This window comes from Flavobacterium hauense, assembly GCF_054457175.1.
Window position 1 is genome coordinate 1 of record NZ_JBTKVX010000027.1, and the last position, 46370, is coordinate 46370.

The following is a 46370-nucleotide window of genomic DNA, read 5'->3' on the forward strand; positions in this document are numbered from 1 at the left end:
TAAGGAAAACTGCACTGGATCTTGCACCGGGTGTACATCCCCCTGTTGCAACAAGCCTGTATGCATAACCATTCATTACTGCTGTTACTCCTGTAAGGGTCAATGTTGCAGTTGTGGCACCGGAGTAAATGCCACCGTTGGTAACATCAATAAATCCTGCCCCATAGTTTTCCTGCCATTGGTACCCGGTAGCATTAGATGCCGTAGCGGTAAATGTAGTATTGCCTCCCACACATGTCGTGCTGTTAGCAGGCTGAGCTGTAATAGCCGGAGCACTGTTTACGGTAAGGGTAGCTGCACTGGATGCTACTGCATTGGGTGTACATCCTCCTGTTGCAACAAGTCTGTATTGATAACCATTCATTCCTGCTGTTGCTCCGGTAAGGGTCAGTGTTGAGGTTGTGGCACCAGAGTAGATGCCACCGTTTGTTATATTTACAAATCCTGCCCCAAAATTTCCCTGCCATTGATACCCGGTAGCATTAGATGCCGTAGCGGTAAATGTAGTATTGGCTGCTGCACATATCGTGCTGTTAGCAGGCTGTGCTGTAATTGCAGGTGCAGTGTTTACTGTAAGAGTGGCAATATCAGAAGTAGCAGAGGCGCATAAATGTGACGCCAGTACTTGATATCTATATCCATTCATTCCTGTTGTTATGTTTCCTATAGAAAGATTTGCGGTCGATTCATTAGAATATTGTCCGCCACCAGTTATCAGCACAAAAGGGTTTCCTACAGCTGTACTAACGTACCATTTGTAGGTTGTAGCATTCGATGTAGCGGAACTTAATATAATGCCCGACCCGGTACAAACAGAATTACTTGCCGGCTGGGTGGTAAAAGTTACCGGTGTTGCAGCAGGGTTGTAAAGAGTAAAATTCCTAGTTAAACTGGCACCTTCAGAATCAGTGACATTTACTGAATAGTTTCCTGATGTAAGTCCGGATGCAGTGGGATTGCTACCTCCTGACGGTGACCAGACATAAGTATATGGTGTTTTACCACCGGACACTGTTACCGTAGCAGTTCCATTATGGCCATTATAGCAAGTAATATCGGTTTGAAATTGTGAGGCAGAGAGTGTAGTAGTTGTTGTAAAGGTACGATTTTCACCATAGCTTGTTCCTTCACTATTAGTAGCATACGCCCTATAATGAATTAATGTATAAGGAGGCAAACCGCTCACTGTAGCGCTGAATGTACCGTTACCTGATCCGTTAGTAGCTACGTTATTAGACAGTGTTGGGTTTGTCGTCGTAGCCCACACTATACCACGTGCTGTAACAGTGTAACCACCATCATTAGTAATGTTACCTCCTAAAACTGCAGAAGTACTTCCAATGCCTGTGGCTACGGTTGTTGTTATAGTCGCAGTTCTTACTACTGTACCCGAACCATCAAATCGCAAAATGTTACCACATCCGCCATAGTCAACCCAGGTACCTACACCCAAACCAGGCGGATTAGGAGATGTATTAGTTGTATTATAATACAATAAAATTCCAGGCATTCTAATCTCCCAACGGTTGTTAAGCCAAATAATAGTTAGGTCACCATTTGGACTATAGTAGGTCGTACGTGTACCAGAAGTATCGACTGATGCCCAATCGGTTAAAAGACCAAAGCAATTCGAATCAAAATACATTATTTGAGACTGTGCACTTTGAAACTGCAGGAATAAGATGGTTGCTAATAGAAGTAATTTTTGTTTCATAAATAACTTAGTAAATACATGGATTAAAGGTGATCTTCACCTTATCAAATGTAGGGCTATAGCTATTTAATCTTAAAAATCAGGGGGAGACAAAAAAGGGTACAATTTGTAACCCTATAGATTACAATAACATAAGTATTATGGAAGTGACAAATTTAGAAATCCACGAATAGGTCTTCTAATTTCTGATCTTTAGATAAATCGATTTTCTTGCGGAGGCGCTGACGGTTTTTCTTAACGCTCATGGCGCTGATACCCATCATTGCAGCCATCTGGTGCGAATTAAAGTCAAGCTTGATCAATGAGCACAAACGGGTCTCTGCCGGGGTAAGTCCGGGATAAGCTGTCTTAAGTTTCAGGAAAAATCCGGTATGTACTTTTTCGAATAACACTTTGAAACGGGTCCAGTCATCTTCAGTTAATATGGTAGCGAAGTTTAACTTTTGCAATATAGTTTGTTCATCCTCGGCAGGAATCTGCTGCTGTTGGCGTATCAGATCCATTTCAGATTGTGTCCTGTCAAGAAGCTCGGCCTTCTGCCTAAGGTTACGCACATATTCCTCGAGTTGTTCGCGGGACGATTTTAGTTCTGTTTCAACTATTTCTTTTTCCAGGTTCAGGAGCACTTCTTTTTGTTTCTGGATTTTTCTTTCACGAATCTGGCGGCTGTACAATAGCGCAATGATTATGGCTAACGACAGTACGATTGCAATGTATAGCTTCAGCTTCACCTCTGCTGCCTCTTTTTCCTCATTAAGGAGTTGTAAGCGATTGTTAGTCTTTTCGGCTTCAAACATTTGCTGTATAGACGTATTCTTCGACAGTCTTGCACGGCGCTCGATACTGTCCTTGATCTTGTTTGACTCTTTTAGATAATAAAGCGCACGGGGAGAATTTCCGCGTACATCCCAGACTTTGGCAAGTACGCTGAAAAGATATTGTTTCCGCAGGTAATTCTGCAACGGCATATCTCCCGATCTAAATTCCTGCTCCAATAGCGTTTCGGCCTGCTTAAGCTGACCAAATGCCTGGTCAACATTTCCCGAATTGAGAGAGATATCTCCCAAACCAGTAAGTGCCTCTACAACCAATTCGGTATCTTTCACTGCCAGTCCGCACCTGTAATATTCCTGAATAAACGGCTTTGCCAGGGCGTATGATTTTTCACTGAGATAGTACCTGCCTATATCTCCTGAATTGATTCCGATCCATGCAGTATCTTTGGCAACTATTGCCTGATGTCTTGATTGCTTAAAATATTTCCTTGCACTATCCGGTTCAAACAATTCACGATAACTTAGTCCGACAGAATTTAATATTCCAATCTGCCGTCTCTCACTTTCCATAGGATTTTTAAGGCTGAGCTTGAAATATTTTATTGCTTCGTGAAAATTACTGAGATGGTAATAAACATACCCCAAACGATCGAGCATACCTGCCGGATTATAGAGATTCTCATAGCCGGTCTCCTCAAAAATATAATGAGCCTGAAGCATATTCTGCAAAGCCTCGACCGGATTTTTGACGGTGGTAAAATAATAATAACCCAACGAATGCTTAAAATAGGCTACCTGTAGTTGCTGCCCGTTTTTGTCTGCCATCGCTATTGCCTTTTGCATAAGGGCAACACCTCTTTTATGCTGCTGCCTGTCCATAGCCATGACATAAAGTCCTCTATAGAAAACTATTGAGGCAAGAATAATCTTATCGTTCTTTTTAAGAGCAATCTGTTCAAGCTTGCGGAGTGACTCTACCCTATCAGATGGTTTACGGAAAAACAGTTTCTTGTTGCACCAGTATTCGAGTTGGGTAAGTTTTTCAGGACCATTTGCCTGAATGAGATTTTTTAAAGTATCCTGCTGGGCAAAGCCCGAAAAGCATACCATTACCATAAATGGTAATACTACTTTAAAACAGCGATTAAATAAAATGGAAAGCAAGGTCATATCTGCTTATTGGAAAGATTCGTAAGGTATCGCAAGGTAACATAATTTAGAATAATAACAAATTGTGATAAGTTTAACATTTTGTAATAAAAATATTTCTACTAAATCATAGTTATTGGTCTAAAATAATCATCTACAGAACATCTAAACCAAAACAGAAATAACTTGTAAGATATAACACTAAATAACCAATCTTGAAATTGCAAAAAGCATGTCAAATAGGTATCCAATAAAAAAACCGCTTCATTGAAGCGGTTTTTTATCTATATCATAGCGATTATCTCTTAATAATACGGATTGCCTTATTGATTTCATTGATTTTTACAAAATATACTCCTGAGCCATATCCTGAAATATCAATCATATCTCCTGAACCCTGTTGTAGTTTAACTCCCAATGTCGAAAAAACAACCCATTCAGACTCTTTTGATAAATAAAATATTCCTGTCGACGGATTCGGGTAAACTACCAGTTTGTTTACTTCCTGCTCAGGAATACCTGCAGTACAGTTATGTACCATATAAGAAACCTGTTTTATATCACTTCCGTAGGCATTGCTTGTGGTTAATGAAACCTCTTTATCACCTTCAATACTATAGATTACCGAATGCGGGCCCGGGCCTGTAGCCGTTGCAGGCTGAGCTCCATCACCAAAACTCCATGTATATGCATCGACTGCACCTAAAGAAACCGATGTAAAAGTTACAGGTTCATTTAAACAGCCCATTTGCGGACTTAATTCAAAATCGGCAACCGGCGCAGCACCTGTAAGTACAAATTCCATTTTATTAATGTTGATGTCTCCCTGATTAAAATATAAAGTAATAACATGTACACCTTCGGTTAAAGTAATATCAGATGCTGTAGCTGTCTGCCATGCCTGAAAGCCTCCAGTGTTTTGGATCGCAACTGAACCTGTAACATCTACCCCATCTACTTCCAGATGTACTGATTTATTATTATATGGGGTTGAAATCCTGAAATTAATATTGTAATTCCCGGTATTATTTATTTGAGCGGTATATTTAAGCCATTCGTTAGCGGCTACATAAGCAATATTGAATCCACCCTCATTGCAAACTTGTGTACCCACTTCATCACCCGGCCTGTATTCCGTATCTCCACCACCATTACTATCAAAAATTGCTTCAGGGCCTATATCATAATTCTCAGCTTCTATAATACCCGGAATTTGGGATAATATCCCCTGGTAAGGCGCATTTGGAAGTGTTGTCGCAGTATAAAATGCTGTATAGGTTACAGTTCCGGCTGCAGGTGCTACAAAGGTTTGATTAGCTGCCCCGCCTTGACCCCAATGGTCAAAATCATATCTAATATTTCCAACATATTGTGGCGTTGGCGCATTGAGCGTTTGCAGGGATGCATTGGCAACAACCTGTTTTGTAGCCGGTGCTACTACCGGCTTCTGATTGAATTCTAAATTTAAAAGTGCAGGTGAGCTCGTTACCGTAACATCAACAAGATTAGGATGAACATCTACAAATTTTGTAGCTGTCAGTCCGTCACTATCAGTTACCGTTACAGTAAACCTGTACCATACATTTGGTGTTTTTTCACCCTGATTAGATGCTACAAAATTTCCTGATTTTACTCCATCAGGGCTTGCCCCGGGGTGTGAGTGTCCTGCTCCCGGCACATCTTCATGAAAAAGGTCAATACTCCAGCTAAATGCGCTGGCCGGCAACTCGCCATCTTCTACATCTGTTGCAACAGCTTCAAAATAAATGGTATCATCTGCATTCCATGTCAGGGTTGGTAAAGGAAAAAGAATATTGACTTCCGGAGTATTAGTAAATGGTATTACCGTAAGCGTTGCCGCATTACTGGTTACGGTTCCGGCGGTATTAGTAACAATAACCCTATAAGCTCCGGCATCTGCCATTTCAACCTCAGGAATTGTATAGCTTGACTCTGTGGCTCCTGCAATATCCTGGTTATTATACTGCCACTGATAGGTTAATCCCAAACCGCTTGCATTGACATTAAAGGTTACAGGATACGTCTCCATTATTGTTTGTGATAAAGGATGGTCAACTATAGTAGGAGCATCAGTTTCAATATAATCAAGTTTGATCAGGTCTCCATTGTTGCCATAACTGCAATAATAAATGTAACCATCATTTCCTAACATCATACCCAGTGCATATTGCTGCGGAGCAGTATAAAATACCGTTGAAGCCGGGTTAGCAAGAGTTGGGTCAAATGATCTTATCTCTGTACTTACATAGTCTTTAAAAATGAATTTACCCTGAAGATTGGGATACTGAACAGTTGAAGGATTATATAATACACCATTGGTAATGGCATTGCCTATACTTCCTGTTGCGTATGTAAATATCGGATTTGTAAATAAGTTAGTTTCGGCCTGTATTCCATCACCACCTTGTGGATGTCCCCATGCATAATTGCGAATCGCCGGATTAGCTATTTCGTTTATTTCTTCCCACGAAGTCCCAACGTCTAAAACATATAGTTTATTTGTAGAAGGACTGGGAACAAGCCTCCACGGATTCCTGAATCCATACACCCATATACTTTGTTTAGTTACTGAACCATTTCCATAGAATGGATTTCCGGGTGCAGGCAGACCATCTTCAGTAAGGCGAAGTATCTTTCCTTTATAAGTTTCTAAATCCTGCGAATTAGTGTTTTGCTGACTATCTCCTACTGTTACATAAAGGTATCCATTAAAAAACTTTAAATCACCTCCATTATGAAAGCCACCGCCTATTGGCTCAAGTAATAAAATCTCCTGATTACTGACCACCTGATTAGTATCAGAAATTTCAAATCTTTCAATTCTATGCCTTATTACAGTACCATCATTAATAGAATAAAACACATACAAATAACCGTTTTCAGCAAAATCAGGATGTAAGGTGAGTCCCAATAATCCTTGTTCATTATTAGTAACAGTTGTAACTGTAAATACTGTGGAAACGGTTCCGTTCTGATAAACTTTTACATTACCTCCCCTTTCAGCTATAAATATTCGTCCGTCTAATGATTGTTCAAGTGATAACCCTTCATTAATTATGGAAGTTGGTGTTAGATTTTCAGTAATATACTGGCTATTAGCCGGCCAGGATAGCATTAAAAAAAGTGTAATCAATAAAAACTGTAATTGATAACCCTGCGTTAATTTTAGAAGTAGTCCTTTTTGCATAACACTTAAGTAGTTTATTATTCAATCCAAAAGTACCTCTTTTTCATCCCGTAATTCCTTTTATAGATATTTTCGCACAGAAAACTCGATGTCTGGTTAATAAGTACGATATACTGCTGATTCAAGTTTAATAATAATATCTTAAGCACATTAAGACTGAGGTTTTATTGTGGTTACCTAATAATCATCAGTACAGCTTTAAATATATATTTAGCATGTACTATATATTAAGTTATCTGCTCCGAAATCTCATTTGTCTACACGATGTCTACACAAAAAAAGCACTAAAAACTGGTGATAATAATAAATTTACATTTCCCAATAAAATTGTATGATATGAAATTTACCATTAAAACTATTGTTGCTTTGGCAACAGCGGCTGTGTTGCATACGGGTGCTGCAGCACAAGGAACGTCACTTAAGGAACAAAATGGCTACAGGCAATCTAAAGCCAGTGGCAGCGTTACCTTATTGACACAATGGAACACTTTTAAACCTAATAATGGTGCCACAGCTATTATTGACCCTCAGCAAAAAATGCTATCCCGAATGGGTATACAAATACCGCAGTCTACAACTTTTTCCAATAATTATGAGTTTTATGGCGGTGAGGCTTACAAAGGTAACAATGTGCCATATGCATCTGTTACAGATGCAAGCGGAAATACTTACATTACCGGGTCAAGTACTAACGAAGGCCAGCCTGCCGGAGATTTCTTTACTCTAAAAATTGGCCCGGATGGACAAACATTGTGGCAAAAACGCGAACCGGCAGCCCAATATGCGGTGGAATACGGAATGCATATTGCATTTGACTATACAGGAAACATAATTGTATCAGGCCTCAAGTGGAATGGCAATGATATGGATATCCGTCTTATAAAATATGGTACAGATGGTACTAAATTATGGGATACAACCTTTGATAACGGTGCTCAAGGCCTTGAAGTACCAAATGGCATGACAACTGATGCTGACGGTAACGTCTACATTACAGGAATTGCATGGTCTGGCAATTCTATAGATTACATGACTATAAAATATGATAACAACGGCATTGAACAATGGCATCGTACAGAAAATCCGGCAGGCGGAGAAAGCTGGAATGAGGCGACAGCCGTAACTGTAGATACCAGCGGTAATGTTATAACTACCGGCTACAGCCCTAACCCTGAAGGCTGGCTCAACTACCATACTGTTAAATATAACGCGCAGGGTACAAAACTGTGGGAGCAAGCCTATAACTATGAGAGTACTGACCCGGATAACACTTCAGAAGTAACAAACTCTGTACCACAGGCAATAATTACAGATGCCGATGGGAATATCTATGTTACCGGAACTTTTGATACCTTCCTGAACCGAATCGGGACCATTAAATACAATGCTTCAGGACAACAACAATGGATTCAAACCTATAAGAGCGGCACCGAAGTAACCCTAGGGTGGAAAATTGGCCTTAAAAACAATACATTATATGTAGCCGGCAGCCATTTAGGCGGTTTTGCAGATGACGGTACAGTATTACTATCGTATACTACCGACGGGACACAAAACTGGGTTCAGGAAACTACAGATCTTATTGAAACAACTAATGCTACATTATCTTTTGATGCAAACAGCAACATTATAACATCTGCTAACGGTATGACACCAGGTGCTGAAGAATGGGAACAGGATGTGGCGGCACGCGCCTACAAATACTCACCCGATGGCACCTTGTTAGGCAAGGCGGCTTTTGTAATCTCTACGGCTAACGGTACCGCAAGCATGGGTAAAATGGCAGGTGCCGGTATTGATAACAATGGTGATGTTTACTTTTCAGTAAATTCATTTTACAGTGAAAACGGAGCCGTATTTGAAACAGTAAAATCAGGCTTTGGCATTACCGCACCAGAAAACCAATGGAATACGCTATACAGCAATACCGGATCTCCGGCCGCTTCAATGCTTGATTCTTTTAGCGACAATAATGGCAATACAATTTCAACAGGCTCTTACTACGACTTCTCTGATGATATGCTAAATGCTAATTACTTTCTTGTAAAGCATAATTCAGAAGGCGAGGTAGCATGGAATGTTGTTTTTAACGCTGAAAACGGAAACCCGGCCGATGGCATTATAGGAAAAGTAGATGCCAACGGAAACGCTTATGTTTGTCTGTTACCTGGTTTTGAGCAGTCTCCCCCGACACTAAAGATCATTAAGCTTTCACCGGAAGGCAGCCAGCTATGGTCAACCGAAATTGAACTTTACAATCCTTCAATACGTATTATGGAACCACAGCCAGACGGTTCTGTATATCTTGGTGGTACGGCCAAAGAAACCGAACAAAGCAGTACAGCCTCTTTTATAGGCATCAAGCTAAATGCGGACGGCTCTCAAGCCTGGAAAACGTATATGTCGGGTATAAGCGGTAACAATATATATCAAATCAATGCAGGTAAGGTAAATAACAGCGGACAGCTTATACTTACAGGTGCACACGGCAGCGGTAACTTTATGTCACAGCAAGTAAACCTAACAGCAGTACAGTTTAATGTTGATGGAACTCCGGGATGGATGACTCCAGTAAATGTTGCAGGAGAATCGTCATCCGGCACAGACCTGCATATTGCAGCAGACGGAAGCATTTATATAAACGGTTTTAGCCAAAACTACGATACTTTTGACGAGGAAATAATAACTGCAAAAATAAGTGCAGCAGGCGAAGTACAATGGTTTGACACATTTGGTGAAGGAGAAAAAAATGAACGCTCTTATACCCTTAAACCTTTTAGTAATGGCGATGTTGGTGTAATAGGTTACAGCCTTGCGATTAACGGCGATATACACAATGTATTATTAAAATACAGCCCCGATGGCGATCTGATTTGGGATTTTGCATCAGAGAACATGCGCTATTATAATGATTTTCATATAGATGGTTCTAATGTATGTTATATTATGGATCAGGTTATTGCAGATCCCTTTCCGCACAAAATTTTCACTACTCCCTTCCCTACCGCTTCTTTGATTAGAGTTGAGGCAGATGGCCAAAACAGCAATGAGGAATTTTTTGTAGGGCCTGAGTATGCTGAGTATTATGGCAAAAGGCTGATACCACACACTGACAACAGGCTTCTTTTGGCTGGCAGTGCATCTAACGAGGCTTTTTATCAGGGAATTTATTTTTTTGAAACAGAACACGATGGCACACTTGGTCTTCCCGGCGTACCTGTACCAGAAAAAACGCAAAATATCCTTGGTCAGAACTACCCTAACCCTGCTGACAGCAGCACTACAATACCTTTTACCCTTATAAAGGGCGGTAAGGCTGTAATAAAATTGTATAGCATTCAGGGCAGGTTTATTAAAGAAATTGCCAATGATATCTATGATACGGGTAACAACACAATACTATTTGATACCAAAGGATTAACATCGGGTATATACTTTTACCAAATAGAGTCCAATGGTTTTAAGCAGGCGAGGAAAATGATCATAAAATAGTTTTTATCGTTTCAAAAACAGTGGCTCCGGATTAAATATCCGGGGCCATTTTTTGTTTATGCAGTATAAAAATTTAAATTTGAACCTATGCTGAAGATAAACAAAGTAAATTTCTTAATAAGTCTGTGCGTGTTTTTAATGCTCATTATTGCATGTAGTAAGAGCGAAAAAGACCCAACTTCAAAAAATAATCATCCATCGAGAGATGCATCCCTAGCCCTTACTGACCTTGGCAATGAGCAGTGGCGCACAGGTAACTACCAGGAGGCTCTTAACTATTTTACCCAGGCTTATGAAAAAGTAAAAGCGTCGGGTAATGAAATGGAAACCGCTACACTGCTGAACAATCTTGGCCTGGTACATTGGCGCCTTGAGAACAACACTGCTGCATTAGAATGCTATACCGAAGCCGCCGCACTTGCTCAAAAAACCGGCATGAAGAGGCTTTTGGGACTAACACATACCAACCGTGCACTTATACTTAAAGAACAACGCGATTTTAAAGTTGCATTTGCTCAGAATAACGAGGCCATCAGGCTTTTTAAAGAAATTGCCGAACCGCGTGACCTGGCCATTGCCTATAATAATCAAGGGCAGATATATCGCTTTTCAGAGGATTTTGGCACAGCATTAAAGTACTATCTGATGTCTTTGGAAGAGTGTAAAAAAATAAACTATTCCGAAGGTATGGCAACAGCCTACCAAAATCTGAGTACTGTATATGCAAAACAGGGCAATAAAGAAAAAGCGATTAATGCGGCACGCAAATGCCTGAATCTGAGTTATAAGGTAAAAAGCAAGGTACGTATAAGTGAAGGCCTTCGCGAACTTTCCCGCACTTATGCAGTTTTTAAGGTACAGGATTCTGCACTATATTATTTCGAGAAGCACTATGATGTGGAAAAAGAGATCATGCAAGCCAATCAAAACAAACTCCTGTCACAATATCAGGCAAATTTGGGAATTGAGGTTAAAAACCTTCGCATTAAAAACCTTCAAAATGAGAAAGAAATTGCCAACAATCGTTTTATGTTTATTGCTGTCTGTCTACTGGCAGGATTGCTTATCTCGGCATTTTTTATTTACCGCTACCTTTCGATTATAAAGTTCAGGAAAAAACAGCTGGAGCTAAAACTCGAAAATTCCCTGCAACTAATCCAGGTAAAAGAAGAAGAGCTTAAAACCTACATCATAGACCTTACCGATAAAAACAATATCATCAATAAACTACAGGATATTAGCCAGCCTCTACCTGTCATTACCGAGTATAACATAGATGAATTATTGGAACAAAAAATCTTTACCGACAATGGCTGGGATCAATTCAAAAGGCGCTTCATGGCAATATATCCCGATTTTTTCGACAGGATACAGCAAAGTGGCATAGCAATTTCTGAAGCTGAAGTGCGCATAATAGTACTGATGAGGCTGAAGCTTAACGGTAACGAAATGGCAGATATATTGGGTATTTCTCCCCAAAGTGTCAGGGCATGCAAAATGAGGCTCAAGAAAAAATTGCAAGCTAATGCTTATCAAACAGTGGAAGAATACCTGCACTATATTGTTTCTTAAATTCCGTTGACAACCGGATTTTCTAAACAATCGGTATTGTGGATACAGTAAACGAAATGTAACTGTGATAACAGACCTATATTATCTATAAGGTTTAAATCATGTATAAACCTCTGGAATTTAAGGATCACTACTACAAATGCCATCATTTCCTTTAAAGTTAAATATATTTTGTTTAACATGCCGGACAAAGAAATATCAAATTGTAGAGTCAAACAATAATGATATTTCATGATCATTAAATTGGAAACCTCAATTCACTAAAAACTACAATCATATAAAAAACAAATCCCCACATATAGTGGGGATTTGAAAATAATTACTTTTAATAATTAATCTTTTCTATTTATATAAACCCATCCGGTTTTTGTTTCACCATTAGAGCGTTCTATCATATAGAAATAAGTACCTGAAGGAAGTTCATCTCCTCCTTTACCCTGACCAGACCATTCGTTGGTATAGTTAGATTTACTGTATACTTCCTGTCCGTAACGGTTAAATATTTCCAGTTTTTTAACGTCAAGGGCAGATAAATCGAATACATCATTTTTACCATCGTTGTCAGGAGATATACCACGTGGAATCAAACAAGAAGTGCTTAATACTTCAAACAAATCAGTATTAATACATCCGGAATCCGTTGTAATCGTTACGGTATAGTCACCTTTATTCTCTGGCGTTATTTTGCGTTCCGTAGAAGTAAATCCTTCCGGTCCGGTCCACAAATAAGTAGCAGTATCAATATTAAATGATCCATCAACATCTGTTACTTCAAGATAGTACACATTAGATTCACAATCGTCAATAAATGTGAACTGAGGTGTCGGTGTTATCGTTACATCAAAGAAATTCTCATCTGCACATGCACCATTTGTACCTGTTCCCGAAACGGCATAAACAAATATACGCTGTGAAGTTCTAATAATGTCAGTAGCACTTAATGCAGTACCTGTACCATTTTGACCTGTGTAATAGGTATTACCTTCACTCAGGGCAGGAAGCTCATAGCTGTCGCATGCTGTCTGATCAACAGGAGCATCAGCTACCGGCATAGGTAAAACAGTTACAATAGATGTTTTAGAATCAATACATCCTCCTTTATTAACTGTTACACTGTATTCACCACCTAAAATTACAGTAATAGAACTTGTAGTTTCAGTCATTTGCTCTCCATCTCGTGTCCATGAATACGTTGCTGCTGAAAGATCTTCACCGGTATCAGGAATTACAGCAATGGTTGCAGTAGTTCCTTCACATATACTTTGACTAGCTGTAAGCGTAAATTTAGGAGGCGTGTTAGAAACAATAGTTTCAAAAGAATAAACTTTAAAACATGGTTGTCCATTCCTCATAATTCTTACCCAAATTGTAGCTGTTGCAGCAGTTACAAAAGTAGTCGGGATAGTATTGGTGATACTACCTGCATTAGCATCTGCTTCAGTAGCATAGAATGCAAATGTGTAATTTGGCATTTCAGCTGCATCAAATGCATTAGCAACAGCTTCAGTAAGATCAAAAGTTACATCCTCACCGTTACCACATATAGCAAGGTCTACTGGCTCTTGTGCAGGTATAATTTGCTCCTGTACTTTTATAGAGAAATTACTTTCCCTTACAATTATATCACCATTACATAACTGGTATGAAGCACGGGCAGTCATGTTAGTAACACCCGATTGTAACGCACAAACCTCAATATCGTGAGACGCACTGTAAGGTTCGCCATCTTTTAGCCATTCAAATGTAGCTGTAGATGCTCCGTTTGGAGTGAATCTCCACGCTTCCTCTATCGCAGTCCAAGGACCTGTGTTTCTTCCCGGAGGAGTAAAGGCTACGGTACCATCAGCATTTTGAACACCTATAAGTCCTACACCACCCTGCCAGTCAGTACATGGCACTCTTCGTTTAACATATACTTCAATAATGTTAGTGATCTCATAAATAACTATCTGAGAACTTTGTTTTCCAATAAGCTCAGATTCTGCATCGTCACCACTACAGCTATACTGTGCAAGCTCATTATAACTAACTACAAGGGCACGACATGGGTAGTTACCAAGTACCTGATAATTGATATTCGGGTTGTCCCATGTATTATTATCCGGCGTAGGATCTGTATCCTGGTAAACGCCATATATAGCATTCCTTTGCGGGAATGAAGGACTTGGAATTGGATCACTGAATTGATATCCGCTGCCACCAAATGCAGGTTGGTCAGCGTTAAAACTTACTATACCATTAGAGCCAACCTGAGCAGAGTTATAAACGCTACCCATGAAACAGAATTCAAATGGAAGCATAATTTTAGGCGACCAGATATCATCCCTGTCTACAGGCATCTCTATACCACCTACAGAAGGGAATGGCTGGGCAAATGGAATGCTAATAACTTCATAAGAAGTTGTTTCGGCAGCATTCGAGTAGTAGTTAGCATCAAAATCGATACAAAGATCTTCTCCAGGACAAAGTATATATTCAGTATCAGGAGCTATGACGTTAAGATCTGCGTCAACTACAACCACATCGGCACATGCCGGTGGCGTAAATACCGAGAACCTAAGTGGCCCTGACCAGAAACTAGTACCATCTGCACAAATAGATCTTACGTAATATTCATAAAGTGTACCCGGTACAAGTGTGGTTACTAAAAGGTGTGGTTCTGATACGGTTGTACTCGTTGTAGGAACGTTATCAGGGAATCCGCCATCTTGTGGCTGTATCACTACTTCCCACTGTGTTTCTGAACCGCCTGGAGTCCAGTTTAAATTAGTAGTATTTACAGCATTTACAACGCTTTCACTTACAAGGTCCGTAGGCTGAAAACAAGTAATGTCTGAACAATACGGCATACCTTCATAGATAATAGTTGATTTTTCAGATGAACCTGATCCGGCAACTTTATTAAATACTGTCTGGTTATTAAAGCTATTTACGATAGCTAATCCTATATCACCATTCCAATTGTTACCATCATTATCCCATCGCACCTGATAAGGAATTCCTGTACAAAGCTGAACAGAAACAGTCTCAGGACCTTCCCCATCAGTAAATGAAGCTCCAATAGTTGCAACAATAATTCCTCCCTGAAGAATGGTTACTGTATTACCATTCCATCCTCCACCAGTACTGGTCATAATGAAATCATATCTACATTGATCTACGACTTCACAAACGTTGGTATGGAATTCAAATGGACCACTCCAACGGCTCTTATCATCAGGACCACAAACAGATCTTACATAGAACTGGTAATTAGTACCTGAAATCAGGTCTGAATAAGTGAATCCGTTAGTTGGAGCCGGTGTACCTGCTGTATTAGTTCCAGGTATCTGGCCACCCTGCGGAACTACATATACTTCCCACGAATCAGCTGTTCCAACTTCAGTCCAGTTAAGAGTAACCTCAGTCATACCGGCATCAGTAACATTAAGATCTGTAGGCTTAGGGCAAGTAAGCACCTTAGCCTCAACATTGTCAACAGCTGCAGGTTTGGCACCGCCACTCCATGCATTATTTGCCCACTGGAACACAAAACGCTGGGTTGTTCCTGCCTCAGTAGTAGTGACAGGAATAACGATACTCTCGTTTTTCCATACAGGGTTGTTAAATAGTCCCTGTGTTACCCTAATACCATCAGCATCAGTTATTTCATTACCTGCAACAGGCAGATAACTTAAAGGAACCATCCATACACTAAGGAAATCTCCACCCCATTCTTCACCAACACCTTTCCAGTCAAAAGCAAAATCAAGATCTGTAGTGCCGTCAGGTATTACAATATCCCTATAAGCATGTATTACAGATACCTTGTCATTAGTATATTGATTAGTTACACCGTTATCATTAGTAACATAAATTGATTGCGAAGGGCTATTAAATGTAGCACCGCCAACAATCCAATTATTAGGCTGACCAAAACTGATAATTGTATATTCAGGGCTTGCACCATCAAAATTTTCAGCATACGGAAGTACTGCCGGGATTTGTGGCGTAACAAAATTAACACCACCTACCCAAAAGCTATTTCCATCTGCAACACCACAATTACTTCTGATCCAGATAAAATAGTTGGTATTATCAGGAAGTCCTGGTAACGTAACTGTATTAGATGATATACCTGTACCTGTAGGTACAGTACCTGCTACCGGAGGAACAGGGCTTGTAGTAAGATAGTATTCATAACTATCAGGAGCATCTGCAGGGGCTGTCCATGTAAATGTAGCATTATCTGCGTCAATAGATACCAAAGCGACATCAGATGGGGCAGAACACGTTATTACAGAGAAGCCTACATTATCAATTGCCGCAGGAATAGTCCCACCGCTCCAGTTATTTTCCCATTCAAAGATTACTCTTACCATGTTACCATACCATGTTGCAGGAATGTCTACAACATTGTTAGCTGTTTTCCATACGTTATTATTGTACAGATCATCGCCAACTTTTATAACGTTTCCATTAGTATCTACCTGCTCATCTACTGTAGGACCGTAGGTTACAGGAGCAACATAAACACGTAAGACATCTGATCCCCACTCTACACCAACACTCTTCCAGTCAAAATTAAGAAGAACCTGGCCGGATGCAATCGTAGGAGGAAGCTGGATATCTCTATAAGCATGAACTATACTAAGTCCATTATTAGCGTCATAAGAATTTGTAGCTCCGCCATCTTTAGTCACATAAAGCGACTGTGTAGGGCTATTGCTTGTTGCAGTACCTACTACCCATTCATTATCAGTATTATCCGAAGAATTAAATGAATAGTTTGGAGCAGCAGCATCGAAATTCTCAGCATACGGCATAGTAGCAGGAGTCTGAGGGCTCACAAATTTAAGTGGACCTACCCAGAAGCTATTACCATCAGTATCACAGTCACTTCTAACCCAGAAATTATAGTTAGTAGAAACCGCAAGTCCCGGAATAGTAACATCTGTATCAGCAGTGTTGCCTGTAGGAGGTGTTGCCTCTACGGGAGACGTAGCATCGGTAGAAAAGTAGTAATCATAAGAAGCCGGTGCTGAAGCCGGTGCAGTCCATGATATTGAAGCTGAATCTATAGTAAGTCCATCAAGTACAATATCGCTTGGTGCAGGACATGTGATTACAGATAAGCCAACATTATCAATTGCTGCAGGGAGTTGTCCTCCACCCCAGTTGTTCTGCCATTCAAAAATTACTCTTCTTACAGTACCATTCCAGTCTGCAGGAACATTAATTACATTGTTAGCAGTTACCCACTCCTCATTATTAAAATAATCAGGACCGGATTTTACAATATCATCATCTTCATTAATTGCTTCACCTGCTACAGGAGCAAATGATATTGGAGCAATATAGATCTTCATGAAATCACCCCATTGAGAACCTCCGCTCTTCCAGTCAAAGTTAAGGAGAATCTGACCCGAAGGAATGTCATCCGGAAGCCTAATATCTCTATAAGCATGAACTACTGTACTGTTGAACGGCTCATAACCATAAGAGGTTCCGTCATTAGTAATATAAAGAGATTGGGTTGGACTGCTGCTGGTTGAGGTACCAACAATCCATTTATTATCCTCCTGATCATTAGATAAAGTGAATTCATGCGCACCATTGTCAAAATTTTGAGCAAATGGCATATCTGCAGGAATCTGTGGAGTAATAAAACGTAACGGCCCGGTCCAGAAACTCTGATCGGTAGCACTACAATGTGACCTTACCCATACATAATAATTGGCAGCGGTAACAAGTGGTGTAATTGTTGCAGTTGTCTGCGTACCCGGTACGGTTTGCGTAGGGGTTGTAGTAGCAGTAGGCGCTGTTACATCCTGCGATACATAAATATCATATACTGGAGGAATAACAGATGATGGAGTCCATTCTACTACAGCTTGTGTTACATCAAGATCCTGAATAGAAATATCTAAAGGCTGTGGACATGTAACCACTTTAAACATAATATTGTCAATAGCAGCCGGTGGATCAGACCCTACACTAGAGTCATTAGTCCATTCAAACACAAGTTTTACAAGTGCACCATCCCAATCGTCCGGCGCAGTAATAACAGTATTTGATGTTTGCCATGCGGTGCTCATATTACGTCTGTCACCAACCTTAAACCCATCATTATCACTAATAGCCTCACCTGGTACAGGAGTAAACGAATCTGGCACGATCCAAACATTGATAAAGTCACAACATTCTTCACCAAATGTTTTCCAGTCAAACGAAAGGCTTAACTGATCTATAGTATCAGGTAAAAGTAAAGTCTTGTAGGCATGAACATGCGATGAAGTCTGATTAGCATAGGAATTTGTAAGACCATTACTATTCGATATATAAAGAGATTTACCCGGGCTATTGCTTGTAGCAGTACCTATAAACCATTTATTTGTCTCGGTACCGTTATTCAGTGTAAATCCTGGATTGGCACCATCAAAATTTTGTACATAATCTAACGGGGTAGCTATCTGGCTGGTAGTAAATAAGTACGGGCCGGCCCAAATACTATAGTTACCTCCGGCGCAACTTTCCCTAACATAAAACTGGTAAGTGGTGCCCGGAGTGAATAGAGTACCATCTATGGTAGAACCTACCGAAACGTTAGCGTTAGAAGTCACATTTGTACCAGTAGTTGGCAAACCTGAACCTACCGGCTGCACAGCAATTTGCCATGAAGTAGCCCCTACTGTACCCGGTGTCCACCCTAAAGAAGCAGAAACACCTGTTATACTACCTGCTGTACCGGCAGTTGGCTGGGGACAAAACACCTGCTGTATAGTAAGCGTATAATCTGTAGTAAGCGGTGTTCCGTTTGTAGATATTACAATATAATATGTAGTTCCCGCTGTCATTGGAAATGAAGCAAGATTAACCGGCGTAGTTGCCGTTGCTGTACCTCCACCTATACAAGCCGTACCAATGTTGGCACAACTGCTGTATATAAACATACCCGCAGGCCCATTTGTATTCGTAAGTGTAACACTATAATTACCTGTAGTAGTTGCTGTGTATCTATAAACAACATCATTTCCTGCCAGGTAGTTCCCTGAACCGTTACAGCCTGTACCCGGAACACCATTGTAATAATCACCATAATTTGACGTATTACCTGTAACGCTCTGGTTTCCTCCAGCTAGAGGAATAGGGTTTTCACATGTTTCTCCGAGACATTTTGTCTTAAAATATACCGGACCTAACCATGTTGCGCTTATTCCTCCGTCAGAACATCTTGCACGCACGTAGAACTTATAAGTAGTACATTCTGTAAGCCCTGTTTTAACATAAGGAAGTGCATTTGAATAAATCTGGCCTGATCCAGTTGGTGTACCTGTCTCCGGTACAACTTCAATTTCCCATGAAGTAGCACTAAGATCGGTCCAGCTTAATGATGCTGTCGTTGTAGTTGAAGCTGTTAGTACACCATTTGTAGGAGCTACACACTCTGCTGCTACCTTAACGTCATCAAGGAACCAACGGTCCTTGTCGTCACCCTGCATCACAAATGCAATACGGACCTGTGTTCCTGCCGGATACAAGGTAGCATTATTTGGGATACTAAAAACCTGATCTGTCCACTGAGAAAAGTTAGTAGGATCCAGCTGTGTCTCAGAATAGGTAGTTAACAATGTTCCATTAACAGAAGTTGTAAAGTCGGCCACCGTAACTGGTGCAGCCGCATTAGTAACTTTCATAATGTACACTTTGTAAACACCTCCCGAATCCTGGCCAACAGTTAGCCTCGACTGAAAACTTAATTGCGCATTTGCAATCATCGGAAATGCTTCAGTAATCAGCCAGTCAGAAGGAATAGCTGCTGCTGGTCCTACGTTCTCCTTTTGAAGATACGCTGAATGTCCCGTCCCCCCATAAGGTGGCTGCGAACTAACATTTGGTGTCGTTTGGACCCACGTTTGTTGTGGCCCGAATTCATTGATGACCACCCAGTTTGGCGGTGCTGCAGGCGTGCCCGCGGGATAACCCGGCGGAACAACCCATGGATCATCGAAATGATTCACCGGTAGCTGAGCATACGCAAAAAAGGACATCAATGACACTAAGATCATTAAAGTAATTTTTTTCATTTTTTGTAGTTTATGGTAAAGTTAAATTTAATACAAAATAACACTAAAAGTATTCACTTATAGCTTTACGCTGTTAATAAAATCATAAAATTTTATGTTTTATACAATTCCTAAATATTTAGAGACTGTTTAAGCGTGCATTTATAAGGCTTGCGGAGAGAAATTATACTGATGAATATGCATTCATACAATTGAAATTTCTCACATTAGTTTTATTTCTAAAACGTAATGCTGTTATTCTAATGCCGGACTTTTATAAAATGTGCAGTAAATAACTTAAGAAAGTAAGCCCCATTTTGAGATAATGTTTTCATAAATAAGCATTTTAAAAAGTTAGTAGTTTAGTTAAAGTTTCAATCGGATTATTAATAATTAAAATAGTCTGCAACAATATCTGCAGCATTCAATCATAATAACATTAATTTAACAATACAACAACATTAGAAAAAAAATGAATATGCTTATCTATTTATAATAAAATATACTTGTCAAAAAAAGTGACATTATGAGGACAAATGGTGACATGTAATATTTAAAACCCTGAAATATAAGCATATAAATCTAAATCTTTAGGAAGTTCCATTTTTGTACTTAATCGCTCTTTACGCTTCTTGCATGCCTGAATAGTTATGTTAAGTATTGAAGAAATCTCTTTAGGACTTAGATTCATATACATATAAGATATAAAACGTATATCGTTTGTAGTCAATGCAGGATGTTTGCTTTTCAAGCGGGTAAGCATGCCATGGTTCACTTCTTCGAAGTGCTTGACAAAGCTATCCCATTCGTTATTCGTTTTAAGATCTTCCTTCAGGGACTTAACATAATTGGCGAGTGTCTGGTCTTTGGAATACTGTGGCTTTTTTGACAGATAGCTTACAATTTCTTCAATTAGCAGGTTCCTGTCTGATAAATACAGCGCTTTGGCAAAAATTTTCTTATTACGGTTTTCTACCTCATTTTTTAGGCGCTCCTCTTCTACTTTCAGACGTTCCTGCTCCAAAAGCGCATCAGTAACCTGCTTTTCTAACAACAGGTTGTTATTCTTTTCCTTTTCAAGATCAAGTTCGCTACTTTGCTGGTTACGTTCTGCAATTATTCTTTTCTGTCTTAAGGCAAGTATCGTAACAATTACAATAACCATTATTAAAGCAATGATAGCATAGAATATCCTACGCTCCTCGGCCATATTCTCTTCTTTTGCATTCAGTTGTTCTTTATAGCCCTGAATCTCAAATTTAACCCTGTTGCTTTCAAACAATCTGCCATTTTTTATGTCATTCAGCTTTTTCTCAGATACTATAATAGAATCCTTATAGTCTATAACCTTATCCAGCTTACCGCTTTGCCTGTAAATATCAGACAGTAACTGATATGTATCTTTTTTTATATTAAGATCGCTTGTAGTTTTAATAACTTTTAAAGCAAATTGTGCAGCAGACTCGTAATCCTTTTCCTTTAGGTAACATTTAGCTATTAAAGGCCAAAGAAATATATCCAGATTTTCAGCTTTACCGATTGTGGCATCTTCCAGCATCTTAAAAGATTTATTCTTTGCCAGAGCTGTATTTCCAAGAAGCATATCGTTTTCAACTAAGAGAACTTTGGCACTAAGTAAATATCCATCTTCTAAATAGCGCATAGACTCTACAATATAGGGCCTTGCCTTGGCAGGCTCTCCCATTCGGTTATAGATGTAGCCAATGTTCATTACCGGCAGGCCTTTTCTTGCATCTATATTTTTATCTTTTGCTAAGTTGTATGCTTTGAAGTAATATTCAAGCGCTTTGTCATATATTTTTTCTTTAGTATATAAATTAGCTATGTTATTCAGTGAAGCGATTTCATCTTTAGAATTTAGCTTCTTTAAGGCAATTGTATAGCTTTCTAAGAAGTAATTCAGGGCTTCACCATAATCAAGCATTTCATAGTAGGTGTTGCCAATATTGAACGTTGAAGTATAAAGTTCTCTATACCATTTGTTTTTTTTAGCTATTGAGCGTGCTTCGGTAAACAGCTCCAATGATTTTACAAAATCATGTTTTCCAAATGCTTTTACACCTTTACTGATAAGTGAATCACAAACAACTTTAGTATTTCCCATAACAGGAATACAGAAGAACATGAAGAACAGGAATAAACACGTATATCTGGTATTTCTTTGTAGCAGCATTATAATAAATGTATCTAGAAATTGAAGAAACCAAATATAGGAATTGTAGAATTTAATTTCTTACATTACTATAAACAATCGGTTATATATGCTACTTATTGCTAAAAAACAGAAAATCAGGCCTGCTGCCTTAATAATTACCATTATTTTTAAAATAAAAGCTTCAAATCAATGATTCGAAGCTTCTATTTTCTTACCACCAGCAAACACCTGCAGCTATTTTATTTTAATTCATTTATGTCAATTCCAAGTGCCATGGCAATTCCTTCGCCATATTCCGCATCAGCCATATAACAATTCCTGATGTGGCGTATTTTGATAAATTTCTCAGCGCCATAAATAGCAGCTGCGGTATTATCAAATAACAATTGCCTTTTTTCCTCACTTAAAAGCCTGAAAAGATTACCCGGTTGAGAATAATAATCGTCATCTTCCCTGTGATCCCAGGCATACCCATCTCCTTCTATTTTTAATGGAGGCTCTTTGTATTGAGGCTGATCCTGCCACTCACCAAAACTATTAGGCTCATAGCCTTTTGTACTTCCATAATTGCCATCAACCCTCATACTGCCATCTCTGTGATAGGCATGATAGGGACATCTTGAAGCATTTACCGGAATCTGGTAATTATTTACCCCCAGGCGGTAACGTTGGGCATCTCCATAAGAAAACAATCTGCCTTGAAGCATTTTATCCGGCGAGAAGCCAATACCGGGCACTATATTAGCCGGGTTAAAAGCAGCCTGCTCAACCTCAGCAAAATAATTATCAGGATTTTTATTCAGTATAAATTTACCGACAGGAATTAGCGGATAATCTGAATGCGGCCAAACCTTGGTTAAATCAAATGGATTAATATGATAATTACGGGCTTCATCTTCTGTCATCACCTGTATAAAGAATTGCCACTCCGGAAAATTGCCATTCTCTATATTTTCATACAAATCGCGCTGGTGGCTTTCCCTGTCGCTACCTATCATAGCATCTGCCTCCTTATCTGATAAGCTCTCAATCCCCTGTTGTGACTTATAATGGAATTTTACCCAAAACCTTTCATTTTCAGCGTTTATAAAACTGTAGGTATGGCTTCCAAATCCATGCATGTGCCTGTAAGATTTGGGAATGCCTCTGTCGCTCATCACTATCGTTACCTGATGTAATGCTTCGGGCAGCAAAGTCCAATAATCCCAGTTATTATTAGCACTGCGCAGGTTTGTTCTCGGATCACGTTTTACAGCATGGTTCAGGTCAGGAAATTTCATGGGGTCTCTTAAAAAGAAAACCGGGGTATTATTACCTACCAAATCCCAATTACCTTCATTAGTATAAAACTTAAGCGCAAAACCTCTTATATCACGTTCAGCATCTGCCGCCCCCCTTTCTCCCGCTACAGTTGAAAATCTCACAAACATTGGAGTTGTTTTACCTACTCCCGAAAAAATATCTGCTTTAGTATAACGGGTAATATCATGGGTGACAACAAACTCACCATAAGCTCCCGATCCCTTGGCATGCATACGCCTTTCCGGTATTACTTCCCTGTCAAAGTGCGCCATTTTTTCAAGAAACCAAAAATCCTGTAATAAGGCTGGTCCGTGCTTTCCGGCTGTCATTATATTTTGATTATCAGGAACAGGGGTTCCTGTTGCCGTAGTGAGTGATTTTTTTTCCATGTTTTCAGATTTAATAGATTATAGTAATACAGGAGCCGAACAGACATTGCACTTATCCGGCCCCGAATTACAAACATTCTTTCATCAGCAGAAGCAAAAAACACACCCAAAAAATAGAACGCTAATTATCAATCAATTAAACAACAGACACCAATAATGGTTTTACGATAATTAGTAAAAATTGCGATATATCGTTGCATTGCATTACTAAGAATAAATGCATTTTTAAATAAAACACTGATAGTAAACCTATTAAAAATACCACCTCCCTTGTATAATTTCATGGCTTCTTTTTTGACTATGCAGATAGAAGATTTACAATCTTAAATTATAGTAGCATATTTCACTAAAATAAACATTAATTTTAACTGACTAACAAGCACTTACACCCAGTAAAAAAAATATTCCTATCGATGAAAAAAAAATATTTTATAGTTGCTTTTACTATATTGCTTGCCACATTTAGCTTAAAAGCACAATACAACCAACAATTGTATAAAAAGCTAACCAAAGAGATGGCTACAGCAAAATCCAATCATCAAAAAATTGCAGCCATGCTTGCTTTAGGCGATTACCATGTAGAGCAATCCTATATGGATGGATATCAGAAATCTATGGACACAGCGATGACACTCGCTAAAAAAAGTGAAAAATTATCTCAAACCATCAAGTCCCAAAAAGAACTGGGCAGCACTTACTTACTCTATTCCAAGGCCTATAATTACCAAAGCGATTATGCTAAAAGCTTTGAGTTTTCCAATAAGGCTATTGCTATTGCAAAAAACATCAAGGATAACACTTTGCTATTTGAGGGAAACAGAACAAAGTTTTTTGCACAACGTTATGTAGATGCAGGGATCACATATGACAGCATTACTAAAAACAATCTTGAAATAGCATTAAGTACAAAAAATAAGATGCTAATAGGCAAAGCTTATGAAGATTGCGGATTAAGCCTTATGTATCACGGAGGAGAGAAAAATAAAGAAGCAATTTATTTTTATGAAAAGGCACTCGTTTATTATAAACAGGCCGGTAAGAAAAATTTACAATATGTATATTCTCAAATGGCAGGTCTTTACAGCCATTTTTCCGAACAGGAAAAAGCATTGCGTTGCTTAACAAATGCATTAATGATTGCAAAAAAGTACAATGATCGTAGTTATGACATGATTACAGTATATACTCATGGAGGAGTTACATACAGTACTATTCATAATGACGAGAAAGAGGTGTCATGTTACAGAAAAGCATACGAAATTTCAAAATTATATATTGACCCTGACATTATACTTGTAACAGGCCTGGATCTATGGGGTTCCTTAATGAAAACCGATAAAACAGACGAAGCTGAAATTATTTTTAAAGAGATTGAAAAAAATTACACCATTGCAGCACTGTATTTACAGGCAAACGCTTTAAGCGAATTCATAATACAGTACATACAAAGACGTGATTACGAAAAAGTTGAACACTATGTCAAGCAACTTATACCTTTGTTGCCAGCGGCAAATGATAATGCGAAAACAATATCCCTAACAGCTACAGCCCTGGCAAGATACTACTATTATAAAAAGCAGTATGCGCTTTCACAGCAATATGTAAACATATTAAAAGAAATGGCTGACACTAAAAGCAGAAAGCATAATTATTATTTGATGCAATACGATCTGGATTCTATTCAACACAACTATCATTCTGCTCTTAAAAACTATCAGATGTCAGCTATTTACAGGGATAGCATGTTTAATGAAACCAAACATAAACAGCTGGCAGAACTGGAAGTCCAGTATAATGTAGAAAAGGGCAAAAAAGACAATCTGCTCCTGAAACAAAAGGCTCAATTACAAAGTGCTGTGCTTAGCAGAGCCAATACACAAAAAAACCTAAGTTTGATAGGGGTGGCTTTATTAATAATTGCCATAATACTGATTTATAGAAGATATCGCATAAACCAAAGGATAAGGAAAGAAACTAACCTGAAAAATGAGCTACTCGAAAATCTTCTTAACGAAAAAGAATGGCTATTAAAAGAAATACATCACAGAGTAAAGAACAACCTGCAGATAGTAATGAGCCTGCTAAATACCCAATCCCATTTTTTAGAAGATGAAACTGCCAAAGCTGCTATAAAAAACAGCCAGGACAGGATACACTCTATGTCACTGATCCATAAAAAATTGTATCAGTCTGAAAATGTTGTTTCCATTAATATGGAGCTATATATAAAAGAACTGATAGAATATTTTAAAATCACCTTTGATACCGGTCAGCGCATTAAATTTATAATTGACGTAGAACCTATTGAGCTGACCTCTACACAAGCGGTACCCCTTGGACTTATTATTAATGAGACAATAATTAACTCCATTAAGCATGCTTTTCCTACCGGTAGAGAAGGAATCATAAAGATATCCCTCAAAGAACTGGAAAGCAACAAGATACTGCTGACAATAAATGATAACGGAATAGGCATTAAGGATATAGATAATTTATCAGAATCCTCATCTCTTGGTATAAAACTAATAAAGGGATTTAGTAAGGAACTTAATGCAGAACTGGAGTTTGGCAATAATGATGGCTTTATCGTCTCCTTATTCTTTAATAAGATAGCCTATGACAATATCACTTTAAACAAAGTAAGTGCATAATACACACTGAACTATCCTGGATTTAACTTAAAAAGCCGGCGCCATAGCGCCGGCTTTCAACTTAACAATTAACCTAACACTACTGTCTTAATTTACTGCCAGCTTAAGCCAGTCAAGTACAAAGTCGGCTTCTAATTTCCAACTTTCAGGTTGGGTAAGCACACTGTGATTACTTAGGGGAAATTCACGATAGTCCGTTATAGAATTATTTTGCTTATATCTCCTGAAATTCCTTTTTATAAGATGCACGGGAATCAAATTATCAATTCCACCGGAAGTTATCAATAAAGGCGGATGCTCTTTATTAAAATCTACAGCAGCCATAGAAGTAAGTCCTCCCCTGGCGACTCTTTTAGATTCAGGAATAGCGTATTTATCATAATCAACCAACTGTTTGTCTAAAGCCATACTATTTACAAATGCCCGTTGAAATTCTTTGAAAGACATCATGTAAGTTTTTTTTAGTGATGTAAATAATCCAAGCACACCCCAGGTAGATCTCAGGAATTTGAACTCATAAGGCAAAATTCCCTGAGGAGGAATAGGATGGATAGCGGCACCCGCCACTCCAAGTTCCCTATTAATAAGTATCTGTGCGATGAGTCCTCCTAAGGAATGCCCTATGATAATTGGCTTTTCATCCATTTGTCGTACTATAGCAACATAATGGTCTATCACTTCCTTAAGTGTTAATGATGCTAATCCGCTGTCATAAGGCTGCCTGTCCCTAAGTACTCTCGCAACACCATCTTTAAATGGCCATGGCGGTGCGATGGCTTCATATCCATGTTCGTCAAAATATTCTATCCAGTTATTCCAACAGGCATGGCTTACGAAAGCCCCTGTTATAAAAATCACTTTCTTTTTTTTTACATTTTCCATAATCAATATTTTAAATTTCTTTACGCAACAGGTGGTTTAGGTTTACTTTACAGTATAAGGAAGAGATAGATTACCACTGGCAACGGAGTATACTTTGTAAACACCGAGCATGGGCATATCTTTTGAGCCCATGTTATCTTCACCGCCTCCGGTATCAACCATCATATAACAGGCTACAGCATCAAATTTAAAATCGGTTTTATTGCTTATCCTGTAATTTGGAACTATTACCTTAATTGAGTTTCCTTTTGTTACTACATTATAACCGGGGCTGTCCATATACATTTCCATTCCAGGGTTGTTAGCGGGCAATGTTACAGAAGGATCGCCTTTTTTAAACTGCTTTACAGAAAGGCCTCCTCCTACTCGTTTATCTTCTGTAAGTATTACCCAATGCGGATGCCATATAACACCATCATTAGCAAAGTTTTTATCCGCATCTTCATCCCACATGGGTGTATCATCAAAATCAGGATGAGAAGTAAGAGCCAATGCAACAATACCTTCAGTATGGCTAAAACCCACATCTGCAGGTTTAAGTGTTGTTGGGAATACATAGCCCAATACGGGTGCACCATTAAGCTTGCCTACTGCCTTTGGAGTAGTATAACCGGCTTCCCCTTTTACTTTTATTTCCCAGATAGTGACTCCAAGATCTTTGTTATGGGTTACTGATGCCGATTTGATTTGAAAATCTTCGTTATCATAACATTTATCACACACTGGTGACATATTCAATGCAAGGGTTCCAAAAAGTAATAGTAATTCTTTCATAATACTGTCTTTTAAATTAGGTTGTCGTTTCGATCTGTTGTCTTTTGGACATACCAGTAGATTCCAACCTCATGCCACAAAATCAAATATTTAAAAATCAGCACATTAAGTCATATTTAATTCTCAACTCTTCGGCTCTATTTCGCTTTTTAGCGATATTCAGAAAATATATAGGCACATTATATTTTCTTCAATTAGCATGTATCAATTTGCTTTATATCGTTATAAAATGTGTGTTTAGCGATATAAGATGATTAGCCAACTACTCATAAACACATAACGTATTGATTTACAAATAGATAAAAACAAGGCACATTATATGCCTGTCATATAGCTCTAAATCAATCGTTATGAAAAAAACAACCAATTTAACAGCTCTTATACTGACAATCGCAACGCAGCAATCAGGAGCGCAAAGTGTAAGTGCAGTTAACAGTACAACACAGTTTATAGAAGAAAAAGGAAAAAAACTGGCCTATCGTTCTATTGGTAAAGGCGAGGCTATTATTTTGTCAAATCGATTCAGGGGAAACCTTGATGACTGGGATCCCGCATTTCTTGATGCTCTGGCCGAAAATTATCAGGTAATCACTTTCGATTATTCTGGCCTGGCATCATCTACAGGCACACCCCATGACAGCGCTGAAGACACCGCAAAAGATGTTATAGAACTGGCTGATGCATTGGGAATTAAGAAATTCACTATGCTTGGATGGTCTATAGGGGGTTTTACTGCCCAGGCTGCTACTGCCTTATATCCGGAAAGAATTGACCAAACCATACTTATAGGAACTAAGCCTCCCGGAAAAGTTAATTATCCTTTTGAAGAGATATTTCAAAAAAAAGCATGGATTTATGATTACACGCTTGAAGACGAGGTCGTACTGTTCTTTGAACCCCTATCAGAAAAAAGCCGTCTGGCAGCAAAAAAAAGCCATGACAGACTGGCCCAGCGTACAAAAGGACGTGATATAAAAATTAAGCAGGAATTATGGCAGCATTACAGCAATGTAGCTGCAGGTTTTGAAAATGACCCAGGTAAATTAAGGGAGAAAATCATTACTACAAAAGTGCCCCTGCTTATCATATCAGGCGATCATGAGATATGCTTTCCCCCCGAAAACTGGTTTGAGTTAAATCGTAAGCTGGAAACTTCTCAGCTTATTGTTATGGCTCGTTCAGGGCATGGACCACAGCATGAATATCCTCAGCTTACTGCCGATTATATACATGCATTTATCAAACAAAATCAATAACCTCTAAACACTTTTTACCATGAAAAATAAAAGACTATTCCTCTCAGCAGCAGCTATACTTAGCTTCCTATTTCTAATAAGCTGTAAGGAAAAAACGAAAATAATTGATGTCAAACTTCCTGAGCCAATCGCTGAAGTTCGCGATTATGCTACAGATACCAACATTGGGCATGGCACACGTGAGTTTTTAAAAGTACTTAACTCCGGAGGAAAACCTTTAGAGAGCATGACTCCCGAAGAGGCACGACTGGTACTTGTAGGTGCACAGGCTTCTGCTAATGTAGACTATTCAGGCATTGAAGAATCAGAAAAGACAATTACCGAAAATGGACTTACTGTAAAACTCAATATTGTACGCCCAAAGGGAATAACAGGCAAAACGCCTGCATTTATTTTCGTACATGGCGGCGGTTGGGTGCTGGGAGATTATCCTACGCATAGAAGATTAGTAAGAGATCTTGTTGTATTGTCAGGAGCTACAGCTGTTTTTGTAGAATATACGCGGTCTCCTGAAGCCAAATATCCTGTTGCCCTGGACGAGGTGTATGCTGCAGCTAAATGGGTCTCAAAAAATGGAGCAGAAATAAATGTAGATGGTTCAAAGTTAGGGATTGTAGGTAATAGTGCCGGAGGAAACCTGGCGGCAGGAACAGCATTACTTGCCAAAGAAAAAGGTAAATCTCTATTTAAATTTGTAAACTTACTATGGCCGGTTGCTGATACAAGCTTTGAAACAGAATCGTTTAAAAAATTTGCCACGCACAGGTTTCTTACCGCTCCAACAATGAAGTGGATGTTTGATAATTATACTACCAGACCCGAAGACCGCAAAGATTACCATATCGCTTTGGTTAATGCCTCTAGCGAAGAGCTTAAGGACTTCCCACCGACATTGATACAGGTTGCCGAAAATGACATATTGCGAGATGAGGGCGAAACCTTTGGAAGACATCTTGACGAAGCCGGTATCGAAGTGGCTACCGTGCGTTACAACGGAACCATTCACGATTTTGGCCTGCTTAATGCTCTCGCTACACAGACATCAACCCGTTCTATGCTGGAACACGCCGCAACAGAAATAAAGAAACACCTTAAATAATTATAATTATGAAACGTAGAGCGACCGCAGTTTGGAACGGTACTGTGATGGAAGGATCGGGAGATCTTACCTCACAAAGTGGCACATTGAACATTACACCTTATTCTTTTAAAAGCCGTTTCGCCGATGGTATCGGCACTAACCCTGAAGAGCTTCTTGCAGCAGCTCATGCGGGATGTTTTACCATGAAACTTTCAATCGTTCTTCAGGAAAAAGGATTTCCACCGCAAAGGCTGGAAACGAATGCAGTAGTGAATCTGGACGACAATAGTTTATCTATCACAGAATCCAGGCTTACACTTAAAGCCAGCGTGCAGGGCATTAGCCGTGAATTGTTTGACGAAGCGGTTAAAGATGCTGAAACAAATTGCCCTATCAGTAAAGCACTCAATGCCTTAATAACTGTTGATGCGCATCTTAACGAATAATTGCTTATCTTAACCAATAAAAATATTTTAATATGGCAACAATAGCTTTATATGGTTTTGGACGCATCGGCAGGCAATTCTTAAAAGCGGCATTGAAGAAAGGATTAATTGTACCGCAGGTCATAGCTGATATCCATAATGTAGACACACTTGCAGCGCTTTTTAGCGTAGACAGCAATTACGGACGTTATGATGAGAACGTATCTGCTGGAGATAATGTACTTTTTATAGGTAACCATAGTTTTCCATACATCAACTCTTTAAAAGAAGTACCGGATTGGAAAGAACTTAATGTAGATGTGGTTATAGATTGTACGGGCAGGGCGACAACCCGTGCCGGAGCGCAGGTTCACCTGGATCGCGGTGCACGTTATGTACTTGTAAGCGCTCCAAGTAAATCATTAAGTGACTGTGATGCTGTATTGCTTAAAGGCATCAATCTGGATACATTTGATCCTAATAGCCAAAAGATCATCAGCATGGGCAGCTGCACCACTAATGCACTTGCGATCCCTATCAAGGTAATATTGGAAAATTTCGGAATCCAGTATGGTTTGTTCTCAACGGTACATTCCTACACCAATTCGCAATCACTAACCGATCAGCCTATGAAGGATAGACGTGATTCATGGGCAGCCGTCGAAAATATTATTCCTTCATCATCAGGTGCTGCAAAGGCACTGCAATTTATATGGAATGATCTTAAGATAACCGGAAAAGCCTACAGGGTACCTACCAAAACAGGTAGTATTGCTGAACTTAATCTCGTTACCGAAAAAGATTGCACTACCGAAGAAGTAAATAATGCTTTCAGGAAGGCTGCAAGCGGAGAGCTTAAAGGCGTATTGGACGTACTCGAAGAAGAATGGACATCGGCCCGTATTGTGGGTGATCCGCATTCTTCGCTTATGGATCTTCCTCTTACCATAAAGCAGGGTAACCTCCTTTCAATAGCCTCATGGTATGATAATGAATGGGGCTTTGCTAACCGGCTTGCCGAAGTTGCAGATTACATTTCTAAAAAAATTGAATCATAATGAAAAAACCGCTTGCGCGGTTTTTTTTATGATTCCGTGCAATTGCAAACCAGAAATATAACATTTTAAAGAACCCATAAAAAAGCATTCAATATTTAATAATTTACAACAAAATAGGTGTAAATAATAATAAGTAAAAAACGACATAATTTCCTGTTTTTTATTAATTTTATGATACTTTTTCCACTTTCTTAACAAAAAACAAATTCCACTAATTCTAAAATTTTTAAAAACAAGATATAAAAGGGGCTAAACTAACACATCTCAATTATCGTAATAAATATTGATGGCAAGATTAACAGGTCTTTAGCTAAATGTGTATCTATGACTTTATCTGTCTAAGATTAAGCCGGCCCTTCTTAAATTCAAATCATCATGAGAATATTAATTGTTGAAGACCAGTTTATTGAAGCTTATGATTTACAGCTTATCCTGGAAAAAACGGGATATACAGTTACGGGCATAGCATCAACATTTAAAGAAGCAATTGACTGTATCGAAAAGGATAAGCCGGATCTGGTTTGCCTGGATATATTTATACGTGGTGCAGAAACGGGTATTGATCTCGCAAAAAAAATTAAAGGCTCGGGTATTGGTTTTGTTTACATATCTGCAAATTCATCAAAAAACGTACTCAACGAAGCTAAAACCACAAATCCTTACGGTTTTATTGTAAAGCCTTTCAGAGAGCAGGATATAGTTACAACTCTTGAAATTGCATCATATAGACATAAGCATAATGCGGAGTCCATGCTTGATCATATAAATACGCTACAAAATAATATTAATGCCATTAATGGTGCTTTTGACAATTGGGAAACTACTTTTGTACAGCTCGGAAATGTACTGCAAACCTATCTGCCCTTTGATTATATGGAGTTTGGGCCTGCTGATGCTGGCCAGGGCTATAAAATGAATGGCCTTATACGTCGCAACTTCAGGGATTATAAAATCATTACTCCTAAAGAACTTGCTACCCTCACCAAATTGAGCGCAGAGGATCTGAAAAATAAGAAATCAGACGGTCCTGTGTATGATGAGCCTATGATCTATGAAGCAGCTGCTTTTATAAAAGAATGTAATACGTGTGCTATAAAAAGAGGCATTGCAGAATCATTTGGTATACGTTCTTTTTTTGTCCAGCCAGTCATTTTACAAGAAAAAATATACCATTTTTTCTTTTACAGCAGGCAGCCTGAATGTTTTACAGAAAACCATCTAGCTTTAGTTAGCGATATAAAGCCATCATTATCCGGATTAATAGGTGTACTGAATGAACCTGTGACAGAGAATAAAAAGCCAGATCCTAAAAAAAATAATACCATCCCTGCTGTTAACCTATCCGACACCTTTGAAGGCATTGTGGGCAGCAGTAAAAACATGTTAAACGTATATGATTCAATTACGAAGGTTGCCCCGTCAGATACTTCAGTACTCATTTTAGGTGAAAGCGGAACAGGCAAAGAACAGGTAGCCAGATGCATTCATAATCTCTCTCTAAGAAAGAACAAGCCGTTCGTTACCATTAACTGTGGTGCCATCCCTGCAAATCTGGCAGAATCATTACTATTCGGACATGAAAAAGGAGCATTTACAGGAGCAACAGAAAAACAACTTGGTAAATTTGAATTAGCTGATAACGGTACAATCTTTTTAGATGAAATAGGTGAAATGCCTATAGATCTTCAGGTGAAACTATTACGCGTATTGCAGGAAAATGAAATTGAAAGAATAGGTGGCCATAAGCCCATCAAAATAAACGCCCGGATAATAGCAGCTACAAATAAAAATCTGGAAGATGAAGTTACTTCAGGGAAATTCAGGATGGATTTGTACTACAGACTGCATGTATTCCCTATAATAATTCCTCCGTTACGAGAGCGTAAAGATGATATAATTGCCCTGGCTTCTTATTTTATACAAACCTATAGCAATAAGCTCAATAAAAGGCCGGTAGTGTTTTCTGCAAATGTACTGGAACAGATAATGTCTTATAACTGGCCCGGAAATGTAAGACAGCTTGAACATGCCATACAACGAAGTATTATTCTTGCCGAAGGAGACACCATTAAAGAAATCCAGCTACCAAAAAGCCAACAGATAAAAGACAGTATAACAGGTCAGGAATTCTACATCGATTCTATAAAGACAATTCAGGAAATGGAGCGGGAATACATCTACTATATTCTAAAAAAATGTAAAGGAAAAGTTTACGGTGCCGGTGGTGCCGCCGAACTTCTGGATCTGCCACCTTCTACGCTGAATTCTAAAATGAAAAAATTAGGCATATCCGTAAAGCTTATGCAATAAATAGTACGTCTAATAATCAATTGGTATTCTAAAAAATTAATGCCGGTTTTTAATGATATATCGTTAAAAACCGGCATTAATTTTTTATTTCGCTACTGAAAATTTTTAAATAGTTATATAACAGTTTAATAATCAATAACTTAATATTTAGACTTTCTTTTTGGTTATTGATAAGTCAATCAATACTAATCTTAAATTTTAATCATTATGAGAACATCTTTCCTCACAGCTTCATTACTTGTAGTCTCTTTGTCCGTTTTTGGTCAAAAGCCAAGTCCTGAATTATTAAGTCCCGGTAATCATGTATTAGTACTTATAGATTATGAAAGTCAAATGGCATTTCCAGTAGCGAGCCAAAGTGTAGACCAGCTACGCAATAATACTGCATTGGTAGCGGGAGCATCAAAAATTTTTACTGTAGCAACAATTGTAACTACAGTAGCCGAGAAATCATTCAGTGGTCCTGTTTTCCCGGAAATCGAACAATTTTACCCCCAAAAGACATCCAATTACATTGACCGTACAACAATGAATTCGTGGGAAGATATAAATGCATATAAGGCCATAATTAGTAAAGGGAAAAAGAAAATTATCTTTTCGGGATTATGGACAAGCGTTTGTATAGTAGGGCCTGTACTCTCTGCCGTAAATGATGGTTATGAAGTATATGTAATAACCGATGCCAGTGGTGATGTATCTAAAGAAGCTCACGAAATAGCTGTAACACGAATGGTACAGGCAGGAGCAAAACCAATTACTTCGCTTCAATACCTTTTAGAATTACAGCGTGACTGGGCACGTCAGGAAACCTATAAAGCGGTTACCGATCTTGTTAAGAAATATGGTGGTGCATATGGTATAGGGGTTCAATATGCACACGAAATGCTCAAGCATTAATAAGATATATCGGTGCTAAGAGAGTAAATGTAACTATGAGGTTTAAAAAAGCTTATCTAATTTTCGACAAAATACTTAATTTCTTCAGTTGTTTCAGATAAAGGTAATACTATCCCTTCTTTAACAGAAACCAACTCACCTTCTACAAAACAACTAAGCTTATAAGGTTCTTCATCAGTACCTGAATTCACAAATTCAGTAATAAAATGAGCTTCAAAATCATCATCAGTAAATTCGGTAGTATGCCAGATATTAACGTCCGCCACAGGATCGACAGTGTTAATTTCACCGTTGGCTGACTTATAGGTAACTCCTTTTAATATTGGACCTTCAACAACAACCCTATACTGCACGCTCTTAGCATCATCATCAACGTCATGGTTACAGGAAGATAATGCCAGGGAAATAATTAAAATCATTACAGTCTTAAAAACACCCATAGAGTTCACTTTTATATTAGTAGTAGCCTTAGTAAAATTAACACGATATGAAAGTGATTGCATTATGTTATTATACAAAAAAGTTATAGAGTTGTTTTTATAACATTGTTAACTAAGGAAAGTCGGCTATTTTGCCGGCTTTCGCGGCATTGAAATAGTAGCAATCATACTTATCAAATCGCCTTGTAGTTCCCGTGCGTAATTTTAGTCGTGTAATAAATTACCTTTGCACGGGAAAAGAGGAAATTAAGAAGTGAAAACTATAGAAGCAAACTGGAGTATGTGCTTAAAATGTAATGGACTCGGTAAAAAAAGCCGTGGACTAAGCAAGAAAGCCAAACTTCATTACCAAACGGTATTAAATGATTTTAAAAAAACCAAGGGCGAAGGAGTGACTCCTGATCAGCCTAAGGGCCATTTATACTCATGCCCGAACTGTAATGGATCGGGGTTGGTTCAATCTTCCGGCTATCCTATAGCAGATACAGAGAATTTTCCCCATATAGCAATTATCGGAGCGGGTATTGGTGGAGTGGCTTTGGCTGTAGCTTGTTTACACAGAGGGATTCCTTTCACCCTTTATGAGCGTGACAGTAACTTCGAGGCACGGTCCCAGGGCTATGGCCTCACTTTGCAGCAAGCCAGTAAAGCAATACAGGGATTGGGTATTAATTCCCTTCATGAAGGTGTGGTTTCTACAAAGCATATTGTTCATACTACCGAAGGAAAAGTGATAGGTGAATGGGGACTCAGAAAGTGGGCACCTTCTAATGGAAAATCTTCTTCAAAACGCTCAAATGTGCATATCGCACGCCAATCTTTGCGTTTGGCTTTAGTGGACCAACTCGGCGGACAGGATGCGGTACAATGGGGACATCAGCTGGTAGACCTCAAAGAATATGAAAATGATGGTGTCCATTTAAGCTTTATTTCAAATGGCGAAACAAAGAGTATAAAAGCCGACCTTGTAGTTGGAGCTGACGGAATTCGCAGTTCAGTCCGCAGATTACTAATCGGTGAAGATATTACACCGCTGCGCTATCTGGATTGCATCGTGATATTGGGCATTTGTCCGTTGAGCGCTCTTGAAGGCTGTGATAGTCCCTTACTGGACTCATCTACTGTATTTCAAACGGCTAACGGCAATGAACGAATTTACATGATGCCTTACACCTCGGATTCAATAATGTGGCAGCTTAGTTTCCCAATGCAAGAGAATGAAGCCAAAGCATTAAGTTCCAAAGGACCTCAGGCACTTAAAGAAGAGGCATGTCGCAGAACCCAATGGCACCGCCCTATTCCGCAGGTTTTAGCAGCAACTCCTGAAGCCCAGGTTTCGGGCTATCCTGTATATGACAGGGAAATGCTTAATTCTGAATTACTAAATAAAGGAGGTAATGTAACTCTTATTGGTGATGCTGCTCACCCCATGAGCCCCTTTAAAGGGCAGGGGGCAAATCAGGCATTACTTGATGCACTGGCTCTTGCCCGCGAAATTTCAAGAGGATGCAAATCATTATCTCAATGGAAAAATTCGGGGATCAGAGAGAGCGTGTTAACTCAATTTGAAATGGAAATGCTGGAACGCAGTGCTGCTAAAGTAAAAGGCTCAGCGGAGGCGGCACAATTCCTTCATTCCGAAATTGTCCTTCAGGAAGGAGATTCGCCAAGAGGAAAATGCCGAAAAAATAATAGCTAATAAGTACAGGCCTGTATTTATTCTTTCATAAAATTGAATTAAACCGGCAAATAGCTCATCAACCAATACATTAATTTCTTTCCCATAGTACAATCGATAATAAAATCAGTTATAGCTTGTGCTCCTCCCACATCAAGAATGTTATATCAATTTACTATATATAATAAATATACCTGTCATACTATCTTATTATTCTCTCCAAACACATAGTTGCAGTCAAAATAAGGATTAAGCAAACGTAAAGTAATAGTTATTAAAACTCGGCAATAATGAATTTTTTTTAATTATTGTAAAAATCAAATTACCTTTGACAACACAATCAAAAACAATTGATTGTCAATCAATTACAATTAAAAAGAGATTACAATAATGTTTACATAATCTTTTTAAATCATAAATTCCCCGAAACGTGATATGATTTACAAAAGGAGGAAATAAACGTTAAATATTCAGCAAAACATTACAAATAGAAAACTTTAAAACTTAAAATGATTCAAAAAGGGACGGCAATGGTATTTACCGCAAACGGCGTACCATTCCATCAGGAAGAAGTGATGATAAATGAAATTGACAGCAATGAAGTTCTTGTTCGCATTGTCTATACCACAATTTGTACCAGCGATTTACATACTTATACAGGAAGGCGCTCCTCACCTTTTCCTTCTGTCCTGGGACATGAAATGATCGGGGAGATTATATCTCTTGGCAAAAAGATAAAAGCTGACTACAACGGCATGTTATTGCACCAAGGAGATTTGCTGACTTGGTCTATCTATGCCTACGACGATAAAAGTGAAATGGCTAAAAGAGGGATTCCTCAAAAATCTGAAGGACTTTATAACTACGGTCATCAGGAATTTAATTCAGAAGACGGGTTAAATGGTGGATTCGCCTCGCACTGCGTATTAAAAAAAGGAACAGTAATTTTTAAACTACCCAGATCTTTAAACCACAGGCAGGCAGCGCCAATAAATTGTACACATGCAACTATTGCCGGAGCAATACGATTAGCAGGATACCTTAAAAACAAAAATGTAATGATAACCGGTACAGGTATGCTCGGGCTGTCAGCTTGCGCTATGGCAAGGGAAGGCAGTGCCAAAAGGGTTATTGCAATGGATATCAATAAAGAGCGGTTAGAGTTCGCGAAGCGTTTTGGGGCAGATAAACTTATTGACGGCAAATTATCAATTGATGATATCAGATCACAAATTCCAAAAGAAAAGATAGATGTAATTATTGACACAACGGGAATACCTTCTGTTATGGAGAATGGACTGGAAACGCTTGCTGTTGGAGGAATTGCAGTTTGGGTTGGTGCCGTTTACGAACAACACGCCACACAAATTAGTGCCGAAATGATAGTAAGAAACCTTATAACAATTAAAGGGCTTCACAATTATACACCTAATGACCTTGGATTTGCCATAGATTTTATAGCCGACAATCGCAATAAATATCCTTTTGAGACACTTGTAAGCGAAGAATTTATCCTGAAAGATATTTCAGAAGCTTTTGAAACAGCCAATTCCGGAAAGCATTACCGTGTTGGCATAAAACAATAGTTAAAATAATAAGCCCGCAAAAAAAAATTTGCGGGCTTATCCTGAACATTAAAGAAACCCAACAACATATAATTGTCAGGAATCTTTATCAGACATTCTTAACCTAATATTGCCTGTTTATGTAAATCCATCCTGTTGTACTGCTTCCATCTGTTTTTTCAATACTATAGAAATATGTACCATCAGGTAATTCGTTTTCGTTTGTATCCTGGCCATGCCATTGGTTAGTATATGTCGAGCCATGGCTATATACCTTTTTACCATAACGGTTAAAGATTGTAATGTTTTTCACTCCTAAACCTGTAAGATTAAGGGTATCATTATAACCATCACCATTAGGCGATATACCTCTTGGAACTTCACACATTAAACTCGTCACTGTATATCCTGAATCGGCAGCACATGAACCTGAACTTACTGTAACGGTAAAGTTCAATGGAACTTCAAGGTCACCTTCAAGAGTAATATATTCAGTAACATTAAAATCAGGCCTGTCATCGCCAACAGTCTCCCCTGCCTCATTTTTCCATGTAAAGTGTACATCCGGATCAAATGAGCCATCTTTAGAAGCAGCTACCAGCCATACACTGTTATCCCTGCATTCCTGAGATATGACACTGTCCAGATTACCTGATACTATAACAGAAACAGTATGTACACCACCCTCATTACAAGTAGCTGCATCCGGCTGTATTGTATAGGTTACCTCATAGGTACCGGCTGCACTTGCTGACAAGTCTATAGCTCCTGTAGCAGCATTAAGATTAAGTCCTTCCGGCGCAGCTGTAAATATTCCATTAGCTGTAAATTCGGCATCAAGTGTAATTACCGGGTTTTGAGCCCCTTCACAATATGACTCAGCATCATAAGTAAAGTTTGTAACAGCTATTGTTTTTTCATTTACAATAACATCTATCTGTGCTCTTGCTCCTTCACATCCGTCAGCACTTGCATAAGCTACATAATAAGATGTAGTTCCGGCAGTAGCTGTATCTGGTGTAGGTACAGCATCAAGAGCTGTTCCACCGGTTGCCTGAGTATACCACATATGCGAGTATCCCTGAAGATCAGATGCTGTTAATGGCACTGCTTCTGCATCCTGACAATATGTTACCGGAGTAGTCACCTGTGGTGTCACATCTACACCTTGTTTTGTAATTACAACTGTATATTCACAGTAACGTGTCCTCCAGTAAAATGTATACTCCCCAGGAGTTGTAAACTCGCTCACGGCTGTCGTTTTACTATCAGGCTGCGCTATAACCACAGTACCGGGATTGGACGCATCTGCCACCCACGTACCTTTTCCTTCAGCCTCAAGCGTAGTTGAAGCGGTAACACAGTCTAATGTATGTGCCTGCGTTATTATCCCTGTATTTGCGACAATACTTATTGCATCAAGCATATTTCCGATAGCCATATCTTTTGACCTGAAAATAAATCGTGTAACATTTTGTCCTGCAGGAACGTTATAAGTTCCTTCGTAGAAATTCCATGTCAGCACACCAACATGTTCTTCTAATGGTACAAACGGACCTGATGGAGGACCTGCATAAAGCTGAATCGTGTGTCCTCCTGCCAAGTGCGCAAAACTATAATCAAACTTTGTAATTTCAGAACTGTCAATATCCTGATACATCCCCCTGATATTAACCATGTCGTTTGGATCCGGTGGCAACGCGATACTATCATCCGGTACCATCAGCTGAATAGCCTGACCACCTTCGTATGGTGTGAAACCACTTAATCCAAATGCTTCCTGAAGAAAAATAGTCTCATAAAGAGAAGTATCACTTTCCAAAAGGTTGTTTCTCCATCCCGGCACAACATTTTGAGAGAAGAAGTTACCTAAACCAAGGTTTGCCTCAGGTTTCTCAAAACCACCGTTTGGAATATCCAATTTACAGGCATCAAGAGGTGTTGTAACACACAAGTCAAGTGTACTGTAAGGCATATCATTATTTAATGTCAGCCTCACTTTATAAGTTGCTCCAACTTCTAATTCAGTACTATAAGCTGCTAAAATCACATTATTATTTGAACATGTAACTTCCTGCAGTGTTGTACCCACAACTTTATATAATGTCAAGCCAACTTTAGGTTCTTGTCCTGTACCTCCCTGATAGATGTTTTTTGCAGAGAAATTACCTAATTCTATTGTATGAACTTTAGATGCTGCTACAAATTCAACCCAAACATCACCATAATTTGTACCGGTGCAGGTCATTGTTTCAGCTGAAGGTGTAGCACCTGCAAAGCTGATTGTAGTAACTGATTGCTCACAAGCCTCTCCTGAATTTACAGGCACTTGTATAGCTTTAGAAGAATCATCATTCCTTACAAATTCATAAGGTCCTGACCAGAAACTTGAATCTCCGCCTCCACAAATGGCTCTTACAAAAAATTCGTAAGTTCCGGCTTGAAGGTTTACAAAATCTGAAGCCTGTGGTGTATAAGAATTTGTAGTCACTATTATGCCTGACTGTGGTAATGTACCATTAGCCACCGGCTGAACAGCCACCTCCCATTGTGTCTCTGTACCTCCTGCTGTCCATGAGAAAACAGAAGTTCCACTAACTGCTAAATCAGTCGGCTGAGGACATGTAATTGCACCACATAAAGAAAGACCTGTATAGAATGTGCTTCTTGGCGCAATAACACCTAAATCACCTGTCCATACTACATTACCCTCTCCGTCTTTAACTTCAACCATTGCACCGGGGAATTGACCAGGAGCCGTACCAACAGCATCCCAAAACAATGAAAATTCAACACCTGTACATAAGAAAACCAGATAATCTGCAGGAGCCGGAACTTCATTCCATGCACTTGTCGCAAATTCCATAGTTTGAAGTTTCACACCGTTTTGGATAAGGTCAATACCTCCGCCAACACCCATTGTAGGGCCTCCGCTTAATGTAATAGTATATTCGCAAAGGTTCTCAAAACTACAACTTGTTATAAATTTCAGCGGCCCTATCCATTCACTATTTGTAGAACCATCACAAACAGCCCTCACATAGTAATCATACTGTATTGCAGGAGTTAATCCCGTTACTGTATATGGACTTGCTGTTGCTGTATGCAAATACTGCGAATCGCCGTTTCCTACCGGAGCTGGAAGGCCTGCAGGCTGTACATAAACATTCCATGATGCTTCTGTACCTGTAGCTTCCCACGATATTTGTGCTGCGACATCTGTAATATTCTGAACCGCTAAATTAACAGGTGCAGGACATACAGGAATATCTTCAATAATTACTTTATCTATTACCAGCATTTGTCCTCTGTAATTCCATGGGTTAGGATCTTTTTGAGGTATATGCCATGCAACATTTACATCACCCGTTACACCTGCAGGGAAGTTTATTACTTTTTCCTTCCATACAGTATTGTTTAAAGGTGGCTCATCAAAATAATCTACGGTATATAGTGTAGTTGTAAACTGATCTAATTCAATACCATTTGTAGATAATTTCACATCAAGGTCTTCCCAAAAATCACTTGAATATACCCTGTAATAATAACGTAAACGCTGTCCTGCCGTAATCGTTACAGTAGGCGAAATCAGCCAGTCATTATTTTTACCGTTAGAACCCGTAAATATTCCTGCAGATTGTATTCCTTCATAAGGATTTAAAGTCACATTCAGATTCCAGGCAAATGAGTCAGAATTGCCATTAGTTATTCTCCAGCATCCTTCAGATAGTGAGTTGTTTTCAAAAGTTTCTATAAATGGTGTTGGAAATGCATTACATAATGTTGTAAATACAAATGGCCCAACCCAGGCACTCTGATCAGTACCATTACAATAAGCTCTTACATAATATTCATATTTTGTATTAGCCAAAAGAGTACCTGAAGGGAATGCGGTATTATTGCTTGTTAATATTCCTGTACCTGTCGGGATACCTGAGCCCGCAGGCTGTACAACTACATTCCACTGTGTTTCCTGGAAACCTTTTTTCCATGATAAAACAGCCGATGTCTGGGTTATGCTTGTTGCTTTAAGTGCTTCAGGTGCCGGACATGCGGGAGCATCGACTACAGCAACATTATCTATTTGTAATATCGATGTACCCCCCGCTGTAGAGAAAGTTGGCGGAACCCTGAAAGCAAAATATACAGGTCCGTTAGCTGTAACATAAACCGTTTTTTCAAGATATTCTGTGTTAGTGAATTCCATCAGCGGCATAATAACACTAAAACTTGCAGGATCAGTGTCTGTAGTAGACATTAATACCTCCACACCAAATCTTGGAGCACCAAAGAATGGTGAAAATGCTGCTCTATAATCAAATTTCAGAGCTTTTGCCCCGTTAACATTTATAGCTGGTGAAATCATCCAGTCATCAAACTCTGGGGTTCCAAACCATGGGTTGCCCTGTATAGAAGGCACAGTAGCATTCATATTCCATTGTGCGCCATCTCCATTTGCGTCAACAAATGACCAGCATGACTTGTGCGTTGAAGCATCATCGTCATTGAAATTCTCATAGAAAGGTGTTTCAAACACTGCACATAATGTCGTAAAATAATACGGCCCTACCCAGTTGCTTTGCTGTGTCGAAGAACAGTATGCCCTAACATAGTATTCATATTGGGTTGCATGCGTAAGTTGGTCGGCAGTATATGTATTACTGCTTATAAGGTTACCGCTACTAGTTGGTTCACCACTATTTTTAGGTTGAACAACGATCTGCCATTGCGTTTCTACATCTCCTGCTTCCCATGATAACTGTGCTGTCGTTGTAGTAATAGCATCAGCATTAAGAGCTACCGGATCCGGACATGCTGGTTTGTCTTCCACAACTATATCATCCATTATTAGGTTGTTATAGTCTGTCTCTACACCCGGATCAACATAAAATGCAATATTCACATTGCCCGTAATTGTTGTAGGTATGTTTACAATTTTTTCAACCTGATCATAGTTCGTATCAACATTTTGTGTAGGCAATATAACTGTGGTAAAATTATTTGGCCCAATACCCGTTGTTGATAATACTACTGAGTAGCGTCTTACCCCGTTTGTTGTCTGATATTTAAATCTAAGTCTTTTAGGAGTAGTTCCTAAGTTAATCATAGGAAGAACCATCATATCATTATTGCTGGCCATTTCCTGGTTGCTTAACGAAATATTTTCCCATCCAAACTTCCATTTAGTATCATCTCCGTTTATATCAAGCGGAGTCCAACATGGTGTTGGATTTGTTCCAAATGCCCCATCAAACGATTCGGTATATGGTGTATTAAATACAGTACATTGTGTTGTAAATGTATATGGATCGCTCCAGGGTCCCGGTACTGAGCTACATACCGATCTTACATAAAAATCATAAGCAGCACCCGCAGCTAAGCCTGTGTTTATTAGGTTATCTATGTTTGTAGTAGTTGCTGTTCCAGCACCTGTAGGTGCCGGTGATCCGGCAGGTAAAACTACATACTGCCATGCACTGGCAAAGTTACCAACGTTATTCCATGACAGCTTTACGCTATCCTGTATTAGATCTTTGTATGTAAATACAGCCGGTGGAGCACATGGTGCAGTCTCAACCTTAAGTGTAAAATGGATATTAGACTCCCCTGAGAATACTGTAGAAACTACAATGATATAAGTATGTCCGGCCTGAACTAAAAAGTTAGGTATCTTTTTTGCAACATTTGCTTCTGACGTATTTAATCCTGCAAGACAATTTACTCCAACATTAGTACAGCCATCATAAACAAAAACACCTGTAATATGATTCCAGCCTGTGTCTTGAGTTACCTGTGTTATTGTAATTAAACCATCTTGTGTTGGTGTATAAGTAAAGAAGGCTTTTCCTCCGGTAAGATAATTCCCCGACACTGAAGCAGGAAGACAGCTGCCCTGAGTATCATAGGTTATGTCAGGATTCTGGAAATTATCAAGATTACCTGAATATACGAAAGGAGCTCCTGTATTCGGTATGATAATAGCCGAACTACATGATGAACCAATAGCTGGTGTTGAAAAAGGAAAAGGTCCTGCCCAAACACTTGTTGACTCAGAACATATCGATTTGATATAAACATCATATCCTGTTGCAGGATCTAATAATGTTGCAGAATATGAGTTCCCTGTAACTGTACCTGTAGTACCAGGTAATACTCCTGTTGGTAAAACCTGTATCTGGAATTGTGTTGCCGACGGATGTGTCCAGCTAAGTGTCGCGGTAGTAGGTGTAATTGCTGACGCAGTAAAATCTTCAGCAAGTACATTTTCACAAATCTGACCTGTTTGCAGGCTTACATTATCAATAAACCAGGTATCAGCATTTGGTGTAGCGCCATTTTGGTTGTTAATTAAAACAAAGGCTACATAAATGTTTAAGTTGGGGGCAATGTTGCTGGGTAGATCAATAACTTTTTCTTCATACCCTAACGGAGTAACAGTATTGAGTTCGCTTTCCGTCCAGGAAGCTAGCAGCGTGTTGAAGCTACTGATGTCTGTCTGGCTGGCAGTAGATATCCTGATTTGATAAATATTACCAAAATCAGTTGTACTGGATTGTTTGGTAAAAAATCGTAACTGACCATTGGCAGGAACAGTTATTGATGGCGTTATCAAATAATATTGGGCAGTATTTCCGTTACCAATATTTTCTGATGACGGATCAATAAAAGCAGCCCCACTGCTTAAATAACCATCGGTCGAAATTGTAAATGCCGTAGTACCTACAGCATTATTTGCTTGTGCCCATGTAGCAGGAATGCCACTCTCAAAATTTTGGAGTGCAAGCTGTGCATATCCTGTCATGCTAAAGAGACTCAAAAACAAAAGCAGGAAAAATTTCCTGACAGATAATTTTTGACATACACAAAGTAACCCGCCTGAATTGTTTTCAGACAAGCCCCAAAAGAATTGTTGGTTCATGAAGTGCAGTTTAAGTTAGTAGTTTAATTTCCCCAAATTTTGTTAAAAAAAACTTCTTATACTAATTATAGTCTTTTGCAATTCGGTAATTTAAAAAGAACAAAACAACACACTAAACACTCAAAACAAGCAACTTACCACATTAAAAGCAATACTTTTAAAATAAAATACTTTGTCTAAATCCAAAATAAAATTCATAACAAATCCTACAAATACAAATAACAATTGTTTACACATATAATGAGAGCCCTTCGTACTACGGAGGGCTTTTTTTGCAGCATCACTAAGCGCTTTTGTAAGCGCAGTTTCCTGCCATCGGCTTTATTCCCTTCTGCCGGCGGGAGATACCGCCCTGCCTACCGCAGGCAGGCTCTGTCAGCGCTAAGGCCAATCTGCTGCGTCTTCTTTATGCTTTATACTTTACACTTCTCCATTCCTTTTTGACTTTCGACTTTGGTTAAACTACCTTTTATACAAAAAACAAACCGGGCAGCCAATGGCTGCCCGGTTCTTTTATTTATCTGTTCGTCTTTCTTATCTCTTAATGGCAAAATGCGATTTAAACTCACGTGTTACGGTTGTTGTTCCGTCGAATTCAGGGTAGGTAACGG

At 39.0% G+C, this 46370-nt stretch carries 21 protein-coding genes; 11 read left to right on the forward strand and 10 right to left on the reverse strand.

Going from position 1 to position 46370, the window contains the following annotated elements; all coding sequences use genetic code 11:
* The 3 genes from ACX0HA_RS15930 to ACX0HA_RS15940 all read right to left on the reverse strand — a co-directional run.
* The coding region (locus tag ACX0HA_RS15930) for a hypothetical protein (RefSeq protein WP_458846296.1) at positions 1 to 1714 on the reverse strand (1714 nt) is incomplete at its 3' end.
* Between the two features lie 155 nt (positions 1715 to 1869).
* Positions 1870 to 3660, reverse strand: a complete 1791-nt coding sequence (locus tag ACX0HA_RS15935; protein WP_458846297.1) for a hypothetical protein — start codon at positions 3658 to 3660, stop codon at positions 1870 to 1872.
* A 277-nt stretch (positions 3661 to 3937) separates the two neighbouring features.
* Positions 3938 to 6775 carry a PQQ-dependent sugar dehydrogenase gene (locus ACX0HA_RS15940; protein ID WP_458846298.1) on the reverse strand — a complete coding sequence of 946 codons (2838 nt, stop codon included), beginning with the start codon at positions 6773 to 6775 and terminating at the stop codon, positions 3938 to 3940.
* 408 nt (positions 6776 to 7183) lie between these two features.
* Between ACX0HA_RS15940 and ACX0HA_RS15945 the strand changes: the two genes are divergently transcribed.
* Together ACX0HA_RS15945 and ACX0HA_RS15950 are read left to right on the forward strand one after the other, a co-directional pair.
* Positions 7184 to 10339 carry a T9SS type A sorting domain-containing protein gene (locus tag ACX0HA_RS15945; RefSeq protein WP_458846299.1) on the forward strand — a complete coding sequence of 1052 codons (3156 nt, stop codon included), beginning with the start codon at positions 7184 to 7186 and terminating at the stop codon, positions 10337 to 10339.
* A gap of 87 nt (positions 10340 to 10426) precedes the next feature.
* A complete protein-coding gene (locus tag ACX0HA_RS15950; RefSeq protein WP_458846300.1) occupies positions 10427 to 11911 on the forward strand; it encodes a tetratricopeptide repeat protein in 1485 nt (494 codons plus the stop codon).
* 332 nt (positions 11912 to 12243) lie between these two features.
* Here ACX0HA_RS15950 and ACX0HA_RS15955 read toward each other — a convergent pair whose 3' ends face one another.
* From ACX0HA_RS15955 to ACX0HA_RS15965, 3 genes are all read right to left on the reverse strand, one after another.
* Positions 12244 to 19977 carry a fibronectin type III domain-containing protein gene (locus ACX0HA_RS15955; protein ID WP_458846301.1) on the reverse strand — a complete coding sequence of 2578 codons (7734 nt, stop codon included), beginning with the start codon at positions 19975 to 19977 and terminating at the stop codon, positions 12244 to 12246.
* A gap of 532 nt (positions 19978 to 20509) precedes the next feature.
* Positions 20510 to 22150 (reverse strand): tetratricopeptide repeat protein, encoded by a 1641-nt coding sequence (locus tag ACX0HA_RS15960; protein ID WP_458846302.1) that lies wholly within the window; start codon positions 22148 to 22150, stop codon positions 20510 to 20512.
* Positions 22151 to 22371: 221 nt separating this feature from the next.
* Positions 22372 to 23823, reverse strand: coding sequence for a catalase (locus ACX0HA_RS15965; protein ID WP_458846303.1), 1452 nt, complete (start codon positions 23821 to 23823; stop codon positions 22372 to 22374).
* A 413-nt stretch (positions 23824 to 24236) separates the two neighbouring features.
* Between ACX0HA_RS15965 and ACX0HA_RS15970 the strand changes: the two genes are divergently transcribed.
* A complete protein-coding gene (locus tag ACX0HA_RS15970) occupies positions 24237 to 26474 on the forward strand; it encodes a sensor histidine kinase (protein WP_458846304.1) in 2238 nt (745 codons plus the stop codon).
* An 87-nt stretch (positions 26475 to 26561) separates the two neighbouring features.
* Here the strand turns inward: ACX0HA_RS15970 and ACX0HA_RS15975 are convergent, their stop codons facing one another.
* On the reverse strand, positions 26562 to 27356 hold the full coding sequence (locus tag ACX0HA_RS15975) for an alpha/beta hydrolase (protein ID WP_458846305.1): 795 nt from the start codon (positions 27354 to 27356) through the stop codon (positions 26562 to 26564).
* A gap of 42 nt (positions 27357 to 27398) precedes the next feature.
* Entirely contained in the window at positions 27399 to 28130 is a 732-nt protein-coding gene (locus tag ACX0HA_RS15980) for a hypothetical protein (RefSeq protein ID WP_458846306.1), read from the reverse strand.
* 350 nt (positions 28131 to 28480) lie between these two features.
* On the opposite strand from ACX0HA_RS15980, the gene ACX0HA_RS15985 reads away from it, so the two are divergent.
* The 6 genes from ACX0HA_RS15985 (at position 28481) to ACX0HA_RS16010 (ending at position 35157) form a co-directional block, all read left to right on the forward strand.
* Positions 28481 to 29386 (forward strand): alpha/beta fold hydrolase, encoded by a 906-nt coding sequence (locus ACX0HA_RS15985; RefSeq protein ID WP_458846307.1) that lies wholly within the window; start codon positions 28481 to 28483, stop codon positions 29384 to 29386.
* Positions 29387 to 29405: 19 nt separating this feature from the next.
* Positions 29406 to 30485 carry an alpha/beta hydrolase gene (locus ACX0HA_RS15990; RefSeq protein ID WP_458846308.1) on the forward strand — a complete coding sequence of 360 codons (1080 nt, stop codon included), beginning with the start codon at positions 29406 to 29408 and terminating at the stop codon, positions 30483 to 30485.
* Positions 30486 to 30493: 8 nt separating this feature from the next.
* Positions 30494 to 30913 (forward strand): OsmC family protein, encoded by a 420-nt coding sequence (locus tag ACX0HA_RS15995; protein WP_458846309.1) that lies wholly within the window; start codon positions 30494 to 30496, stop codon positions 30911 to 30913.
* A gap of 32 nt (positions 30914 to 30945) precedes the next feature.
* A complete protein-coding gene (locus tag ACX0HA_RS16000) occupies positions 30946 to 31950 on the forward strand; it encodes a type I glyceraldehyde-3-phosphate dehydrogenase (protein ID WP_458846310.1) in 1005 nt (334 codons plus the stop codon).
* A 375-nt stretch (positions 31951 to 32325) separates the two neighbouring features.
* The gene (locus tag ACX0HA_RS16005; RefSeq protein WP_458846311.1) at positions 32326 to 34260 is read left to right on the forward strand and encodes a sigma 54-interacting transcriptional regulator; all 1935 of its coding nucleotides are present in this window, start codon (positions 32326 to 32328) and stop codon (positions 34258 to 34260) included.
* Positions 34261 to 34467: 207 nt separating this feature from the next.
* A complete protein-coding gene (locus ACX0HA_RS16010) occupies positions 34468 to 35157 on the forward strand; it encodes an isochorismatase family protein (RefSeq protein ID WP_458846312.1) in 690 nt (229 codons plus the stop codon).
* A 56-nt stretch (positions 35158 to 35213) separates the two neighbouring features.
* Here ACX0HA_RS16010 and ACX0HA_RS16015 read toward each other — a convergent pair whose 3' ends face one another.
* Positions 35214 to 35660 carry a hypothetical protein gene (locus ACX0HA_RS16015; protein ID WP_458846313.1) on the reverse strand — a complete coding sequence of 149 codons (447 nt, stop codon included), beginning with the start codon at positions 35658 to 35660 and terminating at the stop codon, positions 35214 to 35216.
* A gap of 217 nt (positions 35661 to 35877) precedes the next feature.
* On the opposite strand from ACX0HA_RS16015, the gene ACX0HA_RS16020 reads away from it, so the two are divergent.
* Entirely contained in the window at positions 35878 to 37296 is a 1419-nt protein-coding gene (locus tag ACX0HA_RS16020) for an FAD-dependent oxidoreductase (RefSeq protein ID WP_458846316.1), read from the forward strand.
* Between the two features lie 488 nt (positions 37297 to 37784).
* Entirely contained in the window at positions 37785 to 38861 is a 1077-nt protein-coding gene (locus ACX0HA_RS16025) for a zinc-binding dehydrogenase (protein WP_458846314.1), read from the forward strand.
* 103 nt (positions 38862 to 38964) lie between these two features.
* Here the strand turns inward: ACX0HA_RS16025 and ACX0HA_RS16030 are convergent, their stop codons facing one another.
* A complete protein-coding gene (locus ACX0HA_RS16030) occupies positions 38965 to 45759 on the reverse strand; it encodes a choice-of-anchor J domain-containing protein (RefSeq protein ID WP_458846315.1) in 6795 nt (2264 codons plus the stop codon).
* Positions 45760 to 46370 lie beyond the last annotated feature (611 nt).

What these genes read in the sequence shown, in the direction of transcription:
- ACX0HA_RS15935 (WP_458846297.1), bottom strand. Translation starts at nt 3,660, where the DNA reads ATGACCTTGCTTTCCATTTTATTTAATCGCTGTTTTAAAGTAGTATTA.
- ACX0HA_RS15940 (WP_458846298.1), bottom strand. Translation starts at nt 6,775, where the DNA reads ATGCTATCCTGGCCGGCTAATAGCCAGTATATTACTGAAAATCTAACA.
- ACX0HA_RS15945 (WP_458846299.1), top strand. Translation starts at nt 7,184, where the DNA reads ATGAAATTTACCATTAAAACTATTGTTGCTTTGGCAACAGCGGCTGTG.
- ACX0HA_RS15950 (WP_458846300.1), top strand. Translation starts at nt 10,427, where the DNA reads ATGCTGAAGATAAACAAAGTAAATTTCTTAATAAGTCTGTGCGTGTTT.
- ACX0HA_RS15955 (WP_458846301.1), bottom strand. Translation starts at nt 19,977, where the DNA reads ATGAAAAAAATTACTTTAATGATCTTAGTGTCATTGATGTCCTTTTTT.
- ACX0HA_RS15960 (WP_458846302.1), bottom strand. Translation starts at nt 22,150, where the DNA reads ATGCTGCTACAAAGAAATACCAGATATACGTGTTTATTCCTGTTCTTC.
- ACX0HA_RS15965 (WP_458846303.1), bottom strand. Translation starts at nt 23,823, where the DNA reads ATGGAAAAAAAATCACTCACTACGGCAACAGGAACCCCTGTTCCTGAT.
- ACX0HA_RS15970 (WP_458846304.1), top strand. Translation starts at nt 24,237, where the DNA reads ATGAAAAAAAAATATTTTATAGTTGCTTTTACTATATTGCTTGCCACA.
- ACX0HA_RS15975 (WP_458846305.1), bottom strand. Translation starts at nt 27,356, where the DNA reads ATGGAAAATGTAAAAAAAAAGAAAGTGATTTTTATAACAGGGGCTTTC.
- ACX0HA_RS15980 (WP_458846306.1), bottom strand. Translation starts at nt 28,130, where the DNA reads ATGAAAGAATTACTATTACTTTTTGGAACCCTTGCATTGAATATGTCA.
- ACX0HA_RS15985 (WP_458846307.1), top strand. Translation starts at nt 28,481, where the DNA reads ATGAAAAAAACAACCAATTTAACAGCTCTTATACTGACAATCGCAACG.
- ACX0HA_RS15990 (WP_458846308.1), top strand. Translation starts at nt 29,406, where the DNA reads ATGAAAAATAAAAGACTATTCCTCTCAGCAGCAGCTATACTTAGCTTC.
- ACX0HA_RS15995 (WP_458846309.1), top strand. Translation starts at nt 30,494, where the DNA reads ATGAAACGTAGAGCGACCGCAGTTTGGAACGGTACTGTGATGGAAGGA.
- ACX0HA_RS16000 (WP_458846310.1), top strand. Translation starts at nt 30,946, where the DNA reads ATGGCAACAATAGCTTTATATGGTTTTGGACGCATCGGCAGGCAATTC.
- ACX0HA_RS16005 (WP_458846311.1), top strand. Translation starts at nt 32,326, where the DNA reads ATGAGAATATTAATTGTTGAAGACCAGTTTATTGAAGCTTATGATTTA.
- ACX0HA_RS16010 (WP_458846312.1), top strand. Translation starts at nt 34,468, where the DNA reads ATGAGAACATCTTTCCTCACAGCTTCATTACTTGTAGTCTCTTTGTCC.
- ACX0HA_RS16015 (WP_458846313.1), bottom strand. Translation starts at nt 35,660, where the DNA reads ATGCAATCACTTTCATATCGTGTTAATTTTACTAAGGCTACTACTAAT.
- ACX0HA_RS16020 (WP_458846316.1), top strand. Translation starts at nt 35,878, where the DNA reads ATGTGCTTAAAATGTAATGGACTCGGTAAAAAAAGCCGTGGACTAAGC.
- ACX0HA_RS16025 (WP_458846314.1), top strand. Translation starts at nt 37,785, where the DNA reads ATGATTCAAAAAGGGACGGCAATGGTATTTACCGCAAACGGCGTACCA.
- ACX0HA_RS16030 (WP_458846315.1), bottom strand. Translation starts at nt 45,759, where the DNA reads ATGAACCAACAATTCTTTTGGGGCTTGTCTGAAAACAATTCAGGCGGG.